This is a genomic window from Cupriavidus sp. OTU4054 (assembly GCF_038440175.1).
GTDB lineage: Bacteria > Pseudomonadota > Gammaproteobacteria > Burkholderiales > Burkholderiaceae > Cupriavidus > Cupriavidus pauculus_D.
In genome coordinates this window covers 1-56591 of sequence record NZ_JASATF010000036.1, presented here as the reverse complement: position 1 = coordinate 56591, position 56591 = coordinate 1, and the positions used below count along the sequence as shown (strand labels likewise).

Below are 56591 nucleotides of genomic sequence, written 5' to 3'. Positions count from 1 at the left end.
CGCAGATGGCGAACCAGTATGGCAAGGATCGCATCGGCGCGGATCTCGTGCAGATTTCCACGCGCGCGCGATAGAGAGCGGCCCGCTACTTCATGTCGCGCGCCACGCGAAAGCCATTCTGCGACTGCCGCACGCTCGTGCTGTACTTGAAGCGCGTGGAAGAGACCATATAGGGCGCGCCTTCGCGCCACGAGCCGCCGCGAATCACGCGCGCGGTGCAGCCGTTCTCGTCCCACGCGCGGCCGTCGGCGGGCGCGCCCTTGTACGAGCTGTGCCAGCAGTCGCCGACCCACTCCCAGACGCTGCCGTTCATGTCGTGGAGTCCGTACGGATTGGCCGCGAACGAGCCGACGCTGGCCGGTGCCTCCTGGCTCCACGGATCGCCGCAGTCCTTGCAGTTGGCGTTGCCCTTCTTCATCTGGTCGCCCCACCAGTAGGCGGAGCTCGTGCCGCCGCGCGCCGCGAACTCCCATTCGGCTTCCGTCGGCAGGCGGTAGCTCTTGCCGGTGCTCTTCGATAGCCATGCCACGTACTGCTGCGCATCGTCCCAGCTGACGTCGCGGATGGGCGCGTTCTTCGCTTCGCTGCCGTTGGTGCCGATCTTCGGGCAGGCGCTGGCATCGGCGCACGCATTCCACTGCTCGACCGTGACCTCGTACTTGCCGATCGCGAACGGCTGCCCGATGTTCACGTGATGCGGCGGCCGTTCGGCGGGATCGCTCGTGCTGCTGCCCATCGTGAAGCCGCCCGGCGACAGCGCGATGAGCACCGGGCAGGTGGGACAGTCACGCAGTTCGCCACCGCGGGCGGCGGTGGCCGGCGCGGTGGCAGCGGCGGCGGCCGCGGCTGTGGCGGCGGTGGCCGGGGCGCTCGGCTTGCCTTCGCTCGGGTACGTGATGGCACCGGACGAGGTGCTGCCACCCGGGCGCGTACGCGCGGTGCTCGTGGAAGGCGTCGATGGCGCGGGGGAGGGCGGTGTGGCCGGTGTCGCGGTGAGGGGCGGCGGCGGTGTGCGGGATGCGGCCGGTGGTGCCGCGGGTGCGGAAGGGGCGGAAGGTGCGGTAGAAGGCGGCGAAGCGGATACGGGGGGCGAGGAGGGCGAGGGCGTGGGCGTCGTCGCCGCGGATGGTTTCGCGTCCGGCCTGGCATCGGCCTTCGAATCGGCCTTCGAATCGGGCTTCAAATCGCCCTTTGCCGCGGCCGGCGGCGCCGCGGCGCGGATGCGCTCGATGCGTGCCTTCGCGAGCGCGGCAAAGCGGCCATTCGGATACGCCTTCAGATAGGCCTCGTAGTCGCTCGCGTAATTGCTGTTCTTGACGGAGTCCCAGAACGAGAGTTCGTACTGCTCGTTACTGTCCTTCGGCAGGATCCCCGCATGCGCCGCCGGAGGCACGAACACTTCCGCGCCCTGCAGCATCGCGATTCCCAGACCGAGCACCACAAGCGTTTTCCGCCACATGTCGAAGGCTCCGTTGAGTCTGCTGTGAAGCCGCCGTGACCTGCATACGGCTCGTTTCAAGATAGCACAGCGGTCAGCGCCCGTAGCCCGCGTGACGGGTTCGCTTTTTCATGGCATCCGTCCTACGCTGTAGTGCACGTCGACGAGCGCGCCGCGTCACAACGTCCACCAAGAAAACGACTGGGAGGAGCGTGTATGTCCCGACGATTCCTGCGCCACGCGCTGGCAGCATCGCTGTTGGCCGTCATCCCCTCGCTTTCCACACCGACACCCGCGCCGGCCAATGCCGAGGCGTACATCATCTGGCCCGCCGACGGCACCGTGATCGATGGCGGCAAGCTCTGGGTGCGCATGGGCCTGAAGGGCATGGGCGTCTGCCCCAAGGGCATCGAGCGGCCCAACTGCGGTCACCATCACCTGCTCATCGACGTGGAGCTGCCGCCGATGGACAAGGAAATTCCCAACGATCGCAACCATCTGCACTTCGGTGCGGGCGAGACCGATGCGCGCATCGAACTGCCGCCCGGCAAGCACACGCTGCAGCTGTTGATGGGTGACAGCAAGCACATACCGTTCGAGCCACCGATTTACTCGAAGAAGATCACGATCACCGTGCGGTAGCGCACCAAGGTGCGCGTTGGGGAGTCACGCCATGACCAAGTCGACCGATCACGTTTCATCCACGCTCGTTGCCGTATTGACGCTGACGTTCGTCGTCGCACTGGGTGCCTCCGTCGGGCTCGCCTTCGCGCAGAGCAGTGCCCCGCATGGCGCGATGAGCAAGTCGGCGGGCAAATCCGCGCAAGACAGCGCGCCCAGGACCGGGGGTACCACGGCGGCGCCACCGAATGCCTATCTCTATATCGGTTACCCGAACGATCATCAGACCTTTCCCGCGGGCAAGCCGATCAAGGTCTGGTTCGGGCTGCGCAACATGGGCGTGGCGCCGAAAGACGTCAAGTTTCCGAACACGGGCCACCATCACCTGCTGATCGACGTCGACCTGCCGCCGCTCGACAAGGAAATTCCGAACGATCGCAACCACCTGCACTTCGGCGCGGGCGAGACCGAGACCACGATCGAACTGCCGCCCGGCAAGCACACGCTGCAGCTGCTCATGGGCGACGAGAAGCACGTCCCCACCACACCGCCGGTCTACTCGAAGAAGATCACGATCTACGTGCGATGACGGTTGTCGGGCGTTCGCCAACACCAGGCGGCGCAACTGTCGGGACGCGCCCACCACTCGCCCATCGGGTCCGCCGCGCATCGCTCGCGGACCGCATCTCGAATCCCCCGTATTTTCAAGGCATTGCAGGCAATTCGACCACATGGCACGCAGGCTGGCACGCTTGCTGCGATATCAGGACCGAGCGCGACACCAACCCGATGCTCAAACCTGAAACCACGTAGCACCCAAATCTCTCAAGGAGAACTGCCATGACCACGCTGACCATCACCGACCTGTCCGTTACCGAAACTCTCGACGCCAAGGGCATGCAAGCCGTTCGCGGCGGCACGGGCTTCAACTGGGCGCCGATCACCTCGGTGTACCACCCGGTGAAGCTGTCCTTCGACTCGACGACCAAGATCACGCAGTCGAACCAGCAGATGCAGGAAGTGAACAACATGTTCGCCAACGGTTCCGCGTTCCAGGACCATCTGTCGAACACCGTGAACACGAACCAGAACGCCAGCAACACGGTGTATCGCTGATCCGCCGCAAGCGCATCTGCCAGGAAAGAGGCGGTATCGAAGTCAACACCGCACGGGGAGCTTGATGCCGGGGACACCTCCGCCCCGGCAATTTTTTTGTCTGGCGCCTCCCATCCCGTTTTGCCGAACCACAATACAGATTGCCGGGACGCGTTTGCGCGCCGGCCCTGCTCTGCCCAGGAGGACATCGTGTCCTACGTTTCCCGTTCCGCTCATTCCCTGCTGGCCGCGATGACGGTGCTTGCCGTCGCGGGTTGCGCGGACTTCCGGCCGCCCGAGTACAAGCGTCCGGAAACGCCGGCCAAGGCCGCGTGGTCGCGCGACGACGTGGTGACGGTATCGCCGGACGAGACCATCGTGCCGAACTGGTGGCAGGGCTTTCAGGACCCCTACCTCGACGGGCTGGTCACGCGGGCGCTGGCGGGCAACTACGACATCAAGGTGCTGGCCGCGCGCATCCGCGTGGCGAATGCACAGATCAGCGAAGCGCGCGCGGGGGCGCTGCCGGTATTCGATATCGGCGCGGGCGCGAGCTTCGAGAAGACCACGGGCCAGGCGCTGACGCGCACGTACAACCTCGGCGCGCAGGTCAACTGGGACATCGACGTGTGGGGCAAAGTGGAGAAGGGCGTGCAGGCCCAGACCGCCGAGTTCCGCGCGACGGAAGCCGATTGGCGCGCGGGTTACCTGACGCTGGTCTCCGCGGTGTCCATCACGTATTTTCAGATTCTGCAGTTCGACGAACAGGTCGATCAGCAGTCGCGCACCGTCGCCCGCAATGGCGAGATCCTCGCCACGTACAAGGCGATGTATGCGAACGGCCTCGTGCCGCAGATCCGCGTGATGCAGCAGCAGGCCGAAATCAACCGGCTGACGAAGGACCTGATCGAACTGCGCCGTTCGCGCAACGTGGCGGAGAATGCGCTGGCCACGCTGGTCGGTGTGCCGGCCGGCGAACTCAAGGTGCCCGTCGGCCGCTTGCAGGACCGCGTGAAGTTGCCCGTGGTGCCCGCGGGGCTGCCGTCGCAGCTGCTCGCGCGCCGGCCCGATATCGTCGCGGCCGAATATCGCGTGCTGTCCGCGTACAACATCGTGGGCCAGGCGCGGCTCGCGCAGTTGCCGAGCGTGAGCCTGACCGCGCGCGGCGGCACCGCGAGCTTCGCGCTGTCGGACCTGCTCAAGTCGTTCACGTTCGGCTTCATGCCCAGCATCAATCTGCCGATGCTCGACCCGAACGTCCGCGCGCGCGTCAAGACCACCGAGGCGGGCATCGGTGTGGCGGAGAACGAATACGGCCGCACCGTGATGACGGCGTTCGAAGAAGTGGAGAACGCGCTCGTCAACGTCGATGCGCACAAGAAGCAGCGTGTGGAGCTCCAGCAGCAGGTGGATCAGCTGCGCGTGGTCTCGGCCCAGATCGAGGCACAGCTGAAGGAGGGATTGGTCACGCAGCTGGAGGTCTTCGAGACCGAGCGTTCGCTGCTGACCGCGCAACTCGCGCTGTTGGAAGTTCACCAACAGATTCTTTCGGACACCGTCACGCTCTACAAGGCACTCGGGGGCGGGTGGCCCGCCGAGCAGGTCCGCAATGCTCCCGCGGAGAGCCCGGTCAGCACGATCGTCGGCGCGCCGCAATGAGGGCACCAGGGCGGGCACCACTGCGCGCCAGCGCGCGCAGAGGCCGATTGACTCATCCGAAGCGTCGCCTACTATGTTCTTACTCGTGACATCCCGTCCCTCGCGCCGCTCGCGTGCGTGCGGCCTGACCAGTCCGACTGTTGGTTGTCTGGAAACATGACGCGCGACGATGCCCTGATCATGGACGTGCCGGCAAAGGTGGATCAGTCTCTCGATCGGACCGCCGATCGTCGCTACGATCGAACCTTCGGCCACGCGTTCGACATCCTGCTGATGCCGCTGTCGCGGCCCGATCTCGGCGAGATTCGCATCGGCGAGGACCTGTTCGCGATCGGCCGGGGCGAGGCGCCGTTCGCGGCGTATCCGGCGGATGCCACCGCGGTGCTGTCCCGCCGGCACGCGCGCATCTTCTCGGAAGACGGTGCCGTGTATGTCGCCGATCTCGGCAGCAAGAACGGCACGCACGTGAATGGTGCCGCGGTCGCGCAGCAGCCGGCCGCATTGCGCGATGGCGACGAGCTGAGCTTTGGCGCGGAGCTGTCGTATCGCGTGAAGCTCTATCCGCGCGCGCCCGTGCAGCAGAGCGGCCTTGTCGTCGCGCTGACGCCGATGCGCCAGGACATCGGGCTGCAGCCCATCGTCATCACGGGGTTTCCGTTTCTCGTCAGCAAGGCCGACGATACGTTCGAGCGCTATCGCGACGCCTATCCCCATCAGGTCAACTACCTGTCGCGGCGGCATGCGCATCTGTACCTGAAGGGCGGGGCGCCGTGGATCGAGGATCTGGGCAGCACCAACGGCACGTTCGTCAATGGCGCGCGGCTCGGCGATCACGCGGTGCGCGTGGAGGCCGGCGACGTGCTCGCCTTCGGCGGCACCCACTTCGTCTACCGGCTCGATATCGAGGACCACTCGGACGGCGATGCCACCGCAACGCGGTCGCTGCAGGCCGATCGCCCCGCGGTGGTGGCGCCTGCCGGCAATGCCCCGGCCGCGCTGGTGCCCGACGTCGACGAGGATGCCGACAAGACCACGTTCGTCGGGGCCGCCGACTCGTTCCTCGATATCTTCTGCGTCGACTACGCGGCGAAGCAGGAAGACGAGGTGAACCTCGAGCCGATGCCGGACGCGAGCCACGCCGCGCAGGGCGCGCATGCGCCCGTTGCGCGCAAGCGTGGACGCACCGCGCTGATGTGCGCGGAGATCGCCCGCACGTTCGGGCTGCGCGATCGCGCCCAGGTCGCGCGGGCCATGCGCTGGACCGTGGCCGTGCTCATCGCGGCGGTGCTGGTCGGCGGCAGCCTCTACTGGCGCAGCGCGCCGGATCGCTCGCTCGAGCGGCTGATGGCGGAGCACCAGTACGCGCGCGCGGCGGAAGTGGCCGACGAATACCTCGCGCGGCATCCGAGCGATCCGACGTATCAGGCCATCGGTACCGAGGCGATGCTCGACGCCTACGTGCCGGGATGGGTCGGCAAGCTGCGTGCGAAAGACTTCGTCGGCGCCGAGACCGCGCTCGCGCATATGCGCGGCACGAGCCAGCACAACACCGACGCCCGCGCATTGATCGACGAGCTTGCGTGGGTCGGCAGCGTCAGCCGCTTTGCGGCCGAGCGCGGTGGCGACGATGCGCGCATCCGGCTCTACCGCGACGAAGGCGATATCCGCAAGCTGCTCGCGCACTGGGAGCAGGATGCCAAGGCGCACCAGCGCGCGCTCGACCGCATCGCGAACACCGTGCCCGTGTTCGCCGAGACCTATGCGGGGACGCTCAGCGCGCTGCGCAAGCTGCAGAACGACGATGCCGTGTATCTGGCCGCGATCGAGCGGCTCAATACGTCGATTGCCACGGAGCTGGGCCGCGAGCAGCCCGAAGCGCTGCAATCGATGCTGGCCGAGTACCGCGACAAGTATCCACGCCTGGCCGGGCTCGATGCGACCGAAGCGGACCTCAAGCAATACATCGCGCTGATCCAGGCGCTGCGCAACCGGATGCTCGGCCCGCTGACCGCGCAGATGGCGGCCGTTCACTTCAGCACGCCGCCGTTCCGCGCGGCCTATGACAAGCTCGCCGCGGAGAAGCTGCCCGAGGCGGCGATCGCCGAGCACTACGTTGCCGCCACGCAGGCGTGGGCGCGCGGCGAAGGGGAGGCGGCGCTCGGCGCGCTCGGCCGTATCGAGGCGGGGCCGTGGCGCGAGGAGCTTGCGCAGGACATCGCGCACAAGCGGCAGGTGCTCGACCAGTACGCGGCGCTGCCGCGCGCGCGGGGCACCGCCGGCTACGAAGACCAGTTGCTGGGCCTGCACGCGATGCTCGACCCCGATGCCGACGCCTGGTACGTGCGCGCCATCGATGGCGATGTGAACGCGATCCGCGAGGCGGCGCTGCGCCGCGCGAACCTGTTGCTCAACCGCGCGGCCACCGCGTGGCGCCAGTATCGCAACAACGGCCTGATCGGCGGCGAGCAGCGGCTCGAGGCGGGCATCTCGCCGAAGTTCCGCGCGCAGGCGAAGCTGCTCGCCGACGCGCAGGCCGATGCGCGACAGGGCCTGCGCATCTACACGCAACTCAAGGCCGACGAGATCTCGCAATGGAGCAAGGTGCGCGACGATATCCAGGCCGAGGTCGATCTGCAGCGCCGCTCGCTCAATGACCTGCGCATGGTCCTCGATCCGGCCGTGCTGAAGGCCAAGCTGGCGCTGGTCGGCGAGCCGACACCCACCGCCACGGTGGCGGCGTCGCCGGGAGGACGGCGATGAACGACGAGAATCGCCTGCGTCCGCTGCACGAAGCGCTCGACGACCACAGCGCCGAAGGCATCGCGCTGCTGACGGCCGAGCCCTCGCGCCTCACGATGCTGACCATCGTCGTCACGGGCGCGCTCGTGCTGTGCGCGCTGCTGTGGTCGTTCATCGGGCATGCGGACGTGATCGTCAGCGCGCAGGGCACGCTTGCACCGGAGTCCGAAGTGCGCCGCTTCTACGCGCCGGTCGATGGCGAACTGGCGGACCTCTACGTGGCCGAGGGCCAGCCCGTCTCGAAGGACGATGTACTCGCGCGCCTCAATGCGCGCGGTGCCATCGAAGCCGCGGCCAAGGCGCTGGAAGCGCAGCTCAAGCTTGAGGATTCGGAGCGCGAGTGGCGGCAGTTTCCGGAGCGCAAGGCGTTGATGGAACGCCGCGCGGCCGCGCTCAAGCAGCAGCTGGAACTGGGCACGCGCCAGCACGAGAACCGCATGGCGGAGGGCACCACGCGGCTGGCCGAGCAGCAGCGCGCGCAGTTGCAGGAAGCGCGCAGCAATCTCGAGAACGCCCGCCGCGCGCGCGACTTCGCGCGGCAGGAGCAGGACCGCTATGCGCGGCTGTTCGCGCTGCCCGGCGGCGGGGGCGTGTCGCAGGCGCAGGTGGAAGCCAAACGCGCCAGCGCGCAGGAGGCCGAGAACGGCCTGCGCGTCGCGCAGTCGCGGCTGGCCGAACTCGATGCGCGGCTGGCGCGCGAGTACACGCAGGCGAGCGCGGACCTCGAAGGCAGCGGGCAGGACCTGGCCAACCTGCGCATCCAGTACGACGCGCAGATGCGCGAGATCGGCAGCACCGAGGACAAGCTGCGGCTGCAGGTGCAGACCGCGCGGCTGGTTGCGGAAGCGGCCGCGCGCATCAAGTTCGAGAACATCGACAAGGACAACTTCCTGCTGATTCTTGCGCCGACATCGGGTGTGATCACCGACGTCACGTCCACGCAGCGCGGCGACAAGGTACAGGCGAACGCGCCGCTCGGCGGCATTGCGCCGAAGGATGCACGGCCCGTGCTGCGCGTGGAGATTGCCGAGCGCGATCGCGCGTTCCTGCGGGAAGGCCTGCCCGTCAAGCTCAAGTTCAGCGCGTTTCCGTACCAGCGTTACGGGCTGATTGCCGGCACGCTCGAATACATCTCGCCGGCCACCAAGCCTTCGGGGCCGGACAAGCAACCGGTCTATGAGGGACGGGTGCGGCTGGCGCAGGACTACTACACCGTGGCGGACCAGAAGTATCCGCTGCGCTATGGCATGACCGCCACCGCGGAAATCGTGGTCCGCGAGCGGCGGCTGATCGATCTCGGGCTCGATCCGTTCCGGCAGGTTGCCGGCTAGCCCGCTTACGCGAAAAAAGGGGAGAAGGCGATGACGGCCATCGTGCGAATCGACGAGGAAGTGATCGACGTCGACGAATTCATCCGCGTGCTCAAGCTGACCGGGCAGTTCGAAGGCATCGTCGAACAGCTCGTGAGGGAGAAGCTGACCGTGCATGCGGCGCGCCGGCATGGCATCACGCTGACGCCCGAGGAAATCCAGGCGCGCGCCGACCAGTTCCGGCGCGTGCAGGGGCTGCATCGCGCGGCCGACATGAACCACTACCTCGATGCGCTCGGCGTCAGCCTCGACGAGTTCGAGCGGTTTATCACGGACAGTCTCTACCAGGAAAAGATGATGGCGCGCATCTGCGACGATGCCGCCGTGGAGACGTACTTCCAGCTCAACTCCCCGAAGTTCGACAGCATCGAGGTCAGTCATATCGTCGTGGACAGCGAGGGCAAGGCGCGCGAACTCGTGTCGTATCTGCAGGACGATCCGGACGCGTTCGCCGAGATGGCGCGCGAGCATTCGATCGCCGATACGCGCGAGCAGGGCGGCGAGATCGGCAAGGTCCTGCGCGGGTCGTTGAAGAGCGATATCGAGGCCAAGGTGTTCAATGCGGAAGCGGGCGATCTGCTCGGGCCGTTTCCGGCCGCCGATCGTTCGTTCTTCGAGGTGTTCCTTGTCCGCGCCAAGCATCCGGCGCGGCTCGACGAAGACGTCGCGGTGGAGGTGCGCCGGCGGTTGCGCGAGGAGTGGCTGATGGCGAGGGCACAGGAACATGTCATCGAAGCCCGTTAGCGAACCTTCTGCCGATGCGTCGGCCGACGCCTCGACCGGTGCCCCGACCGGTGCATCGACCGGTGCATCGACCAGGCCCGAGCCCGTCGCGGAGACCGCCCTTGTCGATTTCCTCGCAACCGTCGAGATCCTCTCGTCGCTGACCCGCGCGGAGCTCGAACGGCTGGCGGCAAGCGCGCGCACGCTGTCGTTCGGCTTTGGCGACACCGTCTGCAATGCGGGCGAGCCCGCCGATGGCCTGTTCATCGTCCGCACCGGCTCGGTGCGCGTGTTCAACGAGGAGCACGGCAAGGAAATCAGCATGGGCGTGCGCAAGACCGGCGAGGTGTTCGCCGATATCGCCATGCTGCGCGAGTACCGCCACGAGTCGTCGGTGCGCGCGTCGGGCAAGACCGAGCTGCTATGTATTCCGCGCGCGGTCAGCGAGGCCGTGGTGGCCGCCAACCCCGCGGCGCTGGCGTTCATCACGAGCTACGTCGCCATCAGTTCGGCGGGCGGCTTCGTCGCGCGGCTGTTCGACCTGCGCGGCAAGCTCGACCGCTCGGAACTCGAGGACGCCGTGCGCAGTGTCGGCGTCAAGCGCGTGACCGCGGGGCGCGAGATCCTGCATCAGGATGGCCGCGACGATCGCCGGCTCTATGTGGTGCGGCAGGGCACGGTGCGCATCGTGCGGACCGAGGACGGCGAGACCTATCCGCTGGCCACGCTCGGGCAGGGCGATATCTTCGGCGAGCGCGCGTGCGTGATGCGGCAGGAGCAGATCGCCTCCGCGATCGCGGAAACCGATGTGCGGCTGCTCGTGATTCCCGAGAAGACCGTACAGCTGATACTCGAGCGCAATGCCAGGCTGCGCGAGGTGCTCGAGGAACGCATCCGCGTGATCGACCGCGAACTGCATCGGCAGCAGAAGCTGGCCGAGCGGCGCAAGCGGCCCGTGCTGCTGGACCTGCATTCGAAGCCAGAGTTCGGCGAGCGCGTGATCCGGCGTTTCGCGCTGGTGGAGCAGGCCGAGGAGATGGATTGCGGCGCGGCCTGCCTCGCCATGATCTGCCGGCATCATGGGTTGACGCTGACGCTCGGCAAACTGCGCGAGCTCGCCAACGTGACGACGGCCGGCGCCACGCTCGACAGCCTGGCGCGCGCGGGCGAGTCGCTGGGCTTTACCACGCGCGGGGTGCAATGCACGCGCGATGCGCTGCTCGGCTTCGAGCTGCCCTTTATCGTCCATTGGGAGGGCTATCACTACGTCGTCGTGTACGGCATCTCGCAGCATCATGTCTGGGTAGCGGATCCCGCGCTCGGCTTCCGCAAGATGAGTACCGAGGAGTTCGAGCGCGGCTGGAGCGGAACCTGCCTCGTCTTCACGGCCGGCGAGTCGATGGCGCAGCTGGCGGTGGCGCGGTCGCCGTGGCTGCGCTTCATCAGCTACCTGTCGCCGTACAAGCGCATCCTCGCCCATCTGTTCCTGGCCACGTTCGTGATCCAGCTGCTGGGCGTGGTGCCACCCCTCATCATCCAGAACATCCTCGATGGGGTGGTCGTGCACCAGAACGTGGGGCTGCTGCATCTGCTGATCGTGGGGCTCATCATCTCCAATGTGTTCACGCAGCTGATGGCCACGATTCGCGCGTACCTCGCGAATTTCATGGTCCGCAACATGGACTTCGCGATGATGTCGCAGTTCTTCAAGCACACGCTCGCGCTGCCGCTGTCGTTCTTTGCCAAGCGCAAGACGGGCGATATCTTCGCGCGCTTCCAGGAGAACCAGACGATCCGCGCGTTCCTGACCGAATCGACGGTCACCACGGCGCTGAATCTGCTGATGGTGTTCATCTACTTCAGCATCATGTTCGTCTACAACGTCAAGCTCACGCTGCTGCTGATCGCGTTCGTGATTCCGATTGCCGCGCTGACCGTGATCGTCACGCCGCGCCTCAAGACGTTTGCGCGCGACGTGTTCACGGCGTCGACCGATGCCAAGGCGTATCTGATGGAGACGCTCGGCGGCGCGGAAACCGTCAAGGGCATGGGCATCGAGCGCGCGGTGCGGCTGCGCTGGGAGCGCAAGTACGCGAAGGCGCTGGACCGGCAGTATCAGGCGCAGTCGTTCCATATCCTCGTGGGGCTGGTCAGCCAGCTGCTGAACGCCGCGACGACGATCGCGGTGCTGTGGGTCGGCGCCACGCTCGTGCTCGAACGCGAGCTCACCATCGGGCAGTTGATCGCGTTCAATGCCTTTATGGGCAGCGTGCTGGCGCCGCTGATGGGGCTGGTCGCCTTGTGGGGGCAGCTCAACGACGCGGGCGTGGCGATGGAGCGGCTCGGCGACATCCTCGATCTGGAGCCCGAGCAGCGGCCGCAGGACGTGGCATCGCGGGTCATGCTGCCGGACCTGCAGGGCGATATCCGGTTCGATGGCGTGTACTTCCGCTACGGCGGCGACGAGACACAGTACGTGCTGGAGAACATCAGCTTCCACGTTCGCGCGGGGGAGATGGTGGCCATCGTGGGGCGCAGCGGATCGGGCAAGACCACGCTGGCCAAGCTGCTCGTGGGGTTCTACAAGCCGAGCGAGGGCACGATGAGTATCGACGGTTACGACCTCAACGTGATCGACACCGAGTTCTTCCGCGCGCAGGTGGGCTATGTGATGCAGTCCAATCTGCTGTTCTCGGGCACCGTGGCCGAGAACATCGCATGCGGCGACGATGCGGCCGACCGGCGGCGTATCGAGGAGGTGGCCAAGATGGCGGACGCGCATGCTTTCATCTCGAAGCTGCCGCTGGGCTACGAGCAGGTGGTGGGCGAGCGCGGCATCGGTCTGTCGGGCGGGCAGATCCAGCGTCTCTGCATCGCGCGGGCGCTGTATCACGATCCGCGGCTGCTCGTGTTCGACGAAGCGACATCGGCGCTCGATACGCAGTCCGAGAGCAATATCCTCGCGAACATGCACGATATTATGCGCGGACGCACGGCCGTCATCATCGCGCACCGGCTCAGCACGATCATGCAGGCGGACAAGATCCTGGTGCTCTATGAAGGGGCCATCGTCGAGCAGGGGCGGCACGAGGAGCTGCTGGAGCGGCGCGGCATGTACTACCAGCTGGTGCAGAAGCAATTGAGCGCGGCATGAAACTGTTCAATCCGGGCCGACCGGCCACTCCCACCGAGACCACGGCACAGACGCAAGCGACGCCACCGTCGTCGTCATTATCGGGCGCTTCGTTCGGCTCGCGCCTGACCACGTCCGCGGTATCGTTCGCGGGCCTGATCGAGCGCGTCGAGATTCTGCGCTCGACGCTGCGCTGGGCCTCGCGGCTGGAACGGCCCGAGATCGAACGGCTGCTCAAGCAGGCCACCTCGCTGCGCGACGAAGTGATGGGCCTCTCGCACCGCGAGCGCTTCGTGCAGGCCGCGGTCAAGGAGGGGGATGCCGCCGAGGCGGCCGCGGAGATTGCGGAAGTCCCGGATGTCGAACCCATCGCGCGATCGTCGCGCGAGCGGCGGCAGGCGCTGCTGGAGCGCAGCTTCGTGTTCGAAGGCACGTTCGGCGACAATGCGAAGCTGCTGGAAGCGCTGGAGATCGCCGAGAAAGCGGCGCCCACCGACCTGCCCGTGCTGATCGACGGCGAAAGCGGGACCGGCAAGGAGCTGATGGCGAAGGTGATTCACGCCAACGGCTCGCGCGTGGAGCGGCCGTTTATCTCGGTCAACTGCGGCGCGATTCCCGACAGCCTGCTCGAGTCCGAACTGTTCGGCCATCGCAAGGGTGCGTTCACGGGCGCGAGCAACGATCGCAAAGGAAAGTTCGAGAGCGCGCATACGGGCACGATCTTCCTCGACGAGATCGGCGAGCTGCCGCTGACGGGGCAGGTCAAGCTGCTGCGCGTGCTGGAGGCGCACGAGATCCAGCGGGTGGGGTCGGACGAGGTGATCGCGGTGGACACGCGCATCGTCGCGGCGACCAACAAGGACCTGCGGCGCATGAGCCAGGAGGGGACGTTCCGCGAGGACCTGTTCTATCGGCTGAGCGTGATCCATGTTTCGCTGCCGGCGCTGCGCGAGCGGCGCGACGAGATTCCGCTGCTGGTCGCTTATTTCGGCGACGAGGCCGCGGGGCAGCTCAAGCGCCGGCCGCTGAAGCTGACACCGCGGCTACGCGACTTCCTGCTGCATTACGGCTATCCGGGGAATATCCGCGAGCTGCGCAACCTGATGTACCGGCTCTCCTGCCTGGCTGGCGACACCGCAGACCTCGCGCATCTGCCGCCCGACATCCGCCCCGGCGCGGCTGCGCAGGCAAAGGTCGCCGCCGGCATCGATGCCCCGGTGCCGACGTCGCTGAGCGAAGCCAAACGCGCGGCCAGCGACGAAGCCGAGCGCGCGTTTCTCGAACGCGGATTGCAGGAGGTGGGCGGCACGGTCGCCGAACTGGCCCGCCGCTTCGAGATGAACCGGTCGCATGTGCAGATGCTGCTCAAGAAGCATGGCATCCATTCGAAGGATTTTCGGGCGGGGCGGCAGGGGGATGGGAAGTAGGGGATGGGAAGCAGGGCGGGTCGGCTCAGACTTCCGGATTCAACAACGTCCGATCCGATCCCCCACCAATATCCTCGGCCCGAATCACGATCACCGACACGTTGTCATGCCCGCCATTGGCCAGCGCAAGATCCACGAGCTCGCGCGCCGCCGCCGTGCAGTCGCCGCTCGCCATCGCCTCCGCGATCGCGGGGTCCTCCACTTCGTTGCTGAGCCCATCGCTGCATAGCAGGAACATATCGCCATCGCCGATCTCGATCTGCAGGTCCTCCAGGTTCAGCGACGTCGCCGCCCCCACCGCGCGCGTAATCGTGTTGTGCGCGGGATGGCGCCGCGCCTGCTCGGCCGTGATGAGCCCACGCGCGCGCAGGCGCTCCACCTGACTGTGGTCGCGCGTCAGCTGCTTCAGGTGCCCATCGCGGAACAGATAGAGGCGGCTGTCGCCGGCCCAGAGGCAGGCACACCGCCGCTCGCACGCCATCAGCGCCACCACGGTGCTGCCGATCACGCGCACCTGCATGCGCGCCGCCTCGTCGATCAGCACCTGATTGACGGCCTGCAGCGTCGCGCGGGCCGCAGCCACCGCCTCGTCGAGCTCCTGCGTCGGCGGCATCGCGTCGAGGGCCTGCACGATCGTGCGGCTGGCGAAGTCGCCCACGGCATGGCCGCCCATGCCGTCGGCAACCGCCCAGATGCCGCGCTCGGGGGCATCGAAGCAGGCGTCTTCATTGCGTTCCCTGACCAGTCCGACGTCCGTGCAGGCGGCGGAGGTCCAGCGGAATTGCGTAGCGCAGGTCACGGTGCTCTCCGGCGCGGATCAAAGGCGGCTCCGCGCAAGCGCCGCCCCCCGGGGCAGCATAACGGCGCGCCCGCTCCGACGATGCCGGGGGCGGGCTCCCGATGCCGGCTCAGACCAGCCGGCCCTTGTTCTTCGCACCCTGGCCCGCATCGACGCTGATCGAGGAATTCGGCGCGTCGTTGCGGACGTCGATGTTCTGGAACTGATTGTTCATCTGTTCAGCATAGAAGCTGTAATTGATCTCGTAAAAGTTCACGACAGGTGCCATGGCACTTTGGCGCGGGGCAACATAGGGCTGAATCCAGCCGAACACCCATTGCGCGCCGCCGCCCCGCACGCAGGACATGGCGCGGAAATCGAGTTCGCGGCGGACGGCGAGGTCCTTGATCGTGAGGGTGGCCATGGCGGTCTCCAATCGGGGATGGCAGTGCCACAGATACAGCAAACGGCGTGCCAATCGCCGCGTCGCAGGGCGCGTCCCGCCATCCCTTGATCTGGCGGGATGGCCCGCGCGGTCCGGTCTCGAACGGTCGGCGCCGGGCCAACACGTGCGGGCCGATATGTTGGATGGCAACCGACCAATTCCGGCGTTGCGCGACCGCCATCGCCCGCGATCCAGCGCCACGCCGCGGCGCACGAAGCGGCGCCCCCACTGGCACGCTTGATGCAGAAAGGTTGTCGCCCGCCAGCAAACAACAACTCACCGAACGAGACCGCCATGCAACCCCGAGCCCAAGCCCAGATCCGAGGAGACTACGCCCCCGACGCCTACCTGCCCGGCACGCACCTCGTGACCGCACGCGACGGGTACTTCCACCACGGCATCTATGTCGGCCGCGGCCGCGTCATTCACTACGGCGGCTTCTGCGACGCGCTGCACGCGGCCCCGGTCGAAGAAATCTCGCTCGAAGCGTTCGCCCATGGCAACCCGGTCACGGTCAAGCCCGAACCGTTCGCCCGCTACCTGGGCGCCCAGGCCGTCCACCGCGCCCGCTCCCGCCTCGGCGAGGACCGCTATCACCTGCTGACCAACAACTGCGAACACTTCTGCACGTGGTGCGTCCGCGGCGTCGCGCGCAGCGAACAGGTGGAGGCCTGCATCCGCCATCCCCGCGAGGGCATGCAGGTCGCACTCCTGCTGCTGCGCCGCGTGCTGCCATCGGGGCTGACGATCGAGGCGGGAACGGTGGCAAGCGCTGCGTAGCGGAACGACGCCGCGCAAGCCCGTCTCGTCCGAGGGCAGGCCTTTTTCGTTACCCGGCACACATCGTTTTGCTATACTCCGCCCCTGCTCCCGGCAACGGGTGCGCTGGTCCGCTCGCCGTAGTTCAATGGATAGAACGAGCGCCTCCTAAGCGCTAGATACAGGTTCGATTCCTGTCGGCGGGACCATGTTTCGCGCGCTATCGCACGCAATCGTCCGTTTCTGACTCCCTCGTTTTCCGTCGTCCGCCCGGCGACCGGCTATGATGTCGGCTTCACGCGGCCCTGTTCGTTCGAACCCGGACCGCGCTCGACCGAATCCCGCGCATGTTATGCACTTACTGAAGACCATTCATCGCAGCCTGCCTGCACTGGCCGGCATGCTCGCCGCGCAGGCGCTCGCGGTCGCGCCCGATCCCGGGCTCGCCGATACGTCGGGCTGCACCGCGATGCTCGACATCGTGCAGGAAAGCCTGCGCAGCGAGATCGAGGTCGTCTGCAACGATCCGAACAAGCCAGGCTGCGACACCAAGAATGGGCAGATTCGCGTGATCCTCGACATCATCAGCCACCGCCGCCAGCGCGGGGCCGACGAGTGCGACACCATCGCCCAGGTCAACCGCCTGCTGCGCATGCTGCCCCCGCGCGGCTGACGTCCAGCCGCGCCCGCGGCGCTCAGTGCGAGAACTTCGAGAACAACTGGATTACCGCGACCCCCGCGATGATCAGCCCGATGCCGGCGCACGCCGCCAGATCCGGCACCTGCCGGTAGACCACGGCCGCGATCAGCGTCACGAGCACGATGCCGGCGCCGCTCCAGATCGCGTACGCGACGCCCACCGGCACGGTCTTCATGACCTGCATCAGCAGCCAGAACGCCGCCACATACCCCGTCACCACGAGAACGCTCGGCCAGAGGCGCGTGAAATTCTCGGCCGCCTTCAGGCTGCTGGTGGCGATGACTTCGGCCACGATGGCCAATGCAAGCAGGAGATAACCGTTGGTCATAGCGTAAAGAAAGCTTAAAAGGGAAGCAAAAGGCGCTTATGCCCCATATTATGCGGGCGTGACCCTCAAACGCCCCGAAACGCGCGCCCGGCAACGGTTGCAGGCGGTTCGGTGCCCCTCTTTGGTTACCCTCCCTTACGGTGGTTGTGCCCCGCGTCGGAGGGGGGTTGAATGCAGGTAGAAATTACAAAATCGGCTTGCACGCCCGCCGGTGGGAACGCGGGAAAGGTGAGAAATGAAGTCGAATCAGTCGCGGCGGCACGCTCTGACCATGCCGGCCATCGCAAGCAATGCCGGGCGGAGCGACAGGAATCTGGGGAGCGGGTAAATGCGGAACGATATCGATGCGGCCACCATCTGGCCGGCTTCGCGGGCCGTTGGCATCGACGCGGGGCAGGGCGATGGCGGCGAGGGGAGCGATGGGGGCGGGGGAGTCTGGCAGAACACGATCGCCGCCGCCGACCACGCCCTGGAAGAGGCCAGTCGCATCCAGCGAGGCGTCCAGCAGAACCTGAAGCTCATGCAGGAAATGCGCAACCTGCGCGAGGAACTGCGCAAGGCGCATGCGGAGATCGACCGCTACCGCGGCATGCATGCGCGCGTGGTCGTGAGCATGCGGCAGATCGAGGAAGAGCGCGACGCCGAAATCGCGCGGCTGCGGTCCGACAACGAGATGCTGCTCGTGCGCCATCGCGTCTACAAGCTGCTGGCCGAACACTACGCCACGTCGGCCCTGCGTTTCGATCCGAAGGTCTTTGCCGAGCATCGCGACCGCGTGCTCGAGCACGTGCTGTTCCAGCGCCGCAAGGGCACGCCTGTCACGCGTATCACGCGCACCGATATCTCGTTCCTGCTGCTGTAAGCCTCGCCGGCCGATCCATCAATCGGCCACCTTGTCGCTCGGAAACCGGAACGACTCCATCAGCAGATAGCCCATCGGGATATCGAGGGTGACGTTGCGCGGCGGAATCGGCGACAGGAACCACTTGCGATACAGCTGTTGTGTCTCCCGCTCGTGGATCGACGCCACCATCGCGCGATCCACGATCGTCTTGAACTCGGCATCGTCCTTCGGCAGCATCATCGCGTAGGGCTCGATGGCGAGCATCGCGCCCCGTATCGCATATTGCCTGGGATCTTTCGCCGCCGCGGCGAGCCCCGCCAGTTGCACATTGCCAGCCACCACGGCGTACACGTGCCCCGCGTCGAGCAGGGCCATCGCGTCGTTGACCTCGGCCACTTCCATGACCTTCACGTCCACCGCATGCGTCTGCGGCAGCCGTTCCACGGCCGCGCGCGACGTGGCGCCCGCGGCCAATGCAACGGTCTTGCCATGGATATCGCTCCAGTCGTTGATGGTGGAGGCCGCCTTGACGAGCATGCGCGTGCCCGCGATGAAATGCGGAATCGTGAAGGCCACGCGCGCGCGGCGTTCGCGCGTATTGGTGGTGGTGCCGCATTCCAGATGAGCGGTGCCGTCCGCGATGGCATCCACGCGCGTGGTCGGCGTGACGGGCACCCACGCGACCCGCAAGCCCGGCATCGCCAGCGCGGAGCGTATCGCCGCGACGACGCGCATGCACAGGTCGATGGAGTAGCCCGCGGGCTTGCCATCGACCACATACGAAAACGGCACCGCCGACTCGCGATAGGCGAGGCGCACGGTGCCGGACTGGCGAATTCGCTGCAACACGGTACCGCCCGCGGCGGTCGCGCTGGCCTGCGGCGCGCCCAGTGCCGCCCAGCAGATCGTGGCAAGCAGGCTTGCCACGCCAAACTTGCAAACAAGCCCACGCGTCATCGTCGCTCCAGACACCAGAGACAAAAGGTCGGAGCGATTCTTCCACGGCCAAACGCCGTGACACAACTGTCTCAGCGAAACACGCCGATTCGCTGGTCGGTCAGTCGGCGACCTTGTCGCTCGGGAACTTGAACGAGTCGCGCAGCAGATAGCTCATCGGGATGTCGAGCGTGATGCCGTTCGGCGGAATCGGAGACTGGAACCACTTGCGATAGAGCTTCTGCGTTTCCTGGTCGTAGATGGAAGCGATGATCGCCTTGTCCACGAGCTTCTTGAACTCGGGGTCATGCTTCGACAGCATGATCGCGTACGGTTCGATGGTCAGCAGATCGCCGGTGACCGTGAACTGCGCGGGCGTCTTCGCGTTGGCACGCAGGCCGTACAGCAGCACGTCGTCCATCACGAACGCGTCCGCGCGCCCCGACTCGATCATCGCGAAGGCTTCCGCATGGTCTTTCGCTTCGACGATCTTCCAGCCCAGCGCGCCGGACTCGTTCATCTTGCGCACCTGCACGAGCGGCGTGGTGCCCGTGGTCGAGACCACGGTCTTGCCACGCAGGTCGCTCCACTTGTGCAGGCCCGAATCGGTCTTCACGATCATGCGGCTGCCCGCGATGTAGTGGGGCACCGTAAAGGCCACGAGCTCGCGGCGGTCGCGATTGTTCGTCGTCGATCCGCACTCGAGATCGGCCTTGCCCTCGACGATGGCCGGAATCCGGCTGGCCGGCGAGACGGGCACGTACTCGACGCGCAACTGCGGCATCTTGAGCGCGGTGCGCAGGGACTCTGCCACGCGCAGGCACAGGTCCACCGCGTAGCCCATCGGCTTGCCATCGGCGACGAACGAGAACGGCACGGAGCTTTCGCGATGGGCGATGCGGAGGACGCCCGTTACCTGAATGCGCTGCACGACCGAATTGCCGGGTGGCACGTTCGGCTGGGCCGCGTGCGCGGCGGTGAGGGGCAGCATCGATAGCAGCACCGATGCGGCAACGGCCAGGAAGAGCGCGGAGCGTCCGCGCCGCGGCAAGACCAATGTGTTCATGGTTATTCACCCGTCCGAGTAAAGTGAGACAACGTGTGGCATGACATCGGCGCCATCCACAGATGGTGATCACATACGGCCGGATGGTTCCGGCTCTGGTTGGTGCGTCGTGCTGGTGCGTCGTGCTGCCGGGAACGTCCACGGAACTACGAGGGGTTGTCGCTGACCAGGGCGACAGGCTCGAATTGTTCCATGCCGGAGCGTTGTGACACAACCGTCGCAAAGGAAATGCGTGCGGGCATGCAACGGTCGGCGCGTGTTCCGGTTGACGGGGGCTTTCCCTTAAGGAGTTGTCCGACTTATTCGCGCGCCGCCCTCTGGGTATGCTTCAGTCGTGCCTTGCGAGCAGGGCACCGAGGAGAGACTCTTGGGCCCGTCATCGAACGGGCCTTTTCTTTTTGCATCGCCGGTCGCGCGATCCTCGCCGCCCGGCTTTTGCCGGCTCGCCAGCCCGCTCGTCTACAATCCGGGCCACGCCGTACGCACGCACCGTCAAACTCCATGGCCCTGTTTTCCATTTCCGATGCCCAACTCGCGTTCGGGCACGTCGCACTGCTCGACCACACCGATTTCTCGCTCGAAGCCGGCGAACGCGTCGGCCTGATCGGCCGCAATGGCACCGGCAAGTCGTCGCTGCTCAAGATCGTCGCCGGCCTGTCCGCGCCCGACGACGGCCTGATCGCGCGCCAGAGCGGCGTTACCACCGCTTATGTGCCCCAAGAGCCTCAATTTGCCCCCGGCATTACCGTGTTCGATGCGGTGGCCCAGGGCATGGGGTTCGCGCACGATCTGCTCGTGCGCTACGAAGCCGTTGCCGCGAAGCTCGAAGCGCATCAGGACGAAGCCACACTGGCCGAACTGCACCGCCTGCAGTCCGAGCTCGATGCCGCCGATGCCTGGCAGCTGCGCACGCGCGTGGAGACCACGCTCGCCCGGCTGAACCTCGATCCGCATACGCGCGTCGATGCCCTGTCCGGCGGTCTGCAGAAACGCGTGGCGCTGGCCCAGGGCCTCGTCGCGGAACCCGATATCCTGCTGCTCGACGAACCGACCAACCACCTCGACGTGGCGGCCATCCGCTGGCTCGAGGACCTGTTGCTGGGCTTCCGCGGCAGCGTGCTGCTGATTACCCACGATCGCGCATTCCTGGACCGCGTGGCCACGCGCATCGTCGAACTCGATCGCGGCCGGCTGGTTTCGTTTCCCGGCAACTTCGCCGCCTATCAGGTGCGCAAGGCCGATCTGCTGGCCGCGGAAGCGGTGGAGCAGGCCAAGTTCGACAAGCTGCTGGCGCAGGAAGAAGTGTGGATTCGCAAGGGCGTGGAAGCGCGCCGCACGCGCAGCGTCGCCCGTATCCAGCGGCTGGTGGCCATGCGCTCCGAGCGCGCGGAACGCCGCGAGGTGCAGGGCAACGTCAAGCTGGAAGTCTCGCAGGCGGATCGCTCGGGCAAGATCGTGGCCGAGCTGACGGACGTCTCCAAGGCGTACGGCGACAAGACCGTGGTGCGCGATTTCACGGGCACGATCATGCGTGGCGACAAGGTCGGCCTGATCGGACCGAACGGCGCGGGCAAGACCACGCTGCTGCGGCTGATCCTCGGCGAACTCGCGCCGGATAGCGGCACCGTGCGCAACGGCAGCAACCTGCAGGTCGCGTATTTCGACCAGATGCGCACGCAGCTGGACCTCGAACGCTCGCTCGCGGACACCATCAGCCCCGGCAGCGACTGGGTCGAGGTCAACGGCCAGCGCAAGCACGTGATGAGCTACCTCGGCGATTTCCTGTTCGCACCGGAACGCGCGCGTTCGCCGGTCAAGTCGCTGTCGGGCGGCGAGCGCAACCGCCTGCTGCTCGCGCGCCTGTTCGCGCGGCCGGCCAACGTGCTCGTGCTCGACGAACCGACGAACGACCTCGATATCGATACGCTGGAACTGCTCGAGGAACTGCTGCAGGACTACAGCGGCACGGTTTTCCTCGTATCGCACGATCGCGCGTTCCTGGACAACGTGGTGACGTCGACGATCGCGGCCGAAGGCGATGGCCTCTGGCGCGAATCGGTCGGCGGCTATTCGGACTGGGAAGCGCAATCGGCCCGCGCGGCGGCGATGCAATCGGCAAGGCAGGCGGAACCGAAGCCCGCCGAAGCGGCCAGGGCGCAGAACACGCGCGACTCGCGCGGCGCCAACCGGACCGTCAAGCTGTCGTACAAGGAGCAGCGCGAGCTCGACGGCCTGCCCGAGCGCATTGCCTCGCTGGAAGCGGAGCAGAAGACCATCGGCGGCCAGCTCGAGGACGGCTCGCTCTATGCGACCGACCCGCCGCGCGCCGCGCAGCTGGCGACGCGCCACGACGAGATCGAGATGGAGCTGCTGGAAGCGCTGGAGCGCTGGGAAGTGCTGGAAGCGAAGAGCCGCGGCGAGACACCGTGAAGCCGTCGTTGGCCCCGTCGTCAGCCGCGCCTGCCTATCCGCACCAGGCCAGCACCATATTGGTCAGATCAACCATGAACGCCGGCCGCAGATAGGCAAGAAATCCCGCCGCGAGCACGGCACCGAGGGCAACGAGCCCGATGCCCCGCAGCCAGCGCTCGCGCGTGGTCATGGCCGTCATGATGCTCACACCGGCACCGGTTGCGGCCGCACGAGCGCCTGCTCGCGAATCGGCAGATTGACGAGCGCGGCCAGCACGCCGAGCGCGATCGCGATCAGCCACACGGCGTTGTAGCTCCCCGTCCTGTCGAACAGGAACCCACCGAGCCACGCGCCGAGAAAACTGCCGATCTGGTGCGAGAAGAACACCACGCCCGACAGCATCGACAGGTACTTGACGCCAAACACCTGCGCGATGATGCCGTTGGTCAGCGGCACCGTGGAGAGCCACAGGAAGCCCATCAGCGCGGCAAAGACCCACGTGCTCATGGCTGTCAGCGGCAGCAGCAGATAGCCCGCAATCACGAACGACCGCGCGATGTAGATAAACGACAGCAGATAGCGCTTTGGCAGGCGCTGCCCCATGGCTCCAGCGGTGTAGGTGCCGAACACGTTGAACAGCCCGATCAGCGCGAGCGCCACGGTCGCGATCTTCGGATCGACGAAACCCTGCTCCTTGAGGTACGGCGCCAGATGCACGCCGATGAACACCACCTGGAATCCGCAGACGAAATAGCCCAGCGTCAGTAGCTGGAAGTTGCGGTTGCCGAACGCCTCGCGCGTGGCTTCACCGATGGTCTGCTGATGGCCACCCGTGCTCGGCGCCATCTTCGGCTCGCGCAGCGAGAACGCCAGCGGCAGCATCAGGCAGGCCATCGCGGCCATGACGAACAGGGCGTTCTGCCAGCCGGTGGTCGAAATCAGCGTCTGCTCCACCGGAATCATCAGGAACTGGCCGAACGAGCCGGCCGCGGCGGCAATTCCCATGGCCCACACGCGCTTCTCCGCGCTTGCCACACGGCCGATCACGCCATAGACCACGCTATACGTGGTGCCGGCCTGGGCGATGCCGATCATGATGCCCGCGCCCGACGCGAATGCCGTGCCGCTGCTGGACAGCGCCATGACGACGAGCCCGCCCACGTACAGCACCACGCCGACCAGCATCACGCGCAGCGCGCCGAACTTGTCGGCGAGCGCGCCGGCAAACGGCTGGCTCGCGCCCCACATCAGGTTCTGCAGTGCGAGCGCGAAGGCAAAGGTTTCCCGATTCCAGCCATGCGCCTGCGTGATCGGCAGGTTGAACAGGCCAAAACCGTGCCGGATACCCATCGATAGCGTGACGAGCAGGCCGCCGCACACCAGCACGGTCGTCAGGGAGAGTTTTCTGTCTGTCATGTCGTGGCTCGGATGTCTCGCGATGTTGCGTTATTTTTGATGTTTTACGCCGGTGAAGGCCGCTGGAAGTGTACTCCCGCCCAGTCATTCCCGGGAAAGTGACGCCAACTCGTCCCGCTGCGGAACCGATTGCCCGGTCTGGGCATCCATTACAATGCTGCGCATCCCGGCCGCCGCAGCGGCCACACCCACTTATTTGAGCGACTCCCGTAGCGACGCCATGGCGAGCAAAACCAGTCAGTACAGCGAATCTTCCATCCGGGTCCTGAAGGGCCTGGAGCCGGTCAAGCAACGGCCCGGCATGTACACCCGTACCGACAACCCCCTGCATATCGTGCAGGAGGTCATCGACAACGCGTCGGACGAAGCCCTTGGCGGCCACGGCACCGAGATCCTCGTGACCCTGCACAAGGACGGCAGCGTCAGCGTGGAGGACGACGGCCGCGGCATTCCCGTGGGCATCCACCCCGAAGAGGGCGTGCCCGTGGTGGAAATCGTGTTCACGCGCCTCCATGCGGGCGGCAAGTTCGACAAGGGCAAGGGCGGGGCCTACGCGTTCTCGGGCGGGCTGCATGGCGTGGGCGTGTCCGTGACCAACGCGCTGGCCACGCAGCTGGACGTCGCGGTCTGGCGCGACGGCAGCTATTCCACGCTGACGTTCTCGGGCGGCGATGTCACCAAGGCACTGGCCACGCGCAAGCTCGAGCGCGGCGAGAAGAAGAACGGCACGCGCGTGCAGGTCTGGCCGGACGCGAAGTATTTCGATACCGCCACCATCCCGCAGGCCGAACTGCAGCGGCTGCTGCGCAGCAAGGCTGTGCTGCTGCCGGGCGTGAAGGTGACGCTCGTCATCGAGAAGACCGGCGAGTCGCAGACGTGGCAATACGACCAGGGCCTCAAGGGCTATCTGGTTGAAGCGCTTGCACAGGGCAGCGGCGCCGAACTCGTCATTCCGATGTTCGAGGGCGAGCATTTCGCCGATCCGGACAACAATCCCGGCGAGGAAGGCTTTGCTCACGGCGAAGGTGCATCGTGGGTGGTGGCATGGACCGAGGACGGTTCGCCCGTGCGCGAATCGTATGTGAACCTGATTCCCACGCCGGCCGGCGGCACGCACGAATCCGGCCTGCGCGAGGGCCTGTTCCAGGCCGTGAAGAGCTTTATCGAGATGCACGCGCTGCAGCCCAAGGGCGTCAAGCTCATGAGCGAGGACGTGTTCGCGCGTGCCTCGTTCGTGCTGTCCGCCAAGGTGCTGGACCCGCAGTTCCAGGGCCAGATCAAGGAGCGTCTGAACAGCCGCGATGCGGTGCGCCTCGTCTCCACGTTCAGCAAGCCCGCATTGGAGCTCTGGCTCAACCATCACGTCGACTACGGCAAGAAGCTCGCCGAACTCGTGATTCGCCAGGCGCAGGCGCGCACGCGCGCGGCGCAGAAGGTCGAGAAGAAGAAGGGCTCCGGCGTGGCCGTGCTGCCCGGCAAGCTGACCGATTGCGAATCGACGGACGTCACGCGCAACGAACTGTTCCTCGTCGAGGGCGACTCGGCCGGCGGTTCGGCGAAGATGGGCCGCGACAAGGAATTCCAGGCCATCCTGCCGCTGCGCGGCAAGGTGCTCAACACGTGGGAGACCGAGCGCGACCGCCTGTTCGCCAACAACGAGGTGCACGACATCGCGGTGGCGATTGGCGTGGACCCACACGGCGCGAACGACGAGCCGGACCTGTCCAACCTGCGCTACGGCAAGATCTGCATACTCTCCGATGCGGACGTGGACGGCGCGCATATCCAGGTACTGCTGCTCACGCTGTTCTTCCGCCATTTCCCGAAGCTCATCGACAACGGCAACGTATGCGTGGCGCGCCCGCCGCTGTTCCGCGTGGATGCGCCCGCGCGCGGCAAGAAGCCCGCGCAGAAGCTCTATGCGCTGGACGAGGGCGAACTCGAGGCCATCCAGGACAAGCTGCTCAAGGACGGCGTCAAGGAAGGCGCGTGGCAGATCTCGCGCTTCAAGGGCCTGGGCGAGATGAGCGCCGAGCAGCTCTGGGAAACGACGATGAACCCCGATACGCGCCGGTTGCTGCCGGTGGCGCTCGGCGAGTTCGACCTCCCGCAGACCGTGACCATGATGAACATGCTCATGGGCAAGGGCGAGGCGTCGCAGCGCCGCTCGTGGCTCGAGGAAAAGGGCAACGAGGTAGAGGCCGACATCTAAGGAGAGACAGTGCGCATGGTGAACGGCTCAACCACAACGAAACGTCGACTGGCGGCATCCGTGCTCGCCATCGCCGCGTTGTGCGCGACGTCCGCCGCGCGCGCGGAACTCTACGGGTACGTCGATGGCGACGGCGTCGCGCATTTCTCCGACCAGAAGCTCGACGAGCGCTACAAGCTGTTCATGAAGGACGGCGGCACGCTCGACACCGCCAATCTGTCCCGCCCCGGCCTGCGGGCCGCATTGCCGCGGCCCGTCGGTGGCGACCCCGAGGCGAACAAGCTGTACCGCTACGTGCTCAACCACCCGAACCTCAAGGTGGTCGATCCGATGATCGAACAGATCGCGCAGGGCCAGAACGTCGATCCCGCGCTGGTCAAGGCGGTCATGGCGGTGGAATCCGGTTTCAATCCGTCGGCCGTCTCGCCCAAGGGGGCGATTGGCCTGATGCAGGTGATCCCCGACACCGGCGCGCGCTTCGGCGTCAATGCCGACAAGCGGCGCACGGTCGAGCAGAAGCTGGCCGACCCGCGCATGAATATTTCCGCGGGCGTGCGCTATCTGCGCTGGCTCATGGAGTTGTTCCCGAACAACCTGGAACTGGTGCTGGCCGCGTACAACGCGGGCGAGGGCGCGGTGCAGCGCTACAACAACCAGATTCCGCCCTATCCGGAGACACGGCAGTACGTGAGCACCGTTCTGGCGTTCTATCAGCTCTATCAGCCCGCCGGCGCGGTGGTCCGCACGGCCAGTGGCGAAGGGCCCTCGCGCGTCAGGATGGTGATCGGCGGCCGCCGAAACATGCCGTAGTCTTCCCAGTCATTTAGAATCCTGCGCTGACCGGAACTCCGCTCAGCCACGGCGCTCGTGCCGTCTGCCTGCCTACCATGGACGACCAACAAGACATTACGTACCAACCCGATGAGCCGGCCGATTCGCTGACGCTCGCCCGTTACGCGGAACGCGCGTACCTCGACTATGCCGTGAGCGTGGTCAAGGGCCGCGCGCTGCCCGAGGTGACCGACGGCCAGAAGCCCGTGCAACGCCGCATCCTGTTCGCGATGCAGCAGATGGGCCTGCGCGCCGACTCCAAGCCTGTGAAGTCCGCGCGCGTGGTCGGTGAAGTCCTCGGTAAATACCACCCCCACGGCGACCAGTCCGCGTACGACGCGCTGGTGCGTCTGGCGCAGGACTTCTCGCTGCGCTATCCGCTGATCGACGGGCAGGGCAACTTCGGTTCGCGCGATGGCGATGGCGCCGCCGCGATGCGATACACGGAAGCACGCCTGACGCCGATCGCGCGCCTGCTGCTCGACGAGATCGACCAGGGCACCGTGGAGTTCGTGGCGAACTACGACGGCTCGGAGGAGGAACCGAAGGTGCTGCCGGCGCGGCTGCCGATGGTGCTGCTCAATGGCGCCTCCGGCATTGCCGTGGGCATGGCCACCGAAATCCCGCCGCACAACCTGCGCGAGGTCGCGGCGGCCACGGTGGCGATGATCCGCAACCCGAACATCACGCTCGCCGAACTGCTGACGCTGATGCCCGGTCCGGACTATCCGGGCGGGGGCCAGATCATTTCGCCGGCGTCCGATATCGCGCAGATCTACGAAGGCGGCCGCGGCAGCCTGAAGGTGCGCGCGCGCTGGACCATCGAGGAGATGGCGCGCGGCCAGTGGCAGATGGTGGTGCACGAGCTGCCGCCGAACACGTCGGCGCAGAAGGTGCTAGAGGAAATCGAGGAAATCACGAATCCGAAGATTCGTGCGGGCAAGAAGGCGCTGTCCACGGAGCAGACGCAGCTCAAGACCACGATGCTGGGCGTGCTCGACGCGGTACGCGACGAGTCCGGCAAGGATGCACCGGTGCGCCTGGTGTTCGAGCCCAAGAGCAAGAACATCGAGCAGCAGGAATTTATCCAGACGCTGCTCGCGCATACGAGCCTCGAGTCGGGCGCGCCGATCAACCTCGTGATGATCGGCAAGGATGGCCGGCCGCGTCAGAAGGGGCTGGCCGAGATCCTGCGCGAGTGGATCGCGTTCCGCTTCGAGACGGTGACCAAGCGCACGCGCTTCCAGCTCACCAAGGTCGAGGATCGCATCCATATCCTCGAAGGGCGCATGCTGGTGCTGCTCAATATCGACGAGGTGATTCGCATCATCCGCGAGAGCGACGAGCCGAAGCCCGCGCTGATCGAGGCATTCAACCTGTCCGACCGACAGGCCGAGGATATTCTCGAGATTCGCCTGCGCCAGCTGGCACGTCTGGAAGCGATCAAGATCGAGCAGGAGCTCAAGAAGCTGCGCGACGAGCAGGCCGAACTCGATGTGCTGCTGAAGTCCGAGACGATGATGCGCCGTCGCATCATCAAGGAGATCGAGCAGGACGCCAAGCAATACAGCCCGGAAGACAAGGATCCGCGCCGCACGCTGATTCAGGAAGAGCGTCGTGCCGCCGCCGAGGTCCGTGTCATCGACGAGCCGGTCACGGTCGTCGTGTCGGGCAAAGGCTGGGTCCGCACGCGCCAGGGCCATGGCCACGATTCGCAGCAGTTCACGTTCAAGGCCGGCGATGCGCTGTACGCGACGTTCGAATGCCGCACCGTGGACACGCTGCTGGCCTTCGGCACCAATGGCCGCGTCTATTCGGTCGGGGTGGCAAGCCTGCCGGGCGGCCGTGGCGATGGCGTGCCCCTGACCACGCTGATCGAACTCGCCCCGGGCACGCAGATCGCCCATACGTTTGCGGGCAACGCCGAGCAGCGCATGCTGATGGCGGCCTCGAGCGGCAACGGCTTCCTGACGAAGATCGGCGACATGACGAGCCGCCAGAAGGGCGGCAAGTCGTTCGTCACGCTGGAAGACGGCGACGTCCTGCTGAAGCCCGAGGCCCTGACCGACGACGCGACCCACGCGGCCTGCGTCTCCGGCAACGGCCGCCTGCTGCTGGTCGCGTTCGAGGAAATCAAGGTCCTCTCGGCCGGCGGCCGCGGCGTGATGCTGATGGAGCTCGAAGACAAGGAGCAACTGGTGCAGGCGATTGCCGTGGGGGCGCCGGGCCTGATCGTCTCGGCCACCGGCCAGCGCGGCGGCAAGGTACCGCCGCAGACGCTGAGGGGCAAGACGCTGCTGCCGTTCGTGGGCAAGCGGGCGCGCAAGGGCAAGGCGGTGGAAGCCAAGCTGAAGGATGTGCGCATCGAAGCGGTACGGCCGGAACCGGCGGCATGAAGTTGATTTTCTCCCCTCTCCCTTGAGGGAGAGGGGCCGGGGGAGAGGGTGAAAGGTTCTTATTGTTTCTCCCCTCTCCCTCGGGGAGAGGGGTCGGGGGAGAGGGCCCACGCATCACGCTCACCCAACAAAGCAAAAAGCACCATAGGCTTTATCCAAAAGCCAACGAGACACGACGCCATGCCCCCGACCACCGTCACCGAGCCCGAACTGGCTCCACCCCCCAACGCCCGCACCCTGTTCTTCGAATTCGCCCGCATGGGCCTGACAGGCTTCGGCGGCGTCCTCCCCTTCGTCAGACGCGCGGTCGTCGAACGCAACCGCTGGCTCAACGACAAAGACTTCGTAGAAGTGCTAAGCGTAGGCCAGGTGCTCCCGGGCCCCAACGTGATCAACGTCTCGCTGATGCTAGGCCTGAGGTTCGCCGGTCTCCGCGGGGCAGTAGCGGCCTTCTCAGGCCTCGTACTGGTGCCAATGGTGGTGGTGCTGACAGTCATGGTCCTCTACCAACACTACCAAGACGTAGAAGCCGTCCGCCGCATGCTAACCGGCATGACGGCCGTCTCGGCCGGACTCATCCTCTCCACCGGCTGCAAACTGGCCCAAAGCCAGCCAAGAACGATCCGAGCACTGCTGATAGGCGTCGCGGCATTCATCACCATCGGCCTGCTACACCTGCCACTGGTCCCCGTGATGGCCGTGCTCGTGCCAGTGGCGCTGTATGCGGAACACCGCGCGGGCAAGAAGGAGGCCGCATGACCACGGCCGAGATCCTCCGCAGCCTGCTAGGCCATTTCGGTATGCTGTCACTCCTATCGATCGGCGGCGGCGCGACAACCATCCCCGATATGCACAGGTATCTGGTCGAAGCCAACGGCTGGATGACCGACCAGCAGTTCTCGGCGCTATACGCCATATCGCAAGCCTCTCCCGGCCCCAACGTGCTGTTCGTCGCCCTGTTCGGCTGGCAGGTAGCCGGCCCGCAAGGCACGTTCGCCGCCATGACCGGCATGGTAGGCCCGTCGAGCATCATCGCCCTAAGCTTCGAATACTTCGCCGGCCGCGCCCCGCATGCGCGTTGGCCCAACCTTATCAAGAAAGGCCTCTCAGCGCTAACGATCGGCCTCCTGATGTCCACCGGCTGGCTACTGGCCGCGAGCGTAGACCACAGCTGGACCGCGATTGCCGTAACGTTGCTGACGGTATGGCTGATGCTGAAGACGAAGGTGCACCCGCTTGCGCTGGTGGCACTGGGGGCGGGGGCAGGGTTGTTGGGGCTGGTGTAGCCCCCCAATTAGGTGTCGTTCATGAACGGCGGTGGCAATGCAAAATCCTCCTTGAATGCATCGCAATTGGGGGGGGCAACGGCTTGTCGTTGAATGATAGAGTTCTGTATGCGCTGGTAAGAGGAGCGGTACGATAGTGGCAGATGTCGCGATCGATAAAAAGAACGGCCCCGCTGTGCGGGGCCGTTTTACTAGGTGTCTGCGATCAGCAGACTTCCCAAGGGCGGGGCGGCGAATATGTCGATTCTGATTTACAGATAAACAATCGAGAAAGTGGTGTTGCCATCGAGCGAGATATCCGACGTCAGTGCCGGGAGGTTGGCCTTGCTTTCAATGGCGCCATAGACATCAAATTCGAAGACAAACACCTTTGCTTCGCCGGGGGCGGTGGACCCGCTAGCGGCAATAGAGGCCAGGACCGAACCGTCGCCGCGGAGATATTTGGTATCGGTGCTGTTTTTCCACGTCTTGCCGCTGTCGGTGGAGGTGAGCGTGCGACCGTTGTCCGCCAATGCCCCGTCGATGGTGCTGTAGGGGCTGAGGCGAAGGGCGTAACCGCCCAGTTTCTTGCCCGATGCCTCGCCGAAACCGAAGTTCGCGGCGGCGCTGTAGTAGCCCCAGAATTTGTAATCGGTGGCTGTAGCGGTTCCGGCTCGGTTGTCTCCAACCTTCAGTGCGATCTTCGTGGAGGAATCGCACGTCACCGTGGTCTTGACATTTTTCGTGGTAAGTGCAGTGTATGCCGTATCGCTAAGGTCGCGTGCGGAAATGGTTCCGAAATCGACGATGCCGTTGCCTGAAAGCGTGACGGCGCACGCGGCAGGTTTGATGGTACCCGTGACCTTCAGATCAGCCGTGTCAGCAGCAAAGGCGGCGCTGGAAGCGGCGGCAAACAGGATGGAAGCGAGGGCGGTGTTGCGAATAGTCGTGTTCATGATATTTCGGTGTATCTCAGAGTTTAAGAAGCGGTGTTCGCTGGGGAACGACTGAAGTTTGGTCGTTGGACGGCTATCTCTGAATCGTAAAAAAACTAAAAACGGAAAACGCCTAATACTTCGTAAAACTGCGATGAAATAGGGTGATAAGTCGCAAGCATTGTGCTGCATGCGTATCCTGGCGATTTCGTTATGTGCGCCGTTACGTCGATGTGCGCTAAGGTTGTTACAGGTACTTGATCTGGAATGTGACCAGACCGTCGAGTTGGATGTCGCTGGTGAGTGGTGGCAGGTCGGTGGCTTTGCCGATGGCGAAATCGAGTTGCCATTGCTGGGTGATCGTCTTGAATGCGCCCGGTGCTGACGCATCGCGTACCGACCAGCCGTGTCCGCGGGTTCCCGGTTCCGTCCAGTCCACTTGTTGAGCGCGCCCCCACGTATCGCCGCCGTCGGTTGTGTAGAGCCTCGTCGCCACCTCGCCGTCTGCATTGGCGGGTGTGCTGTCATTGCGTTGGATCGTGTACGCGCCAATGTTCTTGCCGTCCACGTTGCCTACGCCGTACCAGACAGAATCGGATGGATAGATGGCGTTGCCTGCGCCGTTGTTGGCGGTGCCTTTGCGGCCGTCGATCAAGCTGAGTGCCAGCTTGGTGGGTGCATCGCATTGGATGCTCAGCGTGAAGGGTTTCGATGCAAGGCGGGTAGCGGATGTCTGGCTTAACGATGACGGGAAGATGGTGCCAAAGCTGATGAGGGCGTCGTCTGACAGGCTTATCGAGCAGGCGGATGGTCGGATGCTGCCTTTGATCGTCAGGTCTGCGTTGTCCGCGGCAAAAGCTGCGGTCAGGATCGCGGTCAGGGGCAGGAGGGTGAGGGCAGCGGTACGGATGTTGGGTTTCATGTGATGCGACGTTGCTTGCGAGATGTGAGTTGAGACGGGGCCCAGTCTTCTCGATGGCCGCCGATCTCGGAATCGCAAGAAGCCTTAAAACAGTGAAACGTTTGATGAGTTAGTAGAACTACGAGGTGGGGTGGGGTTCTCGGGCGCGTGCTCGAGCGGAGGGGAGCGGCTGCCGCAGCGATGGCGCGCGACGTGCGCCGACAGCGGGAGGAAAAAACAAAAAACCCGCGAAGCTTGCGCTAAGCGGGTTTCTAAATGGCATCTGATGTGCCTGGTACTACTGAATTCTTTATGGTGCCGAAGAGAGGAATCGAACCCCCGACCTTCTCATTACGAATGAGCTGCTCTACCGACTGAGCTACTTCGGCCCACACCGATGAATTTGCGTTGCATCGGATAAGAGACCGCGATATTAGCAGCGCCTTTGCGTTTTGTGAAGCCCCCGTGCCATTTTTTTCTGTGGCGCCGAGCGCGCTCGAGGGCCCGTCGTCGCGCTGACATGGTCCTAGGACGTCATACCTTTTCGTCATGGCACGGGCCTGGTTGAACGGGGTCAATGCCGCGCGCCTTGTGCATGTCTGCAAGAGAAAACGTCTAGGGAATACACCGATGAGAACCGCATTGACCGGTTAGAGGCGCAGGTTTAGATTGCGCAGACGTTGTATGACGACAGATCAATAACAGACGAAAAAACATGTCTCTTGCATCGAAAGATCCGCTGGACGGTATCGCCACGCGCTGCCATCGCATCCTGATGACGGGCGCCGCGGGCAACCTCGGCAAGGTCCTGCGCGACCGGCTCAAGCGGTATGCCGATGTGGTCCGGCTCTCGGATATCGCGGACCTCGGCGCCCCGCGCGGGCAGGAAGAGATCGTGCCGTGCAATCTCGCCGATCCGCAGGCCGTGCATGCACTGGTCGAAGGTGTCGATGCGATCGTGCATCTGGGCGGCGTCTCGGTGGAGCGGCCGTTCGAGGAGATCCTGCCGGCAAATATTCAAGGCACGTACAACCTCTATGAAGCCGCGCGTCGCCACGGCGTGAAGCGCGTGGTGTTCGCGAGCTCGAACCACGTCATCGGCTTTTACAAGCAGGGCGAGACGCTCGACGCGGACACGGTGCCGCGCCCCGACGGCTACTACGGCATCAGCAAGGCGTTCGGCGAGCAGATGGCAAGCTTCTACTTCGATCGCTACGGTATCGAGACCGTGAGCCTGCGTATCGGCTCGTCGTTTCCGGAAGCGAAAGACCGCCGCATGCTGATCACGTGGCTCGGCTACGACGACCTCGAGCAGTTGATCAAGCGCTCGATCTTTGTGCCCGATGTGGGCAACCTGATCGTCTACGGGGCTTCGGCCAATCGCGATCGCTGGTGGGATAACGGCAAGGCTGAGCGGCTGGGCTTCAAGCCCGTCGAAAGCTCCGAGCAATTCCGCGCCAAGGTCGAATCGGTGCCGCCGTTGCCCGCGGACGATCCCGCTGGTTGGTATCAGGGCGGGGCATTCGTCAAGGCTGGTCCGTTCGGAGACTGAGCGCCATGAACGCGGTGGCGGCCACGATGGAGATCGAGCGGATCGGCAATATGCGTTGCGGCGTCGGCGAGAGCCCCGTGTGGCATGGCGGCGAACGCGCGCTGTATTGGACCGATATTCCGAATCGCACGCTGTGGCGCTGGGATCCGTCGAGCGGGCAGTCGAGCTCCTGGCAACTACCGGAGATGGCTGGTTGCATGGCCATGGCGGCCGACGGTGGGTGGCTGTTGGCGATGGAGAGCGGACTGTTTCGCTCGACGGCGTTCGTGCCCGGGATGGCCACGCCGGTGCTGCGGCGCGTGGCCAAGGTTACGCATGCGCGTGAAGGCATGCGCTTCAACGACGGGCGTTGCGATCGGCAGGGGCGGTTCTGGGCCGGCACGATGGTGATGGACATGTCGCTGGCGGCCGATGACGGCCGGCTGTATCGCTACGACTTCAGCGAGGGTGCGACATCGATGCTGTCTTCGTTGATAACGCCCAACGGTCTCGCGTTTAGTCCCGATGGCCGCACGATGTACGTGTCCGATTCGCATCCGTCGCGGCAGATCGTCTGGGCATTCGATTACGACACCGATACGGGCACGCCGTCGAACCGGCGTGTGTTCGTCGATATGACGGCGCTGCCGGGCCGGCCCGATGGCGCGGCCGTCGATGCCGAGGGCTGTTACTGGATCTGTGGCAACGATGCCGGGCAGATCCATCGCTTCACGCCGGCAGGCAGGCTCGATCGCAGCCTTGCCGTGCCGGTGGCCAAGCCCGCGATGTGCGCGTTTGGCGGCGATCGGCTCGATACGCTCTATGTCACCTCGATTCGCACGAGCGACGCCGAGGACCCGCTTTCCGGTGCGGTATTCGCGCTGCGCCCGGGGGTGCCGGGCCTTCCGGAGCCCATGCTGAAAGACTGATCCGCAAGACCTGTCCATCTCATCATCGCGTCATAACTACAAACGGAGACACCGATGCCATCGAAGTTCCTTACCCGCTCGTTCCAGCGCGCAGGCGTGCGCGCCATGCTTGGTGCCGTGATGGCGACGCTGGCCATCCCCGCCGCGCAGGCCGCCGACTTCCGCTCGGCCGATATCCACCCCGAGGACTATCCCACCGTGCTCGCGGTGCGCCATATGGGCGAGCTGCTCAAGCAGCGCAGCAACGGCCGGCTGTCGATCAAGGTGTTCGCGCAGGGCGCGCTCGGCAGCGAGAAGGACGCCATCGAGCAGACCAAGATCGGCGCGCTGCAGATGGTGCGCGTGAACTCGGCCGCGATGAACAATATCTGCGAGGCCACGATCGTCCCGACGATGCCGTTCCTGTTCCGCTCCACCGAGCATATGCGCCATGTCCTCGACGGCCCGCTCGGCGACGACATTCTGAAGTCGTGCGAGAAGAACGGGTTTATCGGGCTGGCGTGGTACGACAGCGGCTCGCGCTCGCTCTACACGACCAAGCGTCCGATTCGCACGCTGGCCGATGCCAAGGGCATGAAGATCCGGGTGCAGCAGTCCGACCTGTGGGTGTCGCTGATGGAAGCGATGCATGCCAATGCCACGCCGATGCCGTGGGGCGAAGTGTACACGGGCCTGAAGACGGGCCTCGTCGATGGCGCCGAGAACAACTGGCCCAGCTATGAAAGCTCGCGCCAGTTCGAGGTGGCCAAGTACTACTCGATGACCGAGCACTCGATGGCGCCCGAGATGCTGCTGTTCTCGAAGCTCGCGTGGGACCGCCTGCCGCCGGCCGACCAGCAGCTCGTGCGTCAGGCCGCGAAGGACTCGGTACCTTATATGCGCAAGCTGTGGGACGAGCGCGAGACGAAGTCGCGCAAGATCGTCGAAGCATCGGGCGTGCAGATCATCCAGGTGGACAAGAGCTCGTTCCAGGCCGCGATGAAGCCCGTGTACGACCGCTTTATCACGAGTCCGCAGATGAAGGATTACGTGCGGCGCGCGCAAGAGACCAAGTAATCGGCAGGGGAGATCTCGATGACGTCATCGCCTGCATCCTCCGCATCGGCGCGCGGCGAGGTTGCCGACACGCCGAATGCCTATACGCGCTTTTGCGCCATGCTCGCCCGCGCCTGCATGGCGCTCGGCGTGACCGGGCTGATCCTGCTCGTCGTCGCCGTGCTCGTGCAGGTGTTCGGCCGCTACGTGCTCAACGACACGCCGACATGGGCAGAAACGCTTGCGATGCTGCTCGTGCTGTACGTGACGATGCTCGGCACCGCGGTGGGCGTGCGCGACGCGGGCCATATCGGGCTCGAGTCGCTGCTCGTGCTCGTGCCCCAGCGCGTCCGCCTGAAGCTGGAGATCCTGATTCACGGGCTGGTCGGCACGTTCGGCGCGGTGATGGCCTGGAACTGCGCGCTGCTCGCGCTATCCGTCGCCGACTACAAGCTGCCGACGCTCGGTATCTCGGAAGGCTGGCGCTATGTGCCGCCCGTGATCGCGGGCGTGCTCATCGTGCTGTTCTCGATCGAACACATCATCGCGGTGGTCAAGGGGACCGAAGTGGAGCCCGCATGGCACTGATCATTCTTTCCGTCTGCTTTTTCGGGCTGCTGATTCTCGGCGTGCCGGTCGCGTTTGCGATCGGGCTTTCGGCGGTGGCGACGATCCTCTACGAAGGCCTGCCGCTTGCGGTCGTGTTCCAGCAGATGACGTCGGGCATGAACGCGTTCTCGTTCCTGGCCATTCCGTTCTTTATCTTCGCGGGCGAGCTGATGCTGTACGGCGGCATTGCCGATCGCATCGTCGGGTTTGCCAAGTCGCTGGCCGGCCATGTGCGCGGCGGGCTCGGCATGTCCAACGTGGTGGCCTGCACGCTGTTCGGCGGCGTCAGCGGATCGCCCGTGGCCGACGTGTCGGCGATGGGCGCCGTGATGATCCCGATGATGAAGCGCGAGGGCTATCACGCGGACTATGCGGTCAACGTGACCACGCACGCGGCGCTGGTGGGCGCGCTGATGCCGACGAGCCACAACATGATCATCTACACGCTGGCCGCCGGCGGCAAGGTGTCGATTGCCGCGCTGATTCTGGCCGGCGTGGTTCCCGCGCTGATTCTCACGCTATGCAATCTCGCGGCCGCGTACTTCGTCGCACGCAAGCGCGGCTACCCGGCCGGCACGTTTCCGGGCTGGGAGATGGTCGGCCACTCGCTTGCGGCCGCGTTGCCGGGATTGTTCGTCGTGGTGCTGATTCTCGCGGGCATTCTGTCGGGCGTGTTCACGGCGACCGAGTCCGCGGCGGTGGCGGTGCTCTATGCGCTGACGCTGACCGTGGTGGTCTATCGCTCGCTGACGAAGGAACAGTTCATCCGCGCGGCGGCCAAGGCGGTGAAGACGACGGGTGTGGTGCTGCTGCTGATCGGCATCTCGGGTACGTTCGGCTATCTGATCAGCCTCTATGGCGTGGCCGAGCTCACGGGCCAGTTCCTGAGTTCGCTGTCGACGACCCCGTGGATGATCTTCCTGATGGTCAACGTGCTGCTGTTCGTGCTCGGCACGTTCCTCGACATGGCCGCGACGATCCTGATCTGCACGCCGATCTTTCTGCCGATCTGCCAGCACTACGGCATGGGACCGGTGCAGTTCGGCATGCTGATGCTGATCAATTGCGCGCTGGGGTTGAATACGCCGCCGGTGGGGACCACGCAGTTCGTCGGGTGCGCGATCGGGGGCGTGTCGGTGGGGCAGGTCATGAAGACCATCTGGCCGTTCTACGGCGCGTTGCTGGCGGCGTTGCTGATGGTGACTTACGTGCCGGCGTTTTCGATGTGGCTGCCGGATTTGCTGCTCAAATAAAAACCCCTCTCCCATGGGGAGAGGGGAGTGGGTCGGTCAGGCCTTGCCTTCCGCTTCCCGGTGGTACCGGGTCACGAGGTCCACCTCGTTCTTCGACCCGAGGATCACCGACACGCGCTGATGCAGCTTGGTCGGCTCCACGTCGAGAATCCGGTCATGCCCGTTGGTGGCCGCGCCGCCGGCCTGCTCGACGAGCATCGCCATCGGGTTCGCCTCGTACATCAGGCGCAGCTTGCCCGGCTTGTCCGGATCGCGCTTGTCCCACGGATACAGGAAGATGCCGCCGCGCGTGAGAATGCGGTGCACGTCGGCGACCATCGAGGCGATCCAGCGCATATTGAAGTTCTTGCCGCGCGGACCATCCTCGCCAGCCAGGCATTCGTCGATGTACTGGCGCACGGGCGGCGCCCAGTGGCGCATGTTGGACATGTTGATCGCGAATTCCTTGGTGTCTTCCGGAATCTTGACGTCCTGCTGCGTCAGCACGAAGCTGCCTGCTTCGCGATCGAGCGTGAACATATGCACGCCGTTGCCGACCGTCAGCACCAGCGTCGTCTGCGGACCGTACACCGCGTAGCCGGCCGCCACCTGATGCGTGCCCGGCTGCATGAAGTCCGCCTCGGTCACGGTCTGGCCTGGCTTGGGCATGTGCAGCACCGAGAAGATCGTGCCGATGGACACGTTCACGTCGATGTTCGACGAGCCGTCGAGCGGATCGAACAGCAGCAGGTACTCGCCCTTCGGATAGCGGTTCGGGATCTCGTAGAACGAGTCCATTTCCTCGGACGCCATGGCCGCGAGGTGGCCGCCCCACTCGTTGGCGTCGAGCAGGACCTCGTTGGCGATCACGTCGAGCTTCTGCTGCGTTTCGCCCTGCACGTTGCCGGTGCCGGCCGAGCCGAGCACGCCCGCGAGCGCGCCCTTGCTGACGGCGTTGGAGATGGCCTTGCAGGCGCGGGCAACCACTTCGATCAGCAGCCGCAGCTCGGGCTCAATCGTGTTGTGCTTGCGCTGCTCCTCGACCAGATATCGGGTGAGACTGATGCGTGTCATGGTGGGGTTCTCCTTGGATCGGCGCCATTTTACCGTGGCGCCGACTATGTCCGATATCTTCAGGCGGAAACCGGCCTCAGGCCGACAGCGACTTGCCCACGATCTCGCGCACGTCGCGCGACAGCGTCGAGGACGCCGACACACGTTCCAGCGCCGCCCGCATGCGGTCGCGCAGCGGCAGCGCGTACTTCTGCCAGCGGTCCATCACGCGGGCCAGCCGCGCCGCCACCTGCGGATTGATCGCATCGAGCGCGAGGACCTGATCGGCCCAGAATTCGTAGCCCGAGCCATCCTCGGCGTGGAACTGGGCCGGATTGCCCGAGCAGAAGCTGAAGATCAGCGAACGCGCGCGGTTCGGGTTGCGCAGCGTGAATGCCGGGTGCTCCATCAGGTTGCGCACCACGTCGATCGTGCGCTTGCCCGCGTGCGGCCCCACCTCGCCGCGCTGCATGCCCTGCAGGGAGAACCACTTGTCGATGACCAGCGGATCGTTCTCGAAGCGCTGGTAGAAGTCCGCCAGCGCGTGCTCGCGGCCCGGCGCGAAGCTGTTGACGAGTGCCGACAGCGCGGCAAAGCGGTCCGTCATGTTGTCGGACTCCGCGTAGTGCTTGTCCGCCAGCGCCTGCATGTCGGCATCGCCGGTATCGGCCAGATAGCCAAGCGCAAGGTTGCGCAGCGCGCGGCGCGCGGCGGAATCGGCGTCCGGCGAGTACGGACCGGGCGTCGCATTGGATTCGTACGCGGCCAGCCATTCGGCCTTGAGCGCGCGTGCGAGGCCCTCGCGCAGGAACAGCCGCGCGCGGTGGATCGCGGCGGGATCGGCCACGCCCATGCGCTCGGCCAGATAGGCCTCGGCCGGCAGCATCAGCGCCTGTTCGCGGAACGCGGGGTTCAGCGTGCCGTCGGTGAGCACCGCGCGGAACGCATCGACGAGCGCCTTGCTGAGCTTGAGTTCGCGGCCCGCCTGCGCGTCGGCCACGAGTTCCAGCAGCACGCGCGTGGCGAGGCGCTGGCCAGCCTCCCAGCGGTTGAACGGATCGCTGTCGTGCTCGAGCAGGAACGTCAGCGCGCTGTCGCTGTAGTCGTAGTCGACGATCACGGGCGCGGAGAAATTGCGCAGCAGCGACGGCGTCGGGGCATCGCCCGCAGGCAGCCCGACGAAGCGGAACGTCTGCTCGGCCTGCGTGAAATCGAGCACGCGCGTGGTGTCGCCGGCGGCGGCCTCGCCTTCGAGCCGCAGCGGCAGGTCCTCGCCGTCCTTGCCGATCAGGCCGATCGCGAACGGAATATGGAACGGCTGCTTCTCGGGCGTACCGTCGCGCGTTTCGATGCCGACCTTCGGGCAGCGCTGGGCGAGGGTGATATCCAGCGTGCCCGCGCCGGCGTTCCACGCGGTGCGCACGGTCACCACGGGCGTGCCGGCCTGGCTGTACCAGAGCCCGAACTGCGTCAGGTCGCGGCCGTTGGCATCGGCCATCGCGCGGCGGAAGTCGTCGCACGTCACGGCCTGGCCGTCATGGCGCTCGAAATACAGGTCCATGCCCTTGCGGAAGCCATCGCGGCCGAGCAGCGTCTGGTACATCCGCACGACCTCGGCGCCTTTCTCGTAGACCGTGACCGTGTAGAAGTTGTTGATCTCCTCGTAGCTGTCCGGCCGCACCGGATGCGCCATCGGACCCGCGTCCTCGGGGAACTGCACCTGCCGCAGCACGCGCACGTCCTCGATGCGCTTGACCGCGCGGCCCGACTCCGAGCCCATCATGTCGGCCGAGAACTCCTGATCGCGGAACACGGTCAGGCCTTCCTTGAGCGACAGCTGGAACCAGTCACGGCACGTCACGCGGTTACCGGTCCAGTTATGGAAGTACTCGTGGCCGACCACCGACTCGATGTTCGCGAAGTCCACGTCGGTCGCGGTCTGGGCGTTGGCCAGTACGTACTTGGTGTTGAAGATGTTGAGGCCCTTGTTCTCCATCGCGCCCATGTTGAAGTCGCCGACGGCGACGATCATGAAGCGGTCCAGGTCGAGCTCGAGGCCGAAGCGGCGCTCGTCCCAGTGGATCGAGTTGATCAGCGAGTCCATGGCATGGCGCGTCTTGTCGAGGTCCTGCGCTTCTACCCAGACCTGCAGCAGCTTCTCCTTGCCCGATGCGGACTGGATCCGTTCCTCGATGCATTCGAGCTTGCCGGCGACGAGCGCGAACAGATACGAGGGCTTGCGGAACGGGTCTTCCCAGACCGCCTCGTGGCGGCCGTCGGGCAGCGCCTGCTCGCTCAGCAGGTTGCCGTTGGACAGCAGCACCGGGTAGGCGGCGCGATCCGCGCGCAGCGTGACGCGATAGGTCGTCATCACGTCAGGGCGGTCGAGGAAATAGGTAATGCGCCGGAAACCTTCCGCTTCGCACTGCGTGAAAAAGTTGCCGTTGGAGACGTACAGGCCGGACAGCGTGGTGTTCGCGGCCGGGTTGCACGCGGTGGTGATCTCGAGCGTGCCTTGCGCGGGCAGGCCCGTGAGCGTCAGCGAGCCGGTGGCGGTGGCCACCCCCGCGAACGGCTGGCCGTCGAGGCGCACGCCGACGAGTTCGAGTTCCTCGCCGGCGAGGACCAGCGCGGCATCGGGCGCCGCACCGGGTGCGCGATGGAAGCCCAGCGTGCTCGTGACGATCGTGCGCTGCGGATCGAGTTCGAGCACCAGATCCACGTGGTCGATTGCGAACGCGGGCGGAGTATAGTCCTTGCGATAGACGGTAACGGGCGTATCGGTGCGGAGCATGGGGAATCCTGTGTTCGGTGGTCGTTGGGACAAGCCGTTGAGACAAGGCGGGCGGCGCGGAAGGGTTCGGTGCCGAAGTCCTCATTGTAGCCAACGGGGTTGAAGGAGGTCGGCCGCGGGAACGCGGCGTCACGCAAACGGTCTGAATGGCGTGGCAGGGACATCGATAAGAAGGCGGGAAGAATCGATATGTGGCAGAAAAATTTCAACCGTGGCCGGACACTTGCGCTGGCCTTGCTGGCGGCCCTGTGGCTCTCGGGCTGCGCCAGCACCATCACCACCGAGGTCACGGCGTTCCGCCAGCCCGAATGGCAGAACGACGCGCCACGCACCTATGCGTTCGAGAACTCGCCGCAACAGGAGGCGCAACTGGAGCGCGCCACATACGAACAATGGCTCGCGGCGACGCTGGGCGGCGTGGGATTCGAACAATTGCCGGCCAGTCAGGCACGGTATCTGGTGAGCATGGACTACGACGCCGTCCCCGGAATGGTGCGCGTGGCGGAGACCGTCTACCCCGATCCGTGGTACGGCCCGTGGGGGCCGTACTGGGGACCCTATGGGGGCTACGGCGGCTGGTATCGACCCTACGGGCCGTGGGGTTGGGGCCCGGGCTACTGGCCGCCGCAGACGATCGTGCGCGACGTGCCGGTGACGTTCGCGAGCCTGCGCGTGTTCTTCAAGGATGCGAAGTCGGGCAAGCGCGTCTATCAGGTCACCGCGCGCAACACGACCGAGGGCGGCAGCCTGGCCGGCGTCATGCCCTACATGATCCGGAGCGCGTTCGCCGATTTCCCCGGCGAGAGTGGCCGGCCGCGGCGCGTGACGCTCGAAGTCGAGAAGGCCAAACCATAGGAGGCTTTTTCCCCTTCGGTAGTAAAGCCCATTGAACCGAGACTGAAGAGAAAGTAGGCACACCGCGCATGCGCGCTGGGCTAGAATGGCTGCTCGAATTTTCCGGCCCTCGCCGTTCTGCATGGTGTGGCAGGGCCTTCATCCCGGACGAGCAGAATGACCAGCAAGACTACCGGCGCGGATGTTGCGTCGCAACAAGCCCCCACGCAACCCCCCCAGCACGCCCCCAACAGTCCTGAAGCGCAACTGCGCCTCGCCGCACTCGAATATCACCGCAGCCCCACCAAGGGCAAGATCCAGGTCACGGCCACCAAGGCGCTGTCGAACCAGCGGGACCTGTCGCTGGCGTACTCGCCGGGCGTAGCGTATGCGTGCGAAGAGATTGCCAAGGACCCGGCGATGGCCGCCGAGTACACCTCGCGCGCGAACCTCGTGGCCGTGGTGACCAACGGTACCGCGGTGCTGGGCCTGGGCGACATCGGTCCGCTCGCCGGCAAGCCCGTGATGGAAGGCAAGGGCTGCCTGTTCAAGAAATTCGCCGGCATCGACGTGTTCGACATCGAACTCGATGCCCGTGACCCGGACAAGATCGTCGAGATCGTGGCCGCGCTGGAGCCGACGCTCGGCGGCGTGAACCTCGAGGACATCAAGGCGCCCGAGTGCTTCTACATCGAGAAGAAGCTGCGCGAGCGCATGAACATTCCCGTCTTCCATGACGATCAGCACGGAACCGCGATCATCTCCGCGGCCGCACTGCTGAACGGCCTGAAGGTCGTGGGCAAGGACATCGGCAAGGTCAAGCTGGCCGTGTCGGGTGCCGGCGCCGCGGCCATCGCGTGCCTGGACACCATGGTGAGCCTCGGCGTCAAGCGCGAGAACGTCTACGTGGTGGACTCGAAGGGCGTGATCCATGTGGGCCGCGATGCCAACATGGAAGCCAACAAGGCCCGCTACGCGCAGGACACGTCGGCCCGTACGCTGGCCGACATCGTCAAGGACGCCGACGTCTTCCTGGGCTGCTCGACCGCTGGCGTGCTGACCGGCGACATGGTCAAGACGATGGCCGACAAGCCCATCATCCTGGCCCTGGCCAATCCGGAGCCGGAAATCCGTCCTGAAGTCGCGAAGGCCGCGCGCCCCGACTGCATCATCGCGACCGGCCGTTCGGATTACCCGAACCAGGTCAACAACGTGCTGTGCTTCCCGTACATCTTCCGCGGCGCGCTCGACTGCGGCGCGACCAAGATCACGGAAGAGATGAAGCTGGCCTGCGTGAAGGCGATCGCCGAGCTGGCCGAGGCCGAGCTCAACGACGCCGTGGCGGCCGCTTACGGCGGCGCCGAGCTCAAGTTCGGACCCGACTACATCATCCCGACGCCGTTCGACCAGCGCCTGATCGAGAAGATCGCGCCGGCCGTGGCCAAGGCCGCGGAGGAGTCGGGCGTGGCAACGCGTCCGATCAAGGACCTCGAGGCCTACCGCCAGCAACTGACGCACTACGTCTATCACACCGGCCTGATGATGAAGCCGGTGTTCACGGCCGCCAAGGCCGCGCCGAAGCGCGTGGCCTACGCCGAGGGCGAAGAAGAGCGCGTGCTGCGCGCGGTGCAGAGCGTGGTCGATGAAGGCCTCGCGCGTCCGATCCTGATCGGCCGTCCGCACGTGATCCAGATGCGTATCGACAAGGCCGGCCTGCGCCTGCGCCCGGGCGTGGACTTCGAACTCGTGAACCCCGAGGACGATCCCCGTTACCGCGCATACCACGAGGCCTACCACGCGCTGCGTGGCCGCGACGGCGTGACGCCGGACATGGCCAAGGTGGCGCTGCGCCGCTCGAACACGCTCATCGGCACGATGCTGATGCATATGGGCGATGCCGACGCGCTGCTGTGCGGCACGGTGGGCCGCTTCGAGGGTCACCTCGAGCACGTCCGCGACGTCATCGGCATGAAGCCGGAGGCCAAGGTCTTCGCGGCCATGAACGCGCTGATGCTCGAAAAGTACACGCTGTTCATCACCGACACGTTCGTCAACGACGATCCGACCGCTGAAGAACTGGCCTGCATCACGCAGCTGGCCGCCGAGGAAATCTCGCGCTTCGGCCTGCATCCGAAGGTCGCGCTGATGTCGCACTCGATGTTCGGGTCGTCGACGCGTCCGTCGGCCCGCAAGATGCGCGATGCCGCCGAGATCCTGTCGAAGGTGGCGCCGCAGCTCGAGGTGGAAGGCGAGATGCAGGGCGACGCCGCGCTGGTCGAGGACGTGCGCCGTCACTTCCTGCCGTCCACGAAGCTGGCGGGCAGCGCCAACCTGCTGGTCATGCCGACGCTGGACGCGGCCAATATCGCGTTCAACCTGCTCAAGATCACGGGCGGGCAGGGCGTGACGGTCGGCCCGATCCTGCTGGGCGCGGCCAAGCCGGTGCATATCCTGAACCCGCAGGCGACGACGCGCCGTATCGTCAATATGACGGCGGTTGCGGTCGCCGAGGCTGGCGCGCTGCGCTAAGCGCTACGCCCCAAAAAAAAGCCGGGTCCTCGGACCCGGCTTTTCCTTTCCCTGTGTGCGCAGCTATTGCAACACGTTGTACTGCTCGCGCATGACCACAATGATCGAACGCGCTGCCGCGAGTTGCTGCGTCACGTCATCGAAGGTGTCCGCGCGGAAGTCCACTTCCGCACTCCAGTTGCAACCGGTGTGATCGGGCTGATGCACGCGCATCGCGTGCAGCTCCACCTCACCGCACTCCGGATTGTTATCCAGGCACTGGCTCAGGATCGCCATCAATTCCGAACGGGTTTTCGCATAGCGCCGCATGAGTCACCTCACTCGTTCCTGTCACGTGGTTCCGGCACAGAGTCCGGAAACCCATTTAAGGACTAAGAGGTGACTGTCGCCAATTGAATCGGCCTATGGAGTCCCTGCTTTCAATCTCGCTTCAATGCCGCAGTGCGGCATATTAGCGAGGCCGCGTCAGAACTTGTGACGGATACCCACCCCGAAACTGTCGCCGTGCTCGATGCCGGTGACCTTGTCGTAGTAGTAGGCCGCATACAGGTCCGTGCGCTTTGACAGGTTGTAGTCGTAGGCCAGTGCGAACGTGTTGCGCTTGAAGTCCGCGACCGCATTCTCGGTCTTGCCGTACGCGTACGTCGCCAGCACCGCGCCCGCGCCCACCGGCACCGAAGCGCCGACCTGGCCGTTCGTGTGCTTGATGTCGCCGTTCGGATTGGCCGCGCTGATGCTCGTCTTGATGTACTGCGCCTGCGCGAACAGCTTGACGATGCGGAAGTCGTAAGAGACGCCGCCCTGTACCGCGGTCTGCTTGCTGACACCGGTCAGCAGCGGGTTCGTCGAGTTCGTGACGTCGAACGGCGCGTTGTCGAACTTGACCTGCTGGAACGCGAGCGTCGCGCCGAAGTTGCCATTGAAGTAGGTCACGTTGCCGCCCCACTTGTTCTGGCTGTAGTTGCCGGCGTTCTCGCCCAGGCCGTAGATGAAGTTGGCGGTCAGGCCGCCCCAGGTCGGCGTCGAGTACAGGATCGAGTTGTTCCAGCCCGAATCGCCGATGATGCCGGGGTCGAACACCTGGGCATTGCCGGACGTCAGGTAGGTGTGGAACACCATCGGCGAGAATACGTACGAGTCGACCAGCGGGTTGAAGATGATGGTCGAGACGAAGTACGGCGTGGTATTGCGGCCGAGCTTCAGCGAACCGAAGTTGTTGTTCTCGAGACCGACGAACGCGTTGCGGCTGAACATCGAGTCGCCATCGAAGCGGCCGACGCGGCCGTTGTCGGTCCGGTAGAACGCGTTGAGGTCGAAGATCGCGCGCGTGCCCGCGCCCAGGTCTTCCGAACCCTTGATGCCCCAGTAGGACGTCTGCATGCCGCCCGAGTTCGCCACGAAGGCGCGCTCGCCGGTGCCCGGATTCTTAATGCCGCCGATAAACATATCGGCCTGGCCGTAAAGCGTGACGCCCGATTGCGCGAGGGTGGCGCCCGAATACAGGACAGCCGCGATCGCCGCCAGCTTGAAAGCCGGCTTGTAGTGCTTCGACATGGGTAAAGACCTCCGTGGTTTGGTACCGCTCAGAACGCTGTGTGCTGGGTCCGCTGTGGCAGCCGGCGCGGTACGCCTCTGGTGGGCGCTGCCGCGTGCCGGCATGGCGAACGACGTTCCTTCGCTCTGATCTCTCTCTTCTTTATTCGCCCGATTTTTTGGCTCAGCGGGATACTAAGTCGTCGAGCCGAAACTGTGCAATGCGATGAATCTGGTTGATGCACGTTTGCAACTCGACGTCGGGTGCGTTGTCGATGCGTCTTGCAAATTCCGCGATGATGCCGTGCCGATCGTAGCCACGCACCGCGAGAATGAACGGGAAGCCGAACTTGCGGTTGTAGTCCGCGTTGAGCTGCTGCAGGCGTTCGAACTCCTCGGGCGTGCACAGGTGCAGGCCCGCGCCGCTCTGCTCGCGCGTGGACTCGTCGGTAAGCTCGCCGCGTACCGCGGCCTTGCCCGCGAGCTCCGGGTGCGCGCGCACGAGCGCGAGTTGCGCCTCGCGGCCCGCGTGATCGACGGCCTCGCGGAGCGCCGCGGCCAGCGAGGCCAGGTCGGCAAACGGGCGTTTGCGAGCGGCCGACTCGGCGAACCATGGGGAATGCTCGTAGATGCCGCCGAGGACCGCGACGAACTCGGCCTCGGGCATCGCGTTGAGCTGGGCGAGGGTGTAGTGCATGCCTGCCGCGCTCATGCCTGGCCTCCGTACGGATGGGTCTCGATCCAGTGGCGCGCGATATCCACGCGGCGGCAGATCCAGACCTTGTCATGTTCCTGCACGTAGTCGAGAAAGCGCTGCAGCGCGCGGAAGCGTCCGGGCCGGCCGAGCAGGCGGCAATGCATGCCCACCGACAGCATCTTCGGGCGGTCGAGCCCGCGCGGATCGCCTTCGGCATACAGCACGTCGAATGCGTCCTTGAGGTACTGGAAGAACTGCTCGCCCGTGTTGAAGCCCTGCGGCGTGGCAAAGCGCATATCGTTGGAGTCGAGCGTGTAGGGCACCACGAGGTGCGGCTTCTTCTCGCCGCCCGTGACTTCCACCTCGGTCCAGAAGGGCAGGTCGTCGCCATAGTAATCGGCGTCGTAGAGCAGTCCGCCGTGCTCGACGACGAGCCGGCGCGTATTGGGGCTGTCGCGGCCCGTGTACCAGCCGAGCGGCATCGCGCCCGTCATCTCGCGGATGATCTCCATGCCGATGCGCATGTGTTCACGCTCGGTGGCCTCGTCCATGTTCTGGTAGTGGATCCAGCGCCAGCCGTGGCAGGCGATCTCGTGGCCGAGCTCGACGAACGCGCGCGTGACGTCGGGATGCCGCTGCAGCGCCATCGAGACACCGAAGATCGTGAGCGGCAGGCCGCGGCGTTCGAACTCGCGCAGGATGCGCCAGACGCCCGCGCGCGAGCCGTACTCGTACACGCCCTCCATGCTCATATGGCGGTCCGGATAGGCGGCCGCGCCGATGATCTCCGACAGGAACTGCTCGGAGCCGGCATCGCCGTGCAGCACGTTGTTCTCGCCGCCTTCCTCGTAGTTGAGGACGAACTGGAGCGCGACGCGCGCGCCGCCGGGCCAGCGTGCGTGCGGCGGTTCGGCGCCGTAGCCGACGAGGTCGCGTGGATAGTGTTGGGAATCGTTGTGTTGGCTCATGGCTGCTGCGTGGTAGTTATTCGGTGCCGTGAGAGTTGGCGGCGGCATTGCGCATGGCTTCTTCGGCCGACTGCATGCCGTTGTAGAACAGGTTCAGCGCCACCGCGACGATCGTGCCGAGCACGATGCCGCTATGCGTGAACGGATCGGTCCACTTCGGCAGGTACTGGAACAGCGTGGGGGAGAGCGTCGGGACCATGCCGAAGCCGATCGAGATCGCGACGATGAACAGGTTGTGGCGATTGCGGTTGAAGTCGCACGACCCAAGGATGCGGATACCGGTGGCGGCGACCATGCCGAACATCACGATGCCGGCGCCGCCGAGCACGAACTGCGGCACCGAGGCCACGACGTGCGCCATCTTCGGAAACAGCCCGAACGCGATCAGGATCAGCCCGCCAGCCACGGCCACATAGCGCGAGCGCACGCCGGTCACGGTCACGAGGCCCACGTTCTGCGAGAACGACGTGTACGGGAACGTGTTGAACACCCCGCCGACGATCGTGCCGAGGCCGTCGGCGCGCAGGCCGTTGGTGAGTTCGCGATTGGTCAGCCGCTTGCCCGTGATGTCGGCCAGCGCGAGGAACATGCCCGTGGATTCCACGAGCGTGATCAGCATGACGATGCACATCGACAGCACGGCGGTGAGCTGGAACGTCGGCATGCCGAAGTGCAGCGGCGTGATGACGGCCACGAGGCTCGCCTCGTGCAGGCCTTCGAACGACACCTTGCCGAATGCCATCGCGACGAGCGTGCCGGCGATGATCCCGAGCAGCACCGCGCAGTTGGCGATGAGCCCGCGCCCGTACTTGGTCAGCACGAGGATGACCACGAGCACGAGACCCGCGATGGCGAGGTTGCCGAGGTCGCCGTAGGCGAGGTTCGGCACGTCCTTGACCACGCCGTCGATGACCGCGCGCGTGGTCGGCTGGCCGCCGCCGGCCCAGTTGATGCCCACCCGCATCAGCGAGATGCCGATGAGCGTGATCACGGTGCCGGTCACCACGGGCGGAAAGAGCCCGAGCATGCGTCCCATCAGCGGCGCGATCAGTATCCCGAAGATGCCGGAGGCGATCACCGCGCCGTAGATGCCGAGCAGGCCGATCTCGGGATCGCCGCCGATGGCGATCATCGGTGCCACCGCCGCGAACGTGACGCCCATCATGACCGGCATGCGGATGCCGAAGCGCCAGAAGCCGAGCGCCTGGATCAGCGTGGCGATGCCGGCGGCGAACAGGTCCGCGTTGATGAGGAAGGCAAGCTGGTCCTTGGGAAGCTTGAGCGCGCCGCCGACGATCAGCGGTACCGCCACCGTGCCCGCGTACATCACCAGCACGTGCTGCAGGCCCAGGGCCAGCAGCCGGCCCGAGGGAAGTCGTTCGTTGATGCGGTCGGCCGGGGTCGCCGTGTCCGTCGCATCGGTCGAATCAGTCGTACGCGTGCTACTCGCGGAAGTCATGGGTGTCTCCTTCTCCGATTGGGGAAATCCGTGCCTCCACTCCCGGGCATTGGCGTTGGGCACGCGCGGCGGCTCTGTGGCGCCTGTGGCAAAGCGTGCGGGACCGGGTCGCAACAGAGGCGCGGAGCAAACCGCGCGCCAGCATCAGCGGGTGTGTCCCCCGCCTTGTCCAAGCACGCTGCGCAGATCGAAATTGCCGGGTTCGTCGGGTTGCACGCGATCGGCGCAGGCGCCAAGGTGGTGCGCCATGCGCGCCTGCGCCAGTGCGGCATCGCCCGCTTCCAGTGCATCGAGGATGTCGTCGTGCTCGTCGAACGAGCAGGCGTTGTGCCCCGGCGCTTCCACGCTCGCGATCATCAACGTCGTGCGCGAGACCAGCCGGCGCATCATCGTCACGAGCAGTGCGTTGCCCGAAAGTTCGGCCAGCGCGGTATGGAATTCGGCCGACAGACGGATCCATCGCGGCCGTTCGTGCGAGAGGAATGCCTGCCGTTCGGTCGCGACCATGCGGCGCAGCGGGGCGATCACGCTCTTGACGTCGGCGCGCGCGGCCAGCTTGTCTAGCACGGCGCGCTCGAGCATCTGGCGCAGTTCGAACATGTCGTGGGCCTCGTCCGTGGAGGGGCTCGCGATAAAGGCGCCGCGGTTCGGCTCCAGGTCCACCATGCCGTCCGCCGCCAGCCGCGAGAGCACCTTGCGGACCGTGTGGCGCGCGGTGGCATAGATCTCGCAAAGCGATTGCTCGGTGAGCTTCGTGCGCGGGGGCAGGCGGTGCTCCATGATCGCGTCGTAGATCTCGTGATACATGCGCTCCTCCACCGATCCCTTGCGCGCGGGCTTGAGGTCGGCGGCCGGCAGCTCGTCGGTGGCGGCGGCAATCAGCTTGAGATTCTTGGACATGGCGATCTGCGGCGGGGAAGGGCGCTGAGAAAATTGTTGACAATTATTTGGATGGGGATTCAATATTGTCAACAAAACAAGTCAAGGTTTTCGACAAATCCGGGTAAGTACGGAGTTGTCAGGCGCGATGGAGTAGCGCATCTTCGCCTCCATCGCACAACGTTGCAGCCGCACGGCTGCAAGCGCCGGGATGCGTGAATACACGTACCGAGCGGGCACCATTCCCACAAATGGTGCTAGTGAAGGCAGCGGCGCCTATCACAACCCAAACCGTCAAGGACGAACAGGATGGGACGCCTCACTACGCACGTGCTGGACACGGCCGCCGGTATTCCCGGGCAAGGCATGTCGATCGCACTCCATAAAATTGTCAACAATCAGCGCGAAACGCTCAAGCGCCTCGTGACCAATCACGATGGCCGCTGCGACGCGCCGCTGCTCGAAGGCGACGCGCTCGTGCCCGGCGTCTACGAACTCGAGTTCGGCGCCGGCGACTACTTCCGCGCGCAAGGGGTCACGCTGCCCGATCCCGCTTTCCTCGACGTGGTGACGCTGCGCTTCGGCATTGCCGATGCCGCCGCGCACTACCACGTGCCGCTGCTGGTCTCGCCGTGGTCGTACTCGACCTACCGCGGCAGCTGATCGGGCGCGGGGAAGGAGACACATCATGGAAGGCTATATCCTCGACTGGTTCAACATGCTGCTGCGATGGGCGCACGTGATCACCGCGATCGCGTGGATCGGCTCGTCGTTCTATTTCGTCTGGCTCGACAACTCGCTGACGCGCCCCGACGATCCCGAACTCAAGGCCCGCGGCGTCGATGGCGAACTGTGGGCCGTGCACGGCGGCGGGTTCTACAACCCGCAGAAGTACCTGACCGCGCCAAAGCACCTGCCGCCGAACCTGCACTGGTTCTATTGGGAGTCCTACTCGACCTGGATGACCGGCTTCGCGCTGCTGGTGGTGCTGTATCTGTTCAACGCAAGCACGTTCCTGATCGACAAGAACGTCTGGGACATGTCGCCCGGCGCGGCGGTCGGCTTCGCGGTGTCCTATCTGCTGATCGGCTGGGTGGTCTACGACTGCATCTGCCGTGTCTTCGGCAAGAGCGACCGCATGGTCGGCATCATGGTGGCGGTCTACGTGGCGCTGGCCGCGTTCGTCGCGTGCCACGTGTTCTCGGGCCGCGCGGCGTTCCTGCTGACCGGCGCGATGATCGCGACGATCATGAGCGCGAACGTGCTGGTGTGGATCATCCCGGGGCAACGCAAGGTCGTGGCCGCGCTGAAGGCGGGGCAGCCCGTCGATCCGATCCACGGCAAGCGCGGCAAGCAGCGCAGCGTGCACAACACCTACTTCACGTTGCCCGTGCTGTTCGCGATGCTCTCGAACCACTACAGCATGACGTACGCGCACAAGTACAACTGGCTGGTGCTGATCCTGATCATGCTGGCGGGCGTACTGGTGCGGCAGTTCTTTATCCTCAAGCACAAGGGCAAGATCAATATCGCCTGGCCCGCCGCGGGCGTGGCGGTGCTCGGTGTGGTGGCGTTCATCATCGCGCCGCAGCCGCGTCCGGTCGTGGCGAGTGCCGGCGGCGCCGATGCTGCCGGGAATGCTGCCGCGAATGCCGTGAGCTTCCACAAGGTGCAGGAGATCATCAACGCGCGATGCGTGCAGTGCCACGCGGAGCAGCCGAAGATGATGCCGACCGCCGCCAAGGGCATCAAGCTCGATACGGTGGACGAAATCAAGGCGCACGCGCAGCTGATCTATCAGCAGGCGGTGCAGCAGAAGGCCATGCCGCTCGGCAACGTCACGCAGATCACGGACGACGAGCGCGCATTGCTGGGGCAATGGTTCGAGGGTGGGGCGGCGACCGCCAACTGACCCACTGAAACGGGCATCGGTGATCGACGGCCCGGCTCAAACCAGACCGTCGATGGTTTGAACGGGGCATCCGCCCCGTTTTTTTGCGTCTGCAGGGCTGGATCAGCCGCCGACGTTGAATAGCGCCAGCAGGCCCAGCACCAGGAAGATCGCCGCAGCGATCTTGTGTACCAGCGCGATCGGCATCTTGTTCGCGAACTTGTCGCCCAGCAGCACGGCGGGCGCGTTGGCGAGCATCATGCCGAACGTCGTGCCGGCCACGACCGCGATGACCTGCGTGGGAAAGCGCGCGGCGAGCGCAACGGTGGCGATCTGCGTCTTGTCGCCCATCTCCGCGAAGAAGAACGCGACGATCGTCGTGCCGAGAATGCCGATGGCGCCCTTGACCGGCTTCGCCTGCTCGGCGTCGTCGAGCTTGTCGGGGATCAGCATCCACCCGGCCATCGCGATAAAGCCGAGGCCGAGAATCCATCGCAGCAGATTGGCGCCGAGCACATGCGTGATCCAGCCGCCCAGCGCACCGGCAAAGCCGTGATTGACGAGCGTGGCGATCAGGATGCCAAGGATGATGGGAACAGGCTTGCGATACCGTGCGGCGAGCACGAGAGACAGCAGCTGGGTTTTGTCGCCCATTTCGGCGAGCGCCACGATACCCGTGGAGACGAGGAATGATTCCATCTTTTGTGTGGGAACAACCCGGGCCGCAATGCATCGCGAGATGCCAATGACACTCGCCTTTCCCGGCCCGGCCAGAAAGGAGAGGTCATCGGTCTCGCCAGGCCCCTGTACCGTGGTACATGACTGCGCACGCCATAACTGGAAACCCAGTCAAGTCTGTTGACGTACGCCCCCGTTCACGACATGGCATGGCATCGCATGGCATGGAACGAGGCGGCTACTCCCCAATGGAAGGCCGCATTATAACGGTGCGGCCTCGCGCCGTCCACCTTCAGGTCGGCACCGGTGCGTTCTCGCTGGTCTGGCGCCCGCGAAAATCGGTCCAGCACAGCGCCTTGAAGTCATAGAGCTTGCAGCGGCGGGCCGTGTCGAAATACCAGCGCCACGAGAAGTTCTCGACGATGATGCGGCCCGGCAGCGCGTGCTCGAGCAGCGCCTGCGCGCGTTTGAGCTGGTACAGCGGCACGCTCATGTCCACGTGGTGTGCCGTATGTTCCATGATGTGATGGAGCGCCGCGCCAATGCCATGGCGGAAGCGCAGATGCACGGTCGTCGAGACGAACGGCTGCGCCTTGGCCCACATCGCCTTGGTGTCGTACCAGGCCACGCTCGTATGCGTATGGTGAACGTAGAGCACGAAGCCGACCGTCAGGTTCCAGACGAGGAACGGCAGCACGAAGCCGGTGGCCACCAGCAGCGTCACGGACTGGTCCGTGGCGAGCGCCAGCGCGGCCAGCGTGCCGATCCACAGCGCGCCGAACGCGGCCACGAGCACGCAGTCCCACGTGAAGATGGCGCGGCGCGTGGCCATCTGCCGCTTGCTCGGGAAGAACATCTTGAACCACCAGATCTCCACGAGGTAGTAGAGCCCCGCGCCGAAGCCGTTGCGGTACACGCGCTCCAGCGCGCGGCGCCAGCGCGGCAACGCGCGGAATTCCTCGAGCGAGTAGGGCGCCCAGACGAAGTCGAAGCCCTTGAGGTTCGTGTAGCCGTGGTGCACGACGTTATGGCCCACTTCCCACAGGCTGTACGGTGTCAGCGAGGGCAGGAACGTCAGCCGGCCGATCCACTTGTTGAGGCCGCGGCGCGCGGTCAGGCTCTGGTGGCAGGCATCGTGGCCGATGATGAACAGCCGTGCGATCACGAGGCCGGCCAGCACGCCGATGCCGAGCTTGGCCCACCACGGCGTCACCAGCACGAGTGCGGCCATCACGGCCGCGAACAGCAGGTAGTCGAACGCGAACAGCATGAGCGCGCGCGGCGTGCTGCGCCGGCCCAGCGGAATCAGCCAGCCGCGGATGACCTTGCGGCCCGGCAGCGGTGCGTCGGCCGCGATGGGCTCGGGCAGTTCCGTGGAGGCGGACTGGCGTCCGGGCTGGGCGGCCCTGGAATGGTCGGGGCCGGGGGTGGCGAACGCACTGGCTTCGGTCAGTGCGTTGTCGGAGCGGGCAGGCATGCGGTTCTTCCGGTATCGGTCATGGTGATGGCCGGAAGAGGCTAAAGGGCTTTGGTGACAATTGTGTTGATGTTCATCAAGCCATAGCAGATAAGCCATATTTGGGCGCCGTTGCCTCCCCTACGGCCTTGCCCATGATGTAGACATCCTCGATCACGCGGTCGTCGCCAAGCATCGCGAACGCGAACAACTGCTCCTCGAGCGTCTCCGAGCGGCTGCTGCGGCGGGCGATCAGCGGCGTGGCATCGGGATCGAGCACAATGAAGTCGGCCTCGCAGCCGGCCTCGAAGCTGCCGATGCGGTCCGCCCAGCCCAGCGCCTCGGCCGCGGCGCGCGTGGCAAGGTAGAACATGCGCAGCGCGGTCAGGTGATAGCCGCCCATGCGGGCCACCTTGTGCGCGGCATTCATCGTGCGGAACATCGAGAACGAGGTGCCGCCGCCCACGTCGGTGGCCAGCGTCACGTTGAGGCGGTGGGCATCGGACTGGTGGAAGTCGTAGAACCCGCTGCCCAGGAACAGGTTCGAGGTCGGGCAGTGCGCCACGGCCGCGCCGCTGTCGGCCAGGCGCCGGCGGTCGTCGGGGTCGAGGTAGATCGCATGCCCGTAGAACGCGCCGGGCCGCAGCAGGCCGTAGCGGTCGTAGACATCGAGATAGCTGCGCGCGTCGGGAAACAGCTCGGCCACCCACTTGACCTCGTCGCGGTTCTCGGCGACGTGCGTCTGGATAAACGCGTCCGGATGCGCGCGCGCGAGTTCGCCGCACGCGGCCAGCTGCGCCTCGCTGGAGGTGGGCGCGAAGCGCGGCGTGATCGCGTACGCGAGGCGGCCCTTGTTGTGCCACTTCGAGAGCAGGTCGGCGGAGTCGCGCGCGCCGGTTTCCGCGGTATCGCGCAGGAAGTCGGGGCAGTTGCGGTCCATCATCACCTTGCCGGTGATCATGCGCAGGTTGCGCGCCTCGCTCGCGGCAAAGAGCGCGTCAGCCGACGTCGCGTGCACGGTGCTCCAGACCAGCGCGCTCGTGGTGCCGTTGCGCAGCAGCTCGTCGGTGAAGAAGTCCGCCACCGCGCGGGCATAGGCGGGCTCGGAGAAGCGGCGCTCCTCGGGAAACGTGTAGGTGTCGAGCCAGTGCAGCAGGCCCGGCGACGGCGACGCGATGATATCGGTCTGCGGATAGTGGATATGCGTGTCGATAAAGCCCGGCACGATCAGCTTGCCGCGATGGTCGATCAGTTCGGCATCGGCCGGCAGCGTCGGCGCGAGCGTGGCGTAGTCGCCCGCCGCGGCAATGCGGCCGCCCTTCACGACCAGCACACCGTCTTCCCAATACTCGTAGCCGTCGTCGTGGAACTGCGGGTCGCGCAGGAAATGCAGGATGCGGCCGCGAATGACACGCGTGGCGCCGCCTTGCGGCTGGCTCGGGAAGGACAATGTGTTGGTCATCATGTGGTCTTGTTAAGGTGTCGCCCAGAAGTGGTCGACCTCGGCGAGATACTCGGCCTTCAGCGATGGGGGCAAAAAGGCCGCTTCGAAAGAATGGCGCGCGAGCTTGTGCGCGTCCCTGGCGTCGAGCGGCAGCGCGTCGAACGTGGCTTCCCAGTTGGCGTTCATATAGCCGCCGAAGTAGGCCGGATCGTCCGAGTGCAGCGTCACGACCACGCCGGCGTCGAGCATGCGCTTGGCCGGATGGTCGCGCAGGTCCGGATAGACCTTGAGCTTGACGTTGGAGAGCGGGCAGACGGTCAGTGCGATGCGCTCTTTCGCGAGGCGCGCGATCAGCGCGTCGTCATCGATGGCGCGCACGCCGTGGTCGATGCGCTCCACGTGGAGGATGTCGAGCGCGTCGGTCACGTACTGCGCCGGGCCTTCCTCGCCCGCGTGCGCGACGAGGCGAAGACCCAGTTCCTTCGCGCGCGCGCACACGCGCGCGCACTTCTCGGGGGGGTGGCCCCCCGCCGGGGGGTGGGGCCCCCCCC

Annotated in this window: 50 protein-coding genes, 2 tRNA genes and 1 riboswitch (1 of these 53 running past the window's edge); of the genes, 29 read left to right on the top strand and 23 right to left on the bottom strand. The window is 65.5% G+C overall.

All coding sequences use genetic code 11. The annotated features are described in order from the left end of the window. Positions 1-74 carry the 3' portion of a serine/threonine-protein kinase gene (locus AAHB16_RS29255; RefSeq protein ID WP_150372423.1) on the top strand. It extends 2107 nt beyond the left edge of the window, so 74 of the gene's 2181 nt are visible here — the last part of the coding sequence; the start codon falls outside the window, past its left edge; the stop codon is at positions 72-74. An 11-nt stretch (positions 75-85) separates the two neighbouring features. Here AAHB16_RS29255 and AAHB16_RS29250 read toward each other — a convergent pair whose 3' ends face one another. Next, complete coding sequence (locus AAHB16_RS29250; RefSeq protein WP_342052624.1) at positions 86-1459, bottom strand: formylglycine-generating enzyme family protein; 1374 nt, start codon at positions 1457-1459, stop codon at positions 86-88. A 195-nt stretch (positions 1460-1654) separates the two neighbouring features. Here AAHB16_RS29250 and AAHB16_RS29245 point away from each other — a divergent pair, with 195 nt between their 5' ends. From AAHB16_RS29245 to AAHB16_RS29205, 9 genes are all read left to right on the top strand, one after another. Further along, the gene (locus AAHB16_RS29245) at positions 1655-2080 is read left to right on the top strand and encodes a DUF4399 domain-containing protein (protein ID WP_150372421.1); all 426 of its coding nucleotides are present in this window, start codon (positions 1655-1657) and stop codon (positions 2078-2080) included. A 154-nt stretch (positions 2081-2234) separates the two neighbouring features. Then, positions 2235-2648 carry a DUF4399 domain-containing protein gene (locus AAHB16_RS29240; RefSeq protein WP_223851505.1) on the top strand — a complete coding sequence of 138 codons (414 nt, stop codon included), beginning with the start codon at positions 2235-2237 and terminating at the stop codon, positions 2646-2648. A 251-nt stretch (positions 2649-2899) separates the two neighbouring features. Further along, positions 2900-3175, top strand: coding sequence for a hypothetical protein (locus AAHB16_RS29235; protein ID WP_150372419.1), 276 nt, complete (start codon positions 2900-2902; stop codon positions 3173-3175). A 231-nt stretch (positions 3176-3406) separates the two neighbouring features. Continuing rightward, positions 3407-4813, top strand: coding sequence for an efflux transporter outer membrane subunit (locus AAHB16_RS29230; protein WP_150373853.1), 1407 nt, complete (start codon positions 3407-3409; stop codon positions 4811-4813). A 156-nt stretch (positions 4814-4969) separates the two neighbouring features. Then, a complete protein-coding gene (locus tag AAHB16_RS29225) occupies positions 4970-7573 on the top strand; it encodes an FHA domain-containing protein (RefSeq protein WP_342052623.1) in 2604 nt (867 codons plus the stop codon). Then, on the top strand, positions 7570-8943 hold the full coding sequence (locus tag AAHB16_RS29220; RefSeq protein ID WP_150372417.1) for an HlyD family efflux transporter periplasmic adaptor subunit: 1374 nt from the start codon (positions 7570-7572) through the stop codon (positions 8941-8943). Before AAHB16_RS29225 ends, AAHB16_RS29220 begins: the two co-directional genes overlap by 4 nt. A 30-nt stretch (positions 8944-8973) precedes the next feature. Then, positions 8974-9726, top strand: a complete 753-nt coding sequence (locus tag AAHB16_RS29215; RefSeq protein WP_150372416.1) for a peptidylprolyl isomerase — start codon at positions 8974-8976, stop codon at positions 9724-9726. Then, complete coding sequence (locus AAHB16_RS29210) at positions 9707-12859, top strand: peptidase domain-containing ABC transporter (RefSeq protein ID WP_342052622.1); 3153 nt, start codon at positions 9707-9709, stop codon at positions 12857-12859. The genes AAHB16_RS29215 and AAHB16_RS29210 overlap by 20 nt, the downstream gene beginning before the upstream one ends. Then, the gene (locus tag AAHB16_RS29205; protein ID WP_342052621.1) at positions 12856-14265 is read left to right on the top strand and encodes a sigma-54 interaction domain-containing protein; all 1410 of its coding nucleotides are present in this window, start codon (positions 12856-12858) and stop codon (positions 14263-14265) included. Before AAHB16_RS29210 ends, AAHB16_RS29205 begins: the two co-directional genes overlap by 4 nt. Before the next feature lie 25 nt (positions 14266-14290). On the opposite strand, the gene AAHB16_RS29200 is transcribed toward AAHB16_RS29205, so the two are convergent. Together AAHB16_RS29200 and AAHB16_RS29195 are read right to left on the bottom strand one after the other, a co-directional pair. Continuing rightward, positions 14291-15064, bottom strand: coding sequence for a PP2C family protein-serine/threonine phosphatase (locus AAHB16_RS29200; RefSeq protein ID WP_342052620.1), 774 nt, complete (start codon positions 15062-15064; stop codon positions 14291-14293). A gap of 109 nt (positions 15065-15173) precedes the next feature. Then, a complete protein-coding gene (locus AAHB16_RS29195; protein ID WP_150372413.1) occupies positions 15174-15467 on the bottom strand; it encodes a hypothetical protein in 294 nt (97 codons plus the stop codon). 315 nt (positions 15468-15782) lie between these two features. Between AAHB16_RS29195 and AAHB16_RS29190 the strand changes: the two genes are divergently transcribed. The 3 genes from AAHB16_RS29190 (at position 15783) to AAHB16_RS29180 (ending at position 16920) form a co-directional block, all read left to right on the top strand. Next, positions 15783-16268: a lecithin retinol acyltransferase family protein gene (locus AAHB16_RS29190; protein WP_150372412.1), complete on the top strand. Its 486-nt coding sequence runs from the start codon at positions 15783-15785 to the stop codon at positions 16266-16268. 113 nt (positions 16269-16381) lie between these two features. Further along, positions 16382-16456 (top strand) — tRNA-Arg (locus AAHB16_RS29185). A 143-nt stretch (positions 16457-16599) separates the two neighbouring features. After that, entirely contained in the window at positions 16600-16920 is a 321-nt protein-coding gene (locus AAHB16_RS29180; RefSeq protein ID WP_150372411.1) for a hypothetical protein, read from the top strand. Positions 16921-16942: 22 nt separating this feature from the next. Here AAHB16_RS29180 and AAHB16_RS29175 read toward each other — a convergent pair whose 3' ends face one another. After that, a complete protein-coding gene (locus AAHB16_RS29175; RefSeq protein WP_342052619.1) occupies positions 16943-17275 on the bottom strand; it encodes a DMT family transporter in 333 nt (110 codons plus the stop codon). Positions 17276-17603: 328 nt separating this feature from the next. Between AAHB16_RS29175 and AAHB16_RS29170 the strand changes: the two genes are divergently transcribed. Continuing rightward, a complete protein-coding gene (locus AAHB16_RS29170) occupies positions 17604-18137 on the top strand; it encodes a hypothetical protein (RefSeq protein ID WP_342052618.1) in 534 nt (177 codons plus the stop codon). A gap of 18 nt (positions 18138-18155) precedes the next feature. On the opposite strand, the gene AAHB16_RS29165 is transcribed toward AAHB16_RS29170, so the two are convergent. Together AAHB16_RS29165 and AAHB16_RS29160 are read right to left on the bottom strand one after the other, a co-directional pair. After that, the gene (locus AAHB16_RS29165) at positions 18156-19076 is read right to left on the bottom strand and encodes an amino acid ABC transporter substrate-binding protein (protein WP_150372408.1); all 921 of its coding nucleotides are present in this window, start codon (positions 19074-19076) and stop codon (positions 18156-18158) included. A gap of 100 nt (positions 19077-19176) precedes the next feature. After that, complete coding sequence (locus AAHB16_RS29160; RefSeq protein WP_150372407.1) at positions 19177-20121, bottom strand: amino acid ABC transporter substrate-binding protein; 945 nt, start codon at positions 20119-20121, stop codon at positions 19177-19179. 501 nt (positions 20122-20622) lie between these two features. Here AAHB16_RS29160 and AAHB16_RS29155 point away from each other — a divergent pair. Then, complete coding sequence (locus AAHB16_RS29155; protein ID WP_342052617.1) at positions 20623-22551, top strand: ATP-binding cassette domain-containing protein; 1929 nt, start codon at positions 20623-20625, stop codon at positions 22549-22551. 34 nt (positions 22552-22585) lie between these two features. On the opposite strand, the gene AAHB16_RS29150 is transcribed toward AAHB16_RS29155, so the two are convergent. Both AAHB16_RS29150 and AAHB16_RS29145 read right to left on the bottom strand, forming a co-directional pair. Then, on the bottom strand, positions 22586-22732 hold the full coding sequence (locus tag AAHB16_RS29150; protein ID WP_191002258.1) for a hypothetical protein: 147 nt from the start codon (positions 22730-22732) through the stop codon (positions 22586-22588). 5 nt (positions 22733-22737) lie between these two features. Continuing rightward, positions 22738-23949, bottom strand: a complete 1212-nt coding sequence (locus tag AAHB16_RS29145; RefSeq protein WP_342052616.1) for an MFS transporter — start codon at positions 23947-23949, stop codon at positions 22738-22740. 220 nt (positions 23950-24169) lie between these two features. Between AAHB16_RS29145 and AAHB16_RS29140 the strand changes: the two genes are divergently transcribed. The 5 genes from AAHB16_RS29140 to AAHB16_RS29120 all read left to right on the top strand — a co-directional run bounded on the left by AAHB16_RS29140 (position 24170) and on the right by AAHB16_RS29120 (position 30674). Then, the gene (locus AAHB16_RS29140; protein ID WP_150372404.1) at positions 24170-26161 is read left to right on the top strand and encodes a DNA topoisomerase IV subunit B; all 1992 of its coding nucleotides are present in this window, start codon (positions 24170-24172) and stop codon (positions 26159-26161) included. A 15-nt stretch (positions 26162-26176) separates the two neighbouring features. Continuing rightward, entirely contained in the window at positions 26177-26971 is a 795-nt protein-coding gene (locus AAHB16_RS29135; RefSeq protein WP_150372403.1) for a lytic transglycosylase domain-containing protein, read from the top strand. Between the two features lie 77 nt (positions 26972-27048). Continuing rightward, the gene (parC, locus tag AAHB16_RS29130; RefSeq protein WP_342052615.1) at positions 27049-29388 is read left to right on the top strand and encodes a DNA topoisomerase IV subunit A; all 2340 of its coding nucleotides are present in this window, start codon (positions 27049-27051) and stop codon (positions 29386-29388) included. Between the two features lie 180 nt (positions 29389-29568). Continuing rightward, positions 29569-30147: a chromate transporter gene (locus AAHB16_RS29125; RefSeq protein WP_342052614.1), complete on the top strand. Its 579-nt coding sequence runs from the start codon at positions 29569-29571 to the stop codon at positions 30145-30147. Continuing rightward, the gene (locus tag AAHB16_RS29120) at positions 30144-30674 is read left to right on the top strand and encodes a chromate transporter (protein WP_150372401.1); all 531 of its coding nucleotides are present in this window, start codon (positions 30144-30146) and stop codon (positions 30672-30674) included. Before AAHB16_RS29125 ends, AAHB16_RS29120 begins: the two co-directional genes overlap by 4 nt. 251 nt (positions 30675-30925) lie before the next feature. On the opposite strand, the gene AAHB16_RS29115 is transcribed toward AAHB16_RS29120, so the two are convergent. From AAHB16_RS29115 to AAHB16_RS29105, 3 genes are all read right to left on the bottom strand, one after another. Continuing rightward, the gene (locus tag AAHB16_RS29115; RefSeq protein ID WP_342052613.1) at positions 30926-31609 is read right to left on the bottom strand and encodes a DUF1120 domain-containing protein; all 684 of its coding nucleotides are present in this window, start codon (positions 31607-31609) and stop codon (positions 30926-30928) included. Positions 31610-31835: 226 nt separating this feature from the next. After that, positions 31836-32510, bottom strand: a complete 675-nt coding sequence (locus AAHB16_RS29110) for a DUF1120 domain-containing protein (RefSeq protein WP_150372398.1) — start codon at positions 32508-32510, stop codon at positions 31836-31838. Between the two features lie 292 nt (positions 32511-32802). Beyond that, positions 32803-32878 (bottom strand) — tRNA-Thr (locus tag AAHB16_RS29105). 326 nt (positions 32879-33204) lie between these two features. Here AAHB16_RS29105 and AAHB16_RS29100 point away from each other — a divergent pair. The 5 genes from AAHB16_RS29100 to AAHB16_RS29080 all read left to right on the top strand — a co-directional run bounded on the left by AAHB16_RS29100 (position 33205) and on the right by AAHB16_RS29080 (position 37846). Then, positions 33205-34041, top strand: a complete 837-nt coding sequence (locus AAHB16_RS29100; RefSeq protein WP_150372397.1) for an NAD-dependent epimerase/dehydratase family protein — start codon at positions 33205-33207, stop codon at positions 34039-34041. Between the two features lie 5 nt (positions 34042-34046). Next, positions 34047-34949, top strand: coding sequence for an SMP-30/gluconolactonase/LRE family protein (locus AAHB16_RS29095; protein ID WP_342052612.1), 903 nt, complete (start codon positions 34047-34049; stop codon positions 34947-34949). A gap of 54 nt (positions 34950-35003) precedes the next feature. Then, on the top strand, positions 35004-36005 hold the full coding sequence (locus AAHB16_RS29090; protein ID WP_446718144.1) for a TRAP transporter substrate-binding protein: 1002 nt from the start codon (positions 35004-35006) through the stop codon (positions 36003-36005). Positions 36006-36122: 117 nt separating this feature from the next. Beyond that, positions 36123-36572: a TRAP transporter small permease gene (locus tag AAHB16_RS29085; RefSeq protein WP_446718145.1), complete on the top strand. Its 450-nt coding sequence runs from the start codon at positions 36123-36125 to the stop codon at positions 36570-36572. Next, positions 36563-37846: a TRAP transporter large permease gene (locus tag AAHB16_RS29080; protein WP_150372395.1), complete on the top strand. Its 1284-nt coding sequence runs from the start codon at positions 36563-36565 to the stop codon at positions 37844-37846. Before AAHB16_RS29085 ends, AAHB16_RS29080 begins: the two co-directional genes overlap by 10 nt. Before the next feature lie 36 nt (positions 37847-37882). On the opposite strand, the gene AAHB16_RS29075 is transcribed toward AAHB16_RS29080, so the two are convergent. Together AAHB16_RS29075 and pepN are read right to left on the bottom strand one after the other, a co-directional pair. After that, complete coding sequence (locus AAHB16_RS29075) at positions 37883-38899, bottom strand: class 1 fructose-bisphosphatase (RefSeq protein ID WP_150372394.1); 1017 nt, start codon at positions 38897-38899, stop codon at positions 37883-37885. Between the two features lie 76 nt (positions 38900-38975). After that, on the bottom strand, positions 38976-41672 hold the full coding sequence (gene pepN / locus AAHB16_RS29070; RefSeq protein WP_342052611.1) for an aminopeptidase N: 2697 nt from the start codon (positions 41670-41672) through the stop codon (positions 38976-38978). A gap of 189 nt (positions 41673-41861) precedes the next feature. Between pepN and AAHB16_RS29065 the strand changes: the two genes are divergently transcribed. Together AAHB16_RS29065 and AAHB16_RS29060 are read left to right on the top strand one after the other, a co-directional pair. Further along, positions 41862-42527 (top strand): DUF4136 domain-containing protein, encoded by a 666-nt coding sequence (locus tag AAHB16_RS29065; RefSeq protein WP_150372392.1) that lies wholly within the window; start codon positions 41862-41864, stop codon positions 42525-42527. 156 nt (positions 42528-42683) lie between these two features. After that, entirely contained in the window at positions 42684-45035 is a 2352-nt protein-coding gene (locus tag AAHB16_RS29060; protein WP_342052610.1) for an NADP-dependent malic enzyme, read from the top strand. A 63-nt stretch (positions 45036-45098) separates the two neighbouring features. On the opposite strand, the gene AAHB16_RS29055 is transcribed toward AAHB16_RS29060, so the two are convergent. The 6 genes from AAHB16_RS29055 to AAHB16_RS29030 form a co-directional block, all read right to left on the bottom strand. After that, the gene (locus AAHB16_RS29055) at positions 45099-45344 is read right to left on the bottom strand and encodes a hypothetical protein (RefSeq protein ID WP_150372390.1); all 246 of its coding nucleotides are present in this window, start codon (positions 45342-45344) and stop codon (positions 45099-45101) included. Positions 45345-45500: 156 nt separating this feature from the next. Continuing rightward, a complete protein-coding gene (locus AAHB16_RS29050) occupies positions 45501-46589 on the bottom strand; it encodes a porin (RefSeq protein ID WP_150372389.1) in 1089 nt (362 codons plus the stop codon). A 163-nt stretch (positions 46590-46752) separates the two neighbouring features. Then, complete coding sequence (gene uraD, locus AAHB16_RS29045; RefSeq protein ID WP_342052609.1) at positions 46753-47280, bottom strand: 2-oxo-4-hydroxy-4-carboxy-5-ureidoimidazoline decarboxylase; 528 nt, start codon at positions 47278-47280, stop codon at positions 46753-46755. After that, positions 47277-48233: an allantoinase PuuE gene (gene puuE / locus AAHB16_RS29040; protein ID WP_342052608.1), complete on the bottom strand. Its 957-nt coding sequence runs from the start codon at positions 48231-48233 to the stop codon at positions 47277-47279. The genes uraD and puuE overlap by 4 nt, the downstream gene beginning before the upstream one ends. Before the next feature lie 16 nt (positions 48234-48249). Further along, positions 48250-49692, bottom strand: coding sequence for a nucleobase:cation symporter-2 family protein (locus AAHB16_RS29035; RefSeq protein ID WP_223851293.1), 1443 nt, complete (start codon positions 49690-49692; stop codon positions 48250-48252). Between the two features lie 144 nt (positions 49693-49836). Continuing rightward, positions 49837-50592: a GntR family transcriptional regulator gene (locus AAHB16_RS29030; RefSeq protein ID WP_342052607.1), complete on the bottom strand. Its 756-nt coding sequence runs from the start codon at positions 50590-50592 to the stop codon at positions 49837-49839. Positions 50593-50880: 288 nt separating this feature from the next. On the opposite strand from AAHB16_RS29030, the gene uraH reads away from it, so the two are divergent. Both uraH and AAHB16_RS29020 read left to right on the top strand, forming a co-directional pair. Beyond that, positions 50881-51234 (top strand): hydroxyisourate hydrolase, encoded by a 354-nt coding sequence (uraH, locus tag AAHB16_RS29025; protein ID WP_150372385.1) that lies wholly within the window; start codon positions 50881-50883, stop codon positions 51232-51234. A 25-nt stretch (positions 51235-51259) separates the two neighbouring features. Further along, a complete protein-coding gene (locus AAHB16_RS29020; protein WP_342052606.1) occupies positions 51260-52483 on the top strand; it encodes a urate hydroxylase PuuD in 1224 nt (407 codons plus the stop codon). Between the two features lie 102 nt (positions 52484-52585). Here AAHB16_RS29020 and AAHB16_RS29015 read toward each other — a convergent pair whose 3' ends face one another. From AAHB16_RS29015 to AAHB16_RS29000, 4 genes are all read right to left on the bottom strand, one after another. After that, positions 52586-53161 carry a TMEM165/GDT1 family protein gene (locus tag AAHB16_RS29015; RefSeq protein ID WP_150372383.1) on the bottom strand — a complete coding sequence of 192 codons (576 nt, stop codon included), beginning with the start codon at positions 53159-53161 and terminating at the stop codon, positions 52586-52588. A gap of 27 nt (positions 53162-53188) precedes the next feature. Then, a riboswitch (yybP-ykoY riboswitch) is annotated at positions 53189-53399 on the bottom strand. A gap of 33 nt (positions 53400-53432) precedes the next feature. Continuing rightward, positions 53433-54617 (bottom strand): fatty acid desaturase, encoded by a 1185-nt coding sequence (locus tag AAHB16_RS29010; RefSeq protein WP_150372382.1) that lies wholly within the window; start codon positions 54615-54617, stop codon positions 53433-53435. Positions 54618-54693: 76 nt separating this feature from the next. Beyond that, entirely contained in the window at positions 54694-56058 is a 1365-nt protein-coding gene (gene guaD, locus AAHB16_RS29005; RefSeq protein WP_342052626.1) for a guanine deaminase, read from the bottom strand. A gap of 12 nt (positions 56059-56070) precedes the next feature. Then, a partial coding sequence (locus AAHB16_RS29000; protein ID WP_342052605.1) for an adenosine deaminase family protein occupies positions 56071-56591 on the bottom strand: 521 nt, incomplete at its 5' end.

Excerpts from the sequence above, each read along its gene's own strand:
- AAHB16_RS29250 (WP_342052624.1), bottom strand. The coding sequence starts at position 1,459 with ATGTGGCGGAAAACGCTTGTGGTGCTCGGTCTGGGAATCGCGATGCTG.
- AAHB16_RS29125 (WP_342052614.1), top strand. The coding sequence starts at position 29,569 with ATGCCCCCGACCACCGTCACCGAGCCCGAACTGGCTCCACCCCCCAAC.
- AAHB16_RS29160 (WP_150372407.1), bottom strand. The coding sequence starts at position 20,121 with ATGAACACATTGGTCTTGCCGCGGCGCGGACGCTCCGCGCTCTTCCTG.
- AAHB16_RS29120 (WP_150372401.1), top strand. The coding sequence starts at position 30,144 with ATGACCACGGCCGAGATCCTCCGCAGCCTGCTAGGCCATTTCGGTATG.
- AAHB16_RS29140 (WP_150372404.1), top strand. The coding sequence starts at position 24,170 with ATGGCGAGCAAAACCAGTCAGTACAGCGAATCTTCCATCCGGGTCCTG.
- uraD (WP_342052609.1), bottom strand. The coding sequence starts at position 47,280 with ATGAGCGCGGCAGGCATGCACTACACCCTCGCCCAGCTCAACGCGATG.
- AAHB16_RS29195 (WP_150372413.1), bottom strand. The coding sequence starts at position 15,467 with ATGGCCACCCTCACGATCAAGGACCTCGCCGTCCGCCGCGAACTCGAT.
- AAHB16_RS29245 (WP_150372421.1), top strand. The coding sequence starts at position 1,655 with ATGTCCCGACGATTCCTGCGCCACGCGCTGGCAGCATCGCTGTTGGCC.
- AAHB16_RS29100 (WP_150372397.1), top strand. The coding sequence starts at position 33,205 with ATGTCTCTTGCATCGAAAGATCCGCTGGACGGTATCGCCACGCGCTGC.
- AAHB16_RS29090 (WP_446718144.1), top strand. The coding sequence starts at position 35,004 with ATGCCATCGAAGTTCCTTACCCGCTCGTTCCAGCGCGCAGGCGTGCGC.
- AAHB16_RS29155 (WP_342052617.1), top strand. The coding sequence starts at position 20,623 with ATGGCCCTGTTTTCCATTTCCGATGCCCAACTCGCGTTCGGGCACGTC.
- AAHB16_RS29220 (WP_150372417.1), top strand. The coding sequence starts at position 7,570 with ATGAACGACGAGAATCGCCTGCGTCCGCTGCACGAAGCGCTCGACGAC.
- AAHB16_RS29190 (WP_150372412.1), top strand. The coding sequence starts at position 15,783 with ATGCAACCCCGAGCCCAAGCCCAGATCCGAGGAGACTACGCCCCCGAC.
- parC (WP_342052615.1), top strand. The coding sequence starts at position 27,049 with ATGGACGACCAACAAGACATTACGTACCAACCCGATGAGCCGGCCGAT.
- AAHB16_RS29095 (WP_342052612.1), top strand. The coding sequence starts at position 34,047 with ATGAACGCGGTGGCGGCCACGATGGAGATCGAGCGGATCGGCAATATG.
- AAHB16_RS29085 (WP_446718145.1), top strand. The coding sequence starts at position 36,123 with ATGGCGCTCGGCGTGACCGGGCTGATCCTGCTCGTCGTCGCCGTGCTC.
- AAHB16_RS29035 (WP_223851293.1), bottom strand. The coding sequence starts at position 49,692 with ATGACTTCCGCGAGTAGCACGCGTACGACTGATTCGACCGATGCGACG.
- AAHB16_RS29015 (WP_150372383.1), bottom strand. The coding sequence starts at position 53,161 with ATGGAATCATTCCTCGTCTCCACGGGTATCGTGGCGCTCGCCGAAATG.
- AAHB16_RS29080 (WP_150372395.1), top strand. The coding sequence starts at position 36,563 with ATGGCACTGATCATTCTTTCCGTCTGCTTTTTCGGGCTGCTGATTCTC.
- guaD (WP_342052626.1), bottom strand. The coding sequence starts at position 56,058 with ATGACCAACACATTGTCCTTCCCGAGCCAGCCGCAAGGCGGCGCCACG.
- AAHB16_RS29175 (WP_342052619.1), bottom strand. The coding sequence starts at position 17,275 with ATGACCAACGGTTATCTCCTGCTTGCATTGGCCATCGTGGCCGAAGTC.
- AAHB16_RS29050 (WP_150372389.1), bottom strand. The coding sequence starts at position 46,589 with ATGTCGAAGCACTACAAGCCGGCTTTCAAGCTGGCGGCGATCGCGGCT.
- AAHB16_RS29210 (WP_342052622.1), top strand. The coding sequence starts at position 9,707 with ATGTCATCGAAGCCCGTTAGCGAACCTTCTGCCGATGCGTCGGCCGAC.
- AAHB16_RS29115 (WP_342052613.1), bottom strand. The coding sequence starts at position 31,609 with ATGAACACGACTATTCGCAACACCGCCCTCGCTTCCATCCTGTTTGCC.
- AAHB16_RS29230 (WP_150373853.1), top strand. The coding sequence starts at position 3,407 with ATGACGGTGCTTGCCGTCGCGGGTTGCGCGGACTTCCGGCCGCCCGAG.
- AAHB16_RS29110 (WP_150372398.1), bottom strand. The coding sequence starts at position 32,510 with ATGAAACCCAACATCCGTACCGCTGCCCTCACCCTCCTGCCCCTGACC.
- pepN (WP_342052611.1), bottom strand. The coding sequence starts at position 41,672 with ATGCTCCGCACCGATACGCCCGTTACCGTCTATCGCAAGGACTATACT.
- AAHB16_RS29180 (WP_150372411.1), top strand. The coding sequence starts at position 16,600 with ATGCACTTACTGAAGACCATTCATCGCAGCCTGCCTGCACTGGCCGGC.
- AAHB16_RS29145 (WP_342052616.1), bottom strand. The coding sequence starts at position 23,949 with ATGACAGACAGAAAACTCTCCCTGACGACCGTGCTGGTGTGCGGCGGC.
- AAHB16_RS29225 (WP_342052623.1), top strand. The coding sequence starts at position 4,970 with ATGACGCGCGACGATGCCCTGATCATGGACGTGCCGGCAAAGGTGGAT.
- AAHB16_RS29235 (WP_150372419.1), top strand. The coding sequence starts at position 2,900 with ATGACCACGCTGACCATCACCGACCTGTCCGTTACCGAAACTCTCGAC.
- AAHB16_RS29030 (WP_342052607.1), bottom strand. The coding sequence starts at position 50,592 with ATGTCCAAGAATCTCAAGCTGATTGCCGCCGCCACCGACGAGCTGCCG.
- AAHB16_RS29215 (WP_150372416.1), top strand. The coding sequence starts at position 8,974 with ATGACGGCCATCGTGCGAATCGACGAGGAAGTGATCGACGTCGACGAA.
- uraH (WP_150372385.1), top strand. The coding sequence starts at position 50,881 with ATGGGACGCCTCACTACGCACGTGCTGGACACGGCCGCCGGTATTCCC.
- puuE (WP_342052608.1), bottom strand. The coding sequence starts at position 48,233 with ATGAGCCAACACAACGATTCCCAACACTATCCACGCGACCTCGTCGGC.
- AAHB16_RS29150 (WP_191002258.1), bottom strand. The coding sequence starts at position 22,732 with ATGACGGCCATGACCACGCGCGAGCGCTGGCTGCGGGGCATCGGGCTC.
- AAHB16_RS29165 (WP_150372408.1), bottom strand. The coding sequence starts at position 19,076 with ATGACGCGTGGGCTTGTTTGCAAGTTTGGCGTGGCAAGCCTGCTTGCC.
- AAHB16_RS29170 (WP_342052618.1), top strand. The coding sequence starts at position 17,604 with ATGCGGAACGATATCGATGCGGCCACCATCTGGCCGGCTTCGCGGGCC.
- AAHB16_RS29060 (WP_342052610.1), top strand. The coding sequence starts at position 42,684 with ATGACCAGCAAGACTACCGGCGCGGATGTTGCGTCGCAACAAGCCCCC.
- AAHB16_RS29010 (WP_150372382.1), bottom strand. The coding sequence starts at position 54,617 with ATGCCTGCCCGCTCCGACAACGCACTGACCGAAGCCAGTGCGTTCGCC.
- AAHB16_RS29065 (WP_150372392.1), top strand. The coding sequence starts at position 41,862 with ATGTGGCAGAAAAATTTCAACCGTGGCCGGACACTTGCGCTGGCCTTG.
- AAHB16_RS29075 (WP_150372394.1), bottom strand. The coding sequence starts at position 38,899 with ATGACACGCATCAGTCTCACCCGATATCTGGTCGAGGAGCAGCGCAAG.
- AAHB16_RS29020 (WP_342052606.1), top strand. The coding sequence starts at position 51,260 with ATGGAAGGCTATATCCTCGACTGGTTCAACATGCTGCTGCGATGGGCG.
- AAHB16_RS29240 (WP_223851505.1), top strand. The coding sequence starts at position 2,235 with ATGAGCAAGTCGGCGGGCAAATCCGCGCAAGACAGCGCGCCCAGGACC.
- AAHB16_RS29205 (WP_342052621.1), top strand. The coding sequence starts at position 12,856 with ATGAAACTGTTCAATCCGGGCCGACCGGCCACTCCCACCGAGACCACG.
- AAHB16_RS29135 (WP_150372403.1), top strand. The coding sequence starts at position 26,177 with ATGGTGAACGGCTCAACCACAACGAAACGTCGACTGGCGGCATCCGTG.
- AAHB16_RS29055 (WP_150372390.1), bottom strand. The coding sequence starts at position 45,344 with ATGCGGCGCTATGCGAAAACCCGTTCGGAATTGATGGCGATCCTGAGC.